At 32.5% G+C, this 57671-nt stretch carries 55 protein-coding genes (2 of these 55 cut by a window edge); 7 read left to right on the top strand and 48 right to left on the bottom strand.

Going from position 1 to position 57671, the window contains the following annotated elements; genetic code table 11:
- The 46 genes from pglF to HUE88_RS02925 all read right to left on the bottom strand — a co-directional run.
- Nucleotides 1–508, bottom strand: partial view of a UDP-N-acetylglucosamine 4,6-dehydratase (configuration-retaining) gene (pglF, locus tag HUE88_RS03150; RefSeq protein ID WP_194372493.1) — the 5' end (the start) only. The gene continues 1241 nt to the left of window position 1, outside the view; only the first 508 of its 1749 coding nucleotides appear in the window; its start codon is at nucleotides 506–508; its stop codon lies beyond the left edge, outside the window.
- A 19-nt stretch (nucleotides 509–527) separates the two neighbouring features.
- The gene (locus HUE88_RS03145) at nucleotides 528–959 is read right to left on the bottom strand and encodes a hypothetical protein (protein ID WP_194370980.1); all 432 of its coding nucleotides are present in this window, start codon (nucleotides 957–959) and stop codon (nucleotides 528–530) included.
- Nucleotides 956–1240 (bottom strand): nucleotidyltransferase domain-containing protein, encoded by a 285-nt coding sequence (locus tag HUE88_RS03140; protein ID WP_194370978.1) that lies wholly within the window; start codon nucleotides 1238–1240, stop codon nucleotides 956–958. Before HUE88_RS03140 ends, HUE88_RS03145 begins: the two co-directional genes overlap by 4 nt.
- A 78-nt stretch (nucleotides 1241–1318) precedes the next feature.
- Complete coding sequence (locus HUE88_RS03135) at nucleotides 1319–1744, bottom strand: type II toxin-antitoxin system VapC family toxin (protein ID WP_194370976.1); 426 nt, start codon at nucleotides 1742–1744, stop codon at nucleotides 1319–1321.
- Complete coding sequence (locus HUE88_RS03130) at nucleotides 1737–1970, bottom strand: hypothetical protein (protein ID WP_194370974.1); 234 nt, start codon at nucleotides 1968–1970, stop codon at nucleotides 1737–1739. Before HUE88_RS03130 ends, HUE88_RS03135 begins: the two co-directional genes overlap by 8 nt.
- 55 nt (nucleotides 1971–2025) lie before the next feature.
- Entirely contained in the window at nucleotides 2026–2988 is a 963-nt protein-coding gene (locus HUE88_RS03125) for an MraY family glycosyltransferase (protein ID WP_194370972.1), read from the bottom strand.
- On the bottom strand, nucleotides 2985–3287 hold the full coding sequence (locus HUE88_RS03120; RefSeq protein ID WP_430733191.1) for a type II toxin-antitoxin system RelE family toxin: 303 nt from the start codon (nucleotides 3285–3287) through the stop codon (nucleotides 2985–2987). The genes HUE88_RS03125 and HUE88_RS03120 overlap by 4 nt, the downstream gene beginning before the upstream one ends.
- On the bottom strand, nucleotides 3262–3516 hold the full coding sequence (locus HUE88_RS03115) for a type II toxin-antitoxin system Phd/YefM family antitoxin (protein WP_194370971.1): 255 nt from the start codon (nucleotides 3514–3516) through the stop codon (nucleotides 3262–3264). Before HUE88_RS03115 ends, HUE88_RS03120 begins: the two co-directional genes overlap by 26 nt.
- A 62-nt stretch (nucleotides 3517–3578) precedes the next feature.
- Nucleotides 3579–4487, bottom strand: coding sequence for an NAD-dependent epimerase/dehydratase family protein (locus tag HUE88_RS03110; protein ID WP_194370969.1), 909 nt, complete (start codon nucleotides 4485–4487; stop codon nucleotides 3579–3581).
- Entirely contained in the window at nucleotides 4484–5695 is a 1212-nt protein-coding gene (locus tag HUE88_RS03105) for a glycosyltransferase family 4 protein (protein WP_194370967.1), read from the bottom strand. Before HUE88_RS03105 ends, HUE88_RS03110 begins: the two co-directional genes overlap by 4 nt.
- Before the next feature lie 6 nt (nucleotides 5696–5701).
- Nucleotides 5702–6562, bottom strand: a complete 861-nt coding sequence (locus HUE88_RS03100; protein WP_194370965.1) for a dTDP-4-dehydrorhamnose reductase family protein — start codon at nucleotides 6560–6562, stop codon at nucleotides 5702–5704.
- 1 nt (nucleotide 6563) lies between these two features.
- A complete protein-coding gene (gene wecB / locus HUE88_RS03095; RefSeq protein ID WP_194370963.1) occupies nucleotides 6564–7685 on the bottom strand; it encodes a non-hydrolyzing UDP-N-acetylglucosamine 2-epimerase in 1122 nt (373 codons plus the stop codon).
- Complete coding sequence (locus HUE88_RS03090; protein WP_194370961.1) at nucleotides 7682–8704, bottom strand: polysaccharide biosynthesis protein; 1023 nt, start codon at nucleotides 8702–8704, stop codon at nucleotides 7682–7684. Before HUE88_RS03090 ends, wecB (HUE88_RS03095) begins: the two co-directional genes overlap by 4 nt.
- On the bottom strand, nucleotides 8697–9839 hold the full coding sequence (locus tag HUE88_RS03085; protein WP_194370959.1) for a glycosyltransferase: 1143 nt from the start codon (nucleotides 9837–9839) through the stop codon (nucleotides 8697–8699). Before HUE88_RS03085 ends, HUE88_RS03090 begins: the two co-directional genes overlap by 8 nt.
- Nucleotides 9823–11067, bottom strand: a complete 1245-nt coding sequence (locus tag HUE88_RS03080) for a hypothetical protein (protein ID WP_194370958.1) — start codon at nucleotides 11065–11067, stop codon at nucleotides 9823–9825. Before HUE88_RS03080 ends, HUE88_RS03085 begins: the two co-directional genes overlap by 17 nt.
- 2 nt (nucleotides 11068–11069) lie before the next feature.
- Nucleotides 11070–12245, bottom strand: a complete 1176-nt coding sequence (locus tag HUE88_RS03075) for a glycosyltransferase family protein (RefSeq protein WP_194370957.1) — start codon at nucleotides 12243–12245, stop codon at nucleotides 11070–11072.
- A complete protein-coding gene (locus HUE88_RS03070; protein WP_194370956.1) occupies nucleotides 12242–14299 on the bottom strand; it encodes a heparinase II/III family protein in 2058 nt (685 codons plus the stop codon). Before HUE88_RS03070 ends, HUE88_RS03075 begins: the two co-directional genes overlap by 4 nt.
- A gap of 84 nt (nucleotides 14300–14383) precedes the next feature.
- Nucleotides 14384–15448, bottom strand: a complete 1065-nt coding sequence (locus HUE88_RS03065; RefSeq protein WP_194370954.1) for a glycosyltransferase family protein — start codon at nucleotides 15446–15448, stop codon at nucleotides 14384–14386.
- On the bottom strand, nucleotides 15448–16209 hold the full coding sequence (locus tag HUE88_RS03060) for an AglZ/HisF2 family acetamidino modification protein (RefSeq protein ID WP_194370952.1): 762 nt from the start codon (nucleotides 16207–16209) through the stop codon (nucleotides 15448–15450). The genes HUE88_RS03065 and HUE88_RS03060 overlap by 1 nt, the downstream gene beginning before the upstream one ends.
- A 2-nt stretch (nucleotides 16210–16211) precedes the next feature.
- The gene (hisH, locus tag HUE88_RS03055; RefSeq protein WP_194370950.1) at nucleotides 16212–16829 is read right to left on the bottom strand and encodes an imidazole glycerol phosphate synthase subunit HisH; all 618 of its coding nucleotides are present in this window, start codon (nucleotides 16827–16829) and stop codon (nucleotides 16212–16214) included.
- The gene (locus HUE88_RS03050) at nucleotides 16826–17998 is read right to left on the bottom strand and encodes an N-acetyl sugar amidotransferase (protein ID WP_194370948.1); all 1173 of its coding nucleotides are present in this window, start codon (nucleotides 17996–17998) and stop codon (nucleotides 16826–16828) included. Before HUE88_RS03050 ends, hisH begins: the two co-directional genes overlap by 4 nt.
- A 5-nt stretch (nucleotides 17999–18003) precedes the next feature.
- Entirely contained in the window at nucleotides 18004–18585 is a 582-nt protein-coding gene (locus HUE88_RS03045) for an acyltransferase (RefSeq protein WP_194370938.1), read from the bottom strand.
- Complete coding sequence (locus HUE88_RS03040; RefSeq protein WP_194370936.1) at nucleotides 18582–19661, bottom strand: DegT/DnrJ/EryC1/StrS family aminotransferase; 1080 nt, start codon at nucleotides 19659–19661, stop codon at nucleotides 18582–18584. Before HUE88_RS03040 ends, HUE88_RS03045 begins: the two co-directional genes overlap by 4 nt.
- Complete coding sequence (locus tag HUE88_RS03035) at nucleotides 19661–20617, bottom strand: NAD-dependent epimerase/dehydratase family protein (RefSeq protein WP_194370934.1); 957 nt, start codon at nucleotides 20615–20617, stop codon at nucleotides 19661–19663. Before HUE88_RS03035 ends, HUE88_RS03040 begins: the two co-directional genes overlap by 1 nt.
- Nucleotides 20617–21570 (bottom strand): Gfo/Idh/MocA family protein, encoded by a 954-nt coding sequence (locus HUE88_RS03030; protein ID WP_194370932.1) that lies wholly within the window; start codon nucleotides 21568–21570, stop codon nucleotides 20617–20619. The genes HUE88_RS03035 and HUE88_RS03030 overlap by 1 nt, the downstream gene beginning before the upstream one ends.
- Nucleotides 21563–22069: an acyltransferase gene (locus HUE88_RS03025; RefSeq protein WP_194370930.1), complete on the bottom strand. Its 507-nt coding sequence runs from the start codon at nucleotides 22067–22069 to the stop codon at nucleotides 21563–21565. Before HUE88_RS03025 ends, HUE88_RS03030 begins: the two co-directional genes overlap by 8 nt.
- On the bottom strand, nucleotides 22062–23147 hold the full coding sequence (locus HUE88_RS03020) for a DegT/DnrJ/EryC1/StrS family aminotransferase (RefSeq protein WP_194370928.1): 1086 nt from the start codon (nucleotides 23145–23147) through the stop codon (nucleotides 22062–22064). Before HUE88_RS03020 ends, HUE88_RS03025 begins: the two co-directional genes overlap by 8 nt.
- Nucleotides 23144–24421 carry an oligosaccharide flippase family protein gene (locus tag HUE88_RS03015; RefSeq protein WP_194370926.1) on the bottom strand — a complete coding sequence of 426 codons (1278 nt, stop codon included), beginning with the start codon at nucleotides 24419–24421 and terminating at the stop codon, nucleotides 23144–23146. The genes HUE88_RS03020 and HUE88_RS03015 overlap by 4 nt, the downstream gene beginning before the upstream one ends.
- The gene (locus HUE88_RS03010) at nucleotides 24418–25494 is read right to left on the bottom strand and encodes a glycosyltransferase family protein (RefSeq protein WP_194370924.1); all 1077 of its coding nucleotides are present in this window, start codon (nucleotides 25492–25494) and stop codon (nucleotides 24418–24420) included. Before HUE88_RS03010 ends, HUE88_RS03015 begins: the two co-directional genes overlap by 4 nt.
- The gene (locus tag HUE88_RS03005; protein ID WP_194370922.1) at nucleotides 25491–25742 is read right to left on the bottom strand and encodes a hypothetical protein; all 252 of its coding nucleotides are present in this window, start codon (nucleotides 25740–25742) and stop codon (nucleotides 25491–25493) included. Before HUE88_RS03005 ends, HUE88_RS03010 begins: the two co-directional genes overlap by 4 nt.
- Entirely contained in the window at nucleotides 25739–27871 is a 2133-nt protein-coding gene (locus tag HUE88_RS03000; protein ID WP_194370921.1) for a bi-domain-containing oxidoreductase, read from the bottom strand. Before HUE88_RS03000 ends, HUE88_RS03005 begins: the two co-directional genes overlap by 4 nt.
- Nucleotides 27868–29064 carry a UDP-N-acetyl-D-mannosamine dehydrogenase gene (gene wecC, locus HUE88_RS02995; protein WP_194370919.1) on the bottom strand — a complete coding sequence of 399 codons (1197 nt, stop codon included), beginning with the start codon at nucleotides 29062–29064 and terminating at the stop codon, nucleotides 27868–27870. The genes HUE88_RS03000 and wecC overlap by 4 nt, the downstream gene beginning before the upstream one ends.
- Entirely contained in the window at nucleotides 29065–30201 is a 1137-nt protein-coding gene (wecB, locus tag HUE88_RS02990; RefSeq protein WP_194370917.1) for a non-hydrolyzing UDP-N-acetylglucosamine 2-epimerase, read from the bottom strand.
- Nucleotides 30202–30204: 3 nt separating this feature from the next.
- On the bottom strand, nucleotides 30205–31269 hold the full coding sequence (locus HUE88_RS02985) for an NAD-dependent epimerase (protein WP_194370915.1): 1065 nt from the start codon (nucleotides 31267–31269) through the stop codon (nucleotides 30205–30207).
- Nucleotides 31266–32645, bottom strand: a complete 1380-nt coding sequence (locus HUE88_RS02980; RefSeq protein ID WP_194370914.1) for an RNA-binding domain-containing protein — start codon at nucleotides 32643–32645, stop codon at nucleotides 31266–31268. Before HUE88_RS02980 ends, HUE88_RS02985 begins: the two co-directional genes overlap by 4 nt.
- 15 nt (nucleotides 32646–32660) lie before the next feature.
- Complete coding sequence (locus tag HUE88_RS02975; protein WP_194370913.1) at nucleotides 32661–33830, bottom strand: nucleotide sugar dehydrogenase; 1170 nt, start codon at nucleotides 33828–33830, stop codon at nucleotides 32661–32663.
- A gap of 146 nt (nucleotides 33831–33976) precedes the next feature.
- On the bottom strand, nucleotides 33977–35182 hold the full coding sequence (locus tag HUE88_RS02970) for a glucose-6-phosphate isomerase (protein WP_194370909.1): 1206 nt from the start codon (nucleotides 35180–35182) through the stop codon (nucleotides 33977–33979).
- Between the two features lie 9 nt (nucleotides 35183–35191).
- Complete coding sequence (locus tag HUE88_RS02965) at nucleotides 35192–35986, bottom strand: DNA ligase (protein WP_194370907.1); 795 nt, start codon at nucleotides 35984–35986, stop codon at nucleotides 35192–35194.
- A gap of 4 nt (nucleotides 35987–35990) precedes the next feature.
- The gene (galU, locus tag HUE88_RS02960) at nucleotides 35991–36830 is read right to left on the bottom strand and encodes a UTP--glucose-1-phosphate uridylyltransferase GalU (protein WP_194370905.1); all 840 of its coding nucleotides are present in this window, start codon (nucleotides 36828–36830) and stop codon (nucleotides 35991–35993) included.
- Nucleotides 36831–37041: 211 nt separating this feature from the next.
- On the bottom strand, nucleotides 37042–39171 hold the full coding sequence (locus HUE88_RS02955) for an STT3 domain-containing protein (protein WP_194370903.1): 2130 nt from the start codon (nucleotides 39169–39171) through the stop codon (nucleotides 37042–37044).
- Nucleotides 39164–39982, bottom strand: a complete 819-nt coding sequence (locus HUE88_RS02950) for a glycosyltransferase family 2 protein (protein ID WP_194370901.1) — start codon at nucleotides 39980–39982, stop codon at nucleotides 39164–39166. The genes HUE88_RS02955 and HUE88_RS02950 overlap by 8 nt, the downstream gene beginning before the upstream one ends.
- 9 nt (nucleotides 39983–39991) lie before the next feature.
- Nucleotides 39992–41071 (bottom strand): aminofutalosine synthase MqnE, encoded by a 1080-nt coding sequence (gene mqnE / locus HUE88_RS02945; RefSeq protein WP_430733190.1) that lies wholly within the window; start codon nucleotides 41069–41071, stop codon nucleotides 39992–39994.
- Complete coding sequence (locus HUE88_RS02940) at nucleotides 41068–41676, bottom strand: trimeric intracellular cation channel family protein (protein WP_194370897.1); 609 nt, start codon at nucleotides 41674–41676, stop codon at nucleotides 41068–41070. Before HUE88_RS02940 ends, mqnE begins: the two co-directional genes overlap by 4 nt.
- A 26-nt stretch (nucleotides 41677–41702) precedes the next feature.
- Complete coding sequence (gene metK, locus HUE88_RS02935) at nucleotides 41703–42902, bottom strand: methionine adenosyltransferase (RefSeq protein ID WP_194370895.1); 1200 nt, start codon at nucleotides 42900–42902, stop codon at nucleotides 41703–41705.
- Nucleotides 42903–42976: 74 nt separating this feature from the next.
- A complete protein-coding gene (gene lsrK / locus HUE88_RS02930) occupies nucleotides 42977–44539 on the bottom strand; it encodes an autoinducer-2 kinase (protein WP_194370893.1) in 1563 nt (520 codons plus the stop codon).
- A 4-nt stretch (nucleotides 44540–44543) separates the two neighbouring features.
- Entirely contained in the window at nucleotides 44544–44831 is a 288-nt protein-coding gene (locus HUE88_RS02925; RefSeq protein WP_194370891.1) for a putative quinol monooxygenase, read from the bottom strand.
- A gap of 105 nt (nucleotides 44832–44936) precedes the next feature.
- Between HUE88_RS02925 and HUE88_RS02920 the strand changes: the two genes are divergently transcribed.
- The 3 genes from HUE88_RS02920 (at nucleotide 44937) to HUE88_RS02910 (ending at nucleotide 51204) form a co-directional block, all read left to right on the top strand.
- Nucleotides 44937–47438: a [protein-PII] uridylyltransferase family protein gene (locus HUE88_RS02920; protein ID WP_229860185.1), complete on the top strand. Its 2502-nt coding sequence runs from the start codon at nucleotides 44937–44939 to the stop codon at nucleotides 47436–47438.
- The gene (gene glmS / locus HUE88_RS02915) at nucleotides 47439–49253 is read left to right on the top strand and encodes a glutamine--fructose-6-phosphate transaminase (isomerizing) (RefSeq protein WP_194370887.1); all 1815 of its coding nucleotides are present in this window, start codon (nucleotides 47439–47441) and stop codon (nucleotides 49251–49253) included.
- Between the two features lie 76 nt (nucleotides 49254–49329).
- Complete coding sequence (locus tag HUE88_RS02910; RefSeq protein WP_194370885.1) at nucleotides 49330–51204, top strand: GGDEF domain-containing protein; 1875 nt, start codon at nucleotides 49330–49332, stop codon at nucleotides 51202–51204.
- Nucleotides 51205–51289: 85 nt separating this feature from the next.
- Here HUE88_RS02910 and HUE88_RS02905 read toward each other — a convergent pair whose 3' ends face one another.
- Together HUE88_RS02905 and thiC are read right to left on the bottom strand one after the other, a co-directional pair.
- The gene (locus HUE88_RS02905) at nucleotides 51290–52396 is read right to left on the bottom strand and encodes an Mrp/NBP35 family ATP-binding protein (protein ID WP_194370883.1); all 1107 of its coding nucleotides are present in this window, start codon (nucleotides 52394–52396) and stop codon (nucleotides 51290–51292) included.
- A gap of 91 nt (nucleotides 52397–52487) precedes the next feature.
- Complete coding sequence (gene thiC, locus HUE88_RS02900) at nucleotides 52488–53888, bottom strand: phosphomethylpyrimidine synthase ThiC (RefSeq protein ID WP_194370881.1); 1401 nt, start codon at nucleotides 53886–53888, stop codon at nucleotides 52488–52490.
- A 191-nt stretch (nucleotides 53889–54079) separates the two neighbouring features.
- On the opposite strand from thiC, the gene HUE88_RS02895 reads away from it, so the two are divergent.
- The 4 genes in view from HUE88_RS02895 to HUE88_RS02880 are tightly spaced (at most 7 nt apart) and all read left to right on the top strand, a layout consistent with a single transcriptional unit that may run on beyond the window.
- Nucleotides 54080–55201 (top strand): bifunctional 2-C-methyl-D-erythritol 4-phosphate cytidylyltransferase/2-C-methyl-D-erythritol 2,4-cyclodiphosphate synthase, encoded by a 1122-nt coding sequence (locus HUE88_RS02895; protein WP_194370879.1) that lies wholly within the window; start codon nucleotides 54080–54082, stop codon nucleotides 55199–55201.
- 3 nt (nucleotides 55202–55204) lie between these two features.
- Nucleotides 55205–56092, top strand: coding sequence for a response regulator (locus HUE88_RS02890; RefSeq protein ID WP_194370877.1), 888 nt, complete (start codon nucleotides 55205–55207; stop codon nucleotides 56090–56092).
- Nucleotides 56070–57260, top strand: a complete 1191-nt coding sequence (locus HUE88_RS02885) for a sulfate adenylyltransferase (RefSeq protein ID WP_194370875.1) — start codon at nucleotides 56070–56072, stop codon at nucleotides 57258–57260. The genes HUE88_RS02890 and HUE88_RS02885 overlap by 23 nt, the downstream gene beginning before the upstream one ends.
- Before the next feature lie 7 nt (nucleotides 57261–57267).
- Nucleotides 57268–57671, top strand: partial view of a phosphatidylglycerophosphatase A family protein gene (locus tag HUE88_RS02880; RefSeq protein ID WP_194370873.1) — the 5' portion only. 103 nt of this gene lie beyond the right edge of the window; 404 of the gene's 507 nt are visible here — the first part of the coding sequence; it begins with the start codon at nucleotides 57268–57270; its stop codon lies beyond the right edge, outside the window.

The following is a 57671-nucleotide window of genomic DNA, read 5'->3' as shown; positions in this document are numbered from 1 at the left end:
CTCTAATCGCATCAATTGAGCGGTTTTGAATTATTTTATCATCATCAACAAAATATTTAACTTTATATGCAGTATTTATAAATTCTGATTCTAGCTTTATGCCAGCTCTTCCAGCACCATAGATAACAACTGATTTTGTTTTTGCAATCTGGCTCCTGTTAATTAGGTAGTAGTAAAAATACATAGTAAAGTTTATTGCAAAGAGATATAAAAAAAGCTCAGAAGCTAAAAATGAAAATCTAACCTCACCATAAAAAATAGGGAAATAGACAAAAAATGCAGAGATATACACAAAACTTTTTATAATAAATGTTTTTTGAGAAGCCTTTGACCACGAGAGTGAGTAGTCATTAAAAATAAATGCTGATGCAACCATACGAACAACCACAACACTAAGCACAAGGTTAAAGTTAAATGGTATGTGAAATATAAAAAAAGTCCACCAAAATGTGCCAAAGGTAAAAATTATAATTACCAAAAAATTTAATATTCGTTTATCTATATTTATCAATTGTATTTACCTATCTTCATATTTTGTCCATATAATTCAGTGTAGTATTTATTATTTCAATAAGTTTGGCTGTGTAGTCTAAAACTTCTTCAAATACTTCTACTAAATTATCTTCAATATATTCATGAACTATAGTATTTCTAATATCTTTCATAATTCTAAGTTCTTCTATATCCTCAAATAAACCTCTTTTATGAGCATTATTTACAACATCTACCAATGTACCTTGATTTTCAAACTCATACTCATCCAAAGTTCTAAATATTTTTCTTATTAAAAAATCAACTCCTCTGCTGTATCTGCTACATAAAGTTTCAAATTTACCAAACTCCTCAACAGAGTAGTTTTTTTTATTTCCTATTAAATGGCACTCTTTATATGATATCTCAATCCATGCAAGTTGTTTTTTTAGTAATGATTTATCCAGTATTAACTTATCTTTCATCATAACAATACCGCCTTTTGAAATATAAGCTTAGTAAATTGGTTTTTAAATGTCCCATCATCAATAATTATATCCATCTTCTGCTCACCAAACTTTTCAAAAAATGAAAGTCTCAATTTTCGTAAATCTTTTTTTCTTAACTTATCAGATAAAATTAGCAAATCTATATCTCCACCCCGCTTTGTATCGTCTACTCTACTCCCAAATAGATACAACCTTGCATCGCTAGATATTTCATAAAGTTTATTTTTCAATAACGTTATCTCTTCTTTTGATAATCTCATAACTATTTACCTGCTTTTCACATTGGTTTTAATTTGTTGAAGTATATTATAAAAATTAAAATTTAACAAATTTAATTTTTAAAAGTATTTTGCGCAAAACTCCTCAGTATTTAGTAGCTCTACTTCAGATGAGTAAAAATTTTTATCATTTGATATAATAAGCTCACATTTTGATTTTTTAGCCAGTATATACTGAAGAGTATCCTCTAAATCTTTATAGTTTTTATCCTTATTCATCAATTGACATGTCAGTGATATCTCTTTATTTGAAAACTCTATGACTTTACAAATTTTATTTATTCTTTCAATCCCACTCAAGGCATTTGCTTTATCTTCCTTTGCCAAGATATAGTAAATAGTTGTTATTAAATCACAGCTAGTATATATCCCAATCCCATTTTGTGTCAAATACTTCAATATATCCAAGCTTTCCTGATATCTTTTTCTGTTCCTGTCATTAATATCAATAAAGATATTAGCATCTATAAAAACTTTTTTATACATCCATATTCGCTTTAATCTCTTGGATTGTCAAATCTCCATAAAGGCCTGTACCACTTCCAGCAAAAGCATTAAGTGCTTCCAATTTTTCCTCAATAGAAATCTCTTGATATCTCCCCTCTATCAAATCTTTAACAACTTGTGTCTGAGTAATATTTTCTCTGCTCGCTATTTCTTTTAAATGTTCTACTATCTCATCATCAAGTAAAAAATTTTTTCTTATTGTCATAATATCCACCCCACAATCTAATTATATGTATTATAGCATACATATAACTACATACTTATTCAAAAGCTTTTTTGCTATCAACAAACCGCATAACAATGTAAAGAATAATCAATGAGAAGACAAATGAAACAAATATGTTTGAGATAAAATAAACAGTACAAAACAATACAATATTTACTAAAACTGAAAAAATAGTAACTCTGTCATGAACCCATCCGCTTTGTGTTAATCTTTGGTATGCATGTTTTCTATGCGCTTGGCTTAACTGCTCACCGTTTTTATATCTTCTAAACAGCGTCAAAGTCGCATCAAACCAAAACACTCCAAAAAGCACTATCCAAACCCACAAATTAGAACTTTCCTGATTTGCATAATAGATGGTAAAGACAGCAATATTGTAACCCAAAAGCGTACTTCCAACATCACCCATAAAAATCTTTGCCTTATGCCAGTTCCAAACTAAAAATCCTAAAACCGCTACAATCAAAACCAAAAAGTGGCTACCACCAAAAAGTAAAAATCCGGCAATTCCAAGAAAAACAGCTTCACCGCCGGCATACCCATCTATGCCATCTAAAAAGTTATAAAGATTTATAAACCAGATTATCATAAAAAATGCAAAAACATTTGTAAATAACTGATTATCTATTGAAAATAAACCTAGCTCAAAACTTCCAAGTCCGCCTAAAAAGTATAGCCCTAAAAGAGCAACTAAAGTTTGTGCAACTAATCTAACCTTTGCACTAAGTTCATATAAATCATCAAGGTAACTAACAACTGATATAACCACACCAACCATTAAAGCAAAATACAAAGAGCTATTTATATCGTTTATATAATACATATACGATATACCAATAAACCAAGTAACTGCAATAGCTATACCACCGCCATGAGGAGTTGGTACAGTGTGAGAACTTCTATCGTTCACCTCTGCAACAAATGATTTTTTTATGGCATAGTTTTTTATAAAATAAGTAAGTAAAAATGAGCTTAACAAAAGTATAAAATAAATCATTCTACTCTATCTTTCAAATTATAATAAATAGCATTGTTTTCTCTTTTTCCTACACTTAAAACTAAAACTACTATTTCATCATCTTTAACTTCATAAGCCAGCCTATACCCAACACTCCTAAGCTTTATTTTATAGATGTTTTCATAGCCATTTAGTTTATCTTTTGGAACTTTTGGATTTTCCAATCGCTCTTTTAACTTTTTTTGAAATTGTTCTTTGATAGTAGATGTTAATTTGTTCCATTCTTTATTTGATTCTTTGATAAATTTTAATTTATAGGTCATTAATATTAACTTCAATCAAATCTTCTTCTTTGTAACTCAATCTATCTTCAACCTCTTTTGCCAAATAATAATCATCTATTATATCCATCATTTTTTCATAAAGCTCACTTGGCACCAAATACGCACTTGCCACATTGTGATTGAGTATTGCTACAGCTTCATTTCCCGCGTCTTTTAGTAACTGTGTTGGAGACTTTTTAAGTTCTGTTATGCTCGCTGTATAGTTTGCTAATATTGGTTGCATTCTCAAATCCTTTTTTAGTATTTAATATTGTACCATATTTAGCATCTTTTATAAATTAAAATTTAACATTCACCATGTATCATATGCTTTATCCCATCTTCGACTGTATATAGATTTTTAAAATCTAACATATCTTTCGTAAGTCTGTTATCTATTCCTAAGCTCCCATAAAGTCTTTTATGAAAAGATGGCTTAACAACTTTCAGAAATGTTTCAAATAATGGAATTTTTAGTAAATACACTTTTTTATTTAACTCTTTTGCAATAAGCTCTATCAGCTTTGTAGTAGAGATAGCCTTATCATCAGATGCTAAAAATACACCAGAACAAGTCATTCCACTCACATCCGTCATTCCATCCACATCCGTCATTCCAAACTTGATTTGGAATCTAACTACTGAATCTATCAAATGACAAAGATTTCCTATATAAACCATACTTCGCTTATTGTCTATCCCACCAAACGGCAAAACAGGAACTTTCTGTACTAAACTAACAAGATTTTTAATATTTGCTTTAACGCCATACCCATAAACGATAGGAGTTCTTATAATCGAAACTTTAAAATTATCATCTTCTAGCTTTTGTAACTCTTGCTCTGCTTTTAACTTACTCTTTCCATACTCATCTTCTGGATTACACACACTATTTTCGTTATAAGCTACATCTGTCTCTTCCCCATACACCTTAACTGTACTCATAAATACAAAATGTTTAACTCCACTCTCTTTGGCTTTTTTAGCTAACTCCAAAGTCTGAGTCACATTTACTTTTTCATACTCTTCTTTGCTGGCTCCACCCATCTGATGAACAAGAGCAGATAGATGAATCACAACATCTACATCTTCTACATGTAAAGCTTTAAAATCATCATTTAAAAATGAGAATTTTGTTATTTCATATTTTGCAGCGTATTTACTTATAAAGTAGTTTCCTATAAAACCATTTGAACCTGTTAGCAATAATTTCATTTCTCTTTCCCAATTAATAAATTTAATAATGAAGAAATTATCTTTTCCTTGTCAAAAATTGTATTTGTCAATTTTTCGCCATTTCTGGTAAATTCTTCTATTTCTTGCGGACTCGCATATATCGCTTTTTCAAAAGTATTTTGAATCTCTTGTATATTTTCAGGTTCTGCACAAAATCCCAAGTTGTTATCTTTTATAATATCTGATGCTTCACCTTTTATCACTCCAAACAATGGTTTATTTGCAGCTATATATGTTTGAGTTTTAGCGGGAACCGTTAGTGAAAATATTGGTTTATCTATCAAGGACACTATTAAAAAATCACTTGCTTTAAAGTATTTATACATCTCTTCTCTTGGTTTTCTTCCCCAGAAAACAATATTTTTTAAACCTTTATCTTTAACTAGTTTCTTTAAGCTTTCTAAATGAGAGCCATCTCCTATTATATTTATCTGAGATTTCTCTATCAAATCATCTACTAAATTGCCATAAGCTAGTAATATGTTGTCAAGGTTTTGCACTTTTCCTACATTTCCAGCAAAAGTAAAGTGAACTTTTTTTTCATCACTAAATATAAAAGGCTCCAACTCCTCATTAAATTCATCAGCCCAATTTGGCAAATATCGAATCTCTTTACTATCATCCAGATATAGCTTAATCTTATTCTCAAAACCTTTAGCAGAAATTGCAAAATTTGAACTATTTCTATAAACAAATTTCACAAATCCATTTAATATAAACTCTAAAAGTTTTGTTTTTTTAAACCCATAGGCATATACACTATCAGGCCAAACATCTTGCACCCATAATGTCACATTTTTTTTATAAGTTTTTTTAAGAATCACAGCTGGAACCATACAAGTTAAAGCAGCAATATCAAAGCCAAAAACGTAGTCATATTTTTTACCGATTTTAAGACTAACTATACTTCCTAAAATCATAAAAGTGAAATATTTTAAAAGCTTTTTAAACAAGCTACTCTTATATCCAGTAACTGCTTTTACCCTGTAAATATTTATACCATTATAGCTATCCTTGCTATACCACTTATTTTCATACTCTTTGTAAATTTCACCAAAAGGATATGTTGGATTCTGCGTAAGTACATCTACGTCATAACCTTTTTCTTTCCAAGCGACAGCAATTTCATTAATTTTAAACTCTTCTGGATAAAAGTACTCAGTAACTATCAATATTTTTTTTTTCAATTTATATTAACCTGCTACATATTGAGAATACAATTTATTGTTGTTTATTAAATTGACCATATCTTTTACCATCTCGTCATAGCTTGGGATAGCATAGTCAATCTCTTTTCTTGTGTCTATAAAACTTTTATCAACTTTCTTGCCGTCAACTGCAATAATATCAATATCTTTTTTTGTATATTTTTTAAATAAATTAAGCAACTCGTTTTTATTTATTGACTTATTATTTGTCACATGATAAAGACCTGTTATATCATTTTCAACAGCCCATTTAACTACACGCGCTAGCTCTAGTGTTGTAACCCCAGACCAAATAGCCTTGTTAAAGCCATTTATTGAGCCGGACTGATTCATAAACCAATGAAATAAACCTTCTCCATTCGTTTTTAATTCAGGTCCAATAATAGATGTTCTCAGAGTAGCATTAGTATTGTCTATAACTTCACCTAATGCCTTGGTTTTTGCATAAGTATCTTGTCCATCTCTTTCATCTTTTTCAATATACCCACCTTTTTTACCTGAAAACACACAATCTGTAGATATATGTATTAATTTAGCTTCTATTGTTTTAGCAATATCCTTTAATTTATGAGGCAGAAATGAATTTATATAGATAGCATTTGAAATACTTTCATTTGAACCTCCAATTAGAACACCTATGCAGTTAATAATAAAGTCTGAATTAATATCAACAATAATCTTGCTAAGCATATTTTGGTTGGTTACATCTAAAACAATTGTTTCTTCTCTAAATTTATTTCTAAATGCAATATCAACAACATCATACTCTTCAAATTGTAAAAAATAATTTACAACCTGATGTCCTAGCATTCCAGTTGAGCCTAAGATTAAAACTTTTTTTTTCATTCTAATACTTTTTCCAAACTGTTCTATTTATGTAATCTATATAACTAATAATAATTCTTACTACTTTTTTTGAGACGTTACTAGTATCGTAGTCTTTAACAATATGCATAGGCACCTCTTTTAACTGCTCAGTAACTATGTTAATTGCATTAATAATATCATCACTTTTCAACCCGGACATTATTAATGTACCCTCATCCATACCTTCTGGTCTTTCATGGGCTTGTCTTATTGTAATAGCTGGAAATCCCAATATAGAAGATTCTTCTGTAATTGTTCCGCTGTCAGATATTGCACAAAATGAATTCATCTGCAATGCAATATAGTCGAAAAAACCAAGCGGTTTCATAAATTCTATCAATGGATTAAAATCTTTTGTTTCAATAGATTCTAGTTTTTTTCTAGTTCTAGGGTGTGTAGAAACTATAATTCTCTTGTTGTAGGTAGTTGCCATAATATTTAAAGAGTCTAACAAATCACTGAAGTTTTGTTCACTATCTACATTTTCTTCTCTATGAGCACTAACTATAAAAAAATCTTTCTTTTGCAAGTTTAAATTTTCTAATACTTTTGAACTTTCTATATCTTTTTTATAATACTCCAAAACCTCAAGCATCGATGAACCAGTTTTAATAATAGTTTCTGGTCTTATTCCCTCTGAAATCAGATATCCTCTTGCATGTTCTGTTAAAGTCATGTTTATATCGCTAAGCTGGTCAACTATTTTTCTATTTATCTCTTCTGGAACTCTCTGATCAAAGCATCTGTTTCCAGCTTCCATGTGAAAAATAGGTATTTTTCTTCTTTTAGCTGAAATCACAGAAAGACAACTATTTGTATCACCATAAAGCAAAACAGCATCTGGCTTAACTTCTTCAAGTAATTTGTCTGATTTACTAATGACATTAGCAATAGTCTCAGCAGCATTATCTGCGGCGGCATTTAAAAAATAGTCTGGTTTTTTTATACCCATCTCATTAAAAAACACTTCATTCAGCTCATAATCGTAATTTTGTCCTGTATGCACTAATATATGATCTGTATATTTTTCAAGTTCTGAAATAACTCTGCTTAACTTAATAATCTCCGGGCGAGTACCAACTATAGTCATTACTTTTTTCATGAAATAACTCCAAGCTCTTTTAAATCACTCTTGATCTCTCTTAGCGAAAGAAGCATTTTTCTAAGTTCAACTTCATCTAACCTGTGAGTATTGTGCGAATGATAGTCTGAAGCTTCCGTTATAACTTCACCTTCTTCAAAATACTTGTTATAGTTTAAATCCCTATTATCTGCAGGTATTCTGTAATATTTATCCATGTCAACAGCATGGACCATCTCTTCTCTCGTCAAAAGAGTTTCATATAATTTTTCGCCATGTCTTGTGCCGATAACCTTTACCACATGCTCACTTTTGTTTAATATATTTTTTAACGTATTGGCTAAAAGCTCTATTGTTGCAGCAGGTGATTTTTGTACAAAGATATCTCCATTTTTTCCATTTTTAAAAGCGAACATAACTAAGTCAACAGCATCATCCAAACTCATCATAAATCTTGTCATATTTGGATCTGTTATAGTTATCTCTTCATTTTTTTTAATCTGTTCTATAAAAAGAGGTATAACAGAACCGCGACTAGCCATAACATTTCCATATCTAGTACAGCAAATTGTTGTCTCTGTGCCAAGATTTCTAGACTTAGCAACTGCTACTTTTTCCATCATGGCTTTACTGATGCCCATAGCATTAATTGGATAAACTGCTTTATCGGTACTGAGTACAATTACTTTGCTGACACCAGATTTAATAGAAACATTTAAAACATTTTCTGTGCCGATAACATTTGTCTGAACTGCTTGCATAGGGTAAAATTCACAAGAAGGCACCTGCTTTAAAGCAGCTGCATGAAAAATAAAGTCAACACCTTTAAAAGCATCTTCCAAAGAGTTAACATCTCTAACATCACCAATATAAAACTTAAGTTTATCATTGTTGTATCTCTTACGCATATCATCTTGTTTTAATTCATCACGGGAAAAAATTCTTATCTCTTTTATATCAGTATCTAAAAAATTACGAAGGACGGCATTACCAAATGAACCAGTCCCTCCTGTAATTAGTAACACTTTATCTTTAAACATTTATATCCTTTATCACTTCATCAAATATTTCTATTATTGATTTACATTTTTTATTTTCATTTTCAATTAAATATCGTTGATTATTCAATATTATATCTTTAATACTATTATTACATTGTAAAGTAATACCTTTTATTGCTCTTAACAATGACTCTTTATTAAATAATTCATAAGTAAGAAAGTCGTCTCCATAAACCATTTTACTATATATTTCATTTGGAGCTATTACTAAGATTCCATTTTGAACAGCTTCTACTACATGCAGTCCAAGAGTCTCAATTATAGAAGTAGAAATTAAAATAGTGTTATCTACAAACAAATTATTTACTTCTTCTTTATTTATATATCCTAAAAAGTTTGTTTTTAGGCTCAAAGAGCTATCCCATAAAAAAGAATTATCTAACTGTTCTTTTGTTAAAGTAATATTTATTTCAAAATCTATATTTAATTTATAAAATTCAATCATTGTATCTGTAAAATCTATAAAATTTTTATGAATATATTCAAAATGAGGTCCCACAATATAAAGAAATTTTATCTTTTTTCTAAAATCATATTCTTTTGGTTTAGAAAACAAATCATTCGACACATCAATATCACTCTTTATGTAAAACATTTTATTGCCAATATCTAAAAAATCAGATATACACTCTTTTACATGAGAAGATTGAACTTCTATATATTTTGTTCGTTTTAACATATTATGAAAAACAAACCTTTTTAGCAATATTTGCTTAAACCATTTTAAATATTCTTTTTTTTCAAAATATACTTTACCTATTTTTTTAGAGTAAAAAAGTAAGTTATGCACCTTTGTAATCTGATGTGTTTTCAAGAAAAACTGTGCAGTTCCAGAAAAATTATAAACTAAGTCTATATTGTTATTTTGAATAATCATATTAAATACTATATTTTCATAATACAACCTATATAAAAAACTTCTATTTTTTATAATTTTAAATTCAAAGTTTTTTACACCAGAATATTTTATATAAAATCTATTTATATTTATATTATCATTGCATATAATATAAAAGCTATTTGCTTCATCATTACTGCATTCAATTAAAACATTTTCAAGTACTGTTATACCACCTGAATCTGTAATACCAATAGCATTAATTAATACATGCATTTTTAGTACTTCTTTGATTTTGAAAATAAAAAATTCCACTTAAAAGCAGAAATATTGTCCCAGTAAAATATCCAATTCCTCTAACAAATAGTTCAATCATCATCATAATATAGATAGAGTAAAAAAAAAGTTCAAATGAAGAAAATAAATTATTCTTATTTCTCAACCTTATAACATACTTGATTACATTTCTTAAAAAAATTAAAATTAAAATAACCGCAAACAGCCCAAATTCAGATATGAATTTTGATGCCGTAGTACCACCATCATTAAAATTTAAATATATTGATAGAAGTGAATATATTCTTAACATATAGTCACCAGGCTGTCCAACATAGCCTAACTGATTTAGCCCAACACCTAGGCCCATGGTGTCCTGTAAATTTAAATACGCTCTTTCCCAACCAGATAAAAAAACTAAAACAGAGAAATTATCATTAGCAGATGAAAAGTCCAATCTGTTTGTAAAATAACTCAATTCACTATAAAAAAGTATTACTGCTAGCAATAACATTACTATTGTAAACAATATTGTTTTTTTATTATAAATTATTATCATAGCAAATATTAACCCAACAAATAGTGTCAAATTTTTTAAAATAATTACTATTAATAATGATAAAGAAACAAGTAAAAATAATCTTGGTTTGTTTTCCCTATGTTTTAATAATTGATATAATAGCATAGGCAAAAAAGTCAAAGCATAGTGTGATGGTTCATTGAAAAGTAACAATGAACGACTACCTTCATTAACATAATATTTAAATGTGGTAAAAAGCCCATCGATTAATAGTATATAAAAAATAAAATCTATAGTTTTATTAAATATTTTTTCATTTATCTTTGTAATTAATCTAGAGAACATAAATGCACCTATTATAAAAAATATTAAATATAAAAAAGTAAAGTAAAAACGAAAAAAAATAAAATTGCTATTTTCTATATATGAAATCAAGCTTATAGTAAATACAATAAATATAAATAAGACAATATAAAAAGCATTGTTTTTTTTTAAATATAATTTATTATTATATTTAGTAGCAATTATAATGCACAAAAGCACCGTCATCATATTGCCAAACTGCATCGACGATGCTTCTGCATACTTATAAAGAAAAGAAGGCAAAAAAATTATTATAATAAAGGTTATTGGTATTATTATAGTAGTATTTAAAATCTCTGAATATTTTTTATTTTTAGGAGCTAAAGATCTGGATTGAGTGTTCATAATTAATCCAGATCTTTATATAGTAGTTTAAGAAAAAGATTTGCCACATGTACTGAATCAAATTTTTTCAACTTCTTATGATATTCATCGTTAATTTTAAAAGTATTGCATTTATTATTGCAAAACATTTGCAATAATTTATTTTGGTCAAAATGATTTTGGTCAAAATTAAAAATAGGACGCATGGTTACCATATAATCAATGACTTTACTTGGTTTTTGTTCTGAATTAATATTGTCTTGATTGATAATAAAATCCATTCCACTAAGTTCATAAATACATTCTTCTCTTGGAAGAAGAGGGTGAACTTCAAGTTTATCTCCGAGTATACTCTTATATTTTAGAATAAGCTCCATATTATCTTTACTTTCTGTATTTGTAAAAATAATAAATTTAAATTCTACATTTTTTAAAGTAAGCAAAAAATCAAATAATGTTTTCGGATTTCTAATATTTTTATAAAATATACCAGCATAGCCAAAAGTAGGGATTTTATTTTTTTTATAAGATTTTATTTTAACGCTTTTGTAATCAAAACTTTGAGGAATAATTTTAATTTTATCTTCACTTTTAAAAAACTTATATAAACCAAGTGCTTCTGATGTCGGAATAGCAATATAATCAAAAGGTTTTAAAATATATTTTTCTAATATTTTAAAATAAAAACATTTCGGCTTAATTTCAGGATTAAAAGAAAAAGGATCTCCTGAATCTGCTACAGATAATGGTTTATTATGCAATCCACTTAAATACCATCTTGTTCCAAGATGTACACTTATCGGAAAGCTAATAGAAATAATCATATCATAAGAATTTGGCAAATTTTTCAAGAATCTAAAAAGAGTAAATGCGTATTCAAAGCTTCTTCCTCCTAGATAGATACAATTTAAAATAAGCTTTATAATTTTTTTTAAATTTAAATGCTTACTTTCCTTCTCGGCATACAATTTAGTTTTAATATTTTTTTGAGAAGGATTTAAAAAAAAACCTGCATCAATTAAATGAATCTTAAAATTAAATTTTTTTTCTATTTCTGCATAATCAAAATCTATTTTAGGAATTACGATATCAACGCTATGCCCAATTTTTGAAAGTGATTTTGCCAATTCAAATGTTCTAAATGATCTAGGATTTATCTCAGGATAGAAGTTATATGACACTATCAATATTTTTTTCATACATTCTCCACTTTCCCGTAGCCATTTGAATACATTCCAAATTTATTCTTATAAAACACTCTATTACACTTATCTATCACTTGTACCTTTTTTTCATTAATTTCAAATCGTCTAACTATTTTTATATCTTTATATTCTAAAACAAGTTCTATAAAATTACTTCCGAAATTTTTCACAAAACATTTTGATTCGTTAAATAAGCAAAAAAGTCCTATATTTCCCTGGTTCCAACTATTCTGCTCGATATTTTCTACAATTGGCACATTATGAGCTATTATACTTCTAAACTCATTTCTTCTATGTGATAGAGGTGTATAGAGATAAGTCCCTGGGTCTTTTACTATGTCTTTTCCATCTAGCCAAAGTTCATATCCTAATTTATCATTATGTGTATGACCACCGCTATTTTTTTGTCCTAGTGGGGTAACACAAACTGCCAAATAAAAATCATCTGCCTTAAAAATAAATATCCCACTATCTGGGTAAGTTATTAATTTTGAATTTATAATATTTAATTTTGAATTATGAATTATAGTATTTTCATGATTCAAACCATCTAAACTATAACTATTTTTTTTAATATTTTTATAAGGTATATCTTTTTGTTCAAATTTTTGTTCAGCTATAGCATTAATAAAACTTTTTTCAAATGCCATATCATTGTTAAAGATGGCATCTTCATAAGCTCCACCAAAACAACTTACAAAAGTACTATGGTTTAAAATATTTTCATCCCAAAAAAGTTCATCATTTTCTACATAGCCTTTTAGATTAAGATATTTATCTACTGCCTCTTTGTTTGTCAAAAACTTTCCATTTGGACTAAATCTAAAAAATCTACCGCTATCATTATCTCCAAACTGTGGTATATCTCCATTTTGCTTTGTAATATCTACAGTAAATCTACCTATTTTATAAAGTCTATCGATGTACCACTGTTGTAATTCAATTTTGGATATAGAATTATTAATTTTGAATTCTTGTTTATCTAATGGCAACAGCTTCGGTTTGACTTTCCACCCTTTGATGCTATAGTTTTGCAATGCTTTTACTTTTTCTTCTTTGAGTCCCAATATCAAAGCAGTACAATAAACCATAAGTTCGCCACTAAGTCTATGATAGCTAGTAGAACTCTCAAAGTTTCCACCATCTTCATAAAACTCATAGTCCATTTCATTAATTACTTCTTGAATACTAAAAGCTAACCATTGATTTATCTCATCATTAGATTCCATGTATGCTGAAACAAATAATAAGCCAGATATGTCACTCAAATAATGATTGCTTCTTCCAAATTCACTATACTCTAAATTGTCAACAATATGTAAGCCATGCCCATAAATACTATTTGCGAAAGTTTGTTTAAACTCATCATCTAAAACCCCAAAACAATCAAGTTGCATAAACATATCGTATGCAACAAGCATATTGGCAACTCTTATTCCCACATCCATAGTACATGCCCAATTTACTCCCATGCGAGGAGGATTGTTTACTATGAAATCTAATATTTGATATTTAAACTCTTTGATATTTTGTTCTTTTAAACTCTCATCAACTATAGAAAAAATGGCAAGTTGTGGCAAGTGCTGAAACCTTGCTAATTCCCACGGCACTTTTATATCACTTCCTAGTTTATGTCCGATTTTCTGATCTTTATACCAAGTAGTTTCATTCCATCTATAGCCACTTTTATAGTCTTTTTGCCAGTCTATTGGCTCATACTCAGCACTAATGCTTTTTGGAGCAGGCATGTTCATATCATACGTATAGCCTTCAACACCAAGAGCCACTGAAGCATAGCTATTTTCAACCCAACCACTTCCAAGCAAATCAAATTTATGTTCACAATACATCTGTGACAAATATATAGCTACTTTTATATCTATATTTGAAGTGTCTAACTCTTTTACATCTATATAGCTAGTTTGTATAAGGTGTACATCAGAACCTATGTGAGTGTTCCCATTTAAATCTTTTGATTTTTGGATACTATCTTTTACTTTTGTATTTATCTTATTTACAACTTTTTTTACCAATTCTTGTGCTGACATAGATAATATTTTTTTGATGTAGTGGTTTAATTTAGTCACTATCAACCCTATAAATATTGATGCATGAGTTTATAGACTTAACTTTCAAATCTTAGCTCCTAGTTCTCTATAAAGCTTTATCATATCATCAACTACAACATCAACATCATGATAATTTTCTACATATTCACGACTTTTTTTACCTATCTCATATCTTTTGTCAGGATTTATTATTAAATCTTTTAAATTATTGTATATGGTATCTGGATTAGTATTTACAAAAGGTAGTTCAGATGGAAATTTATCCACTAAATCTTCTCTAATAAAAGTCATTGTTGGTTTTCCAGAAGCTAAAGCTTCCATCGCAGTTACACCATAACTTCCAACTCTAAGTTCGTCTACATATACATCACATTTTGAGATCTCATCTCTTACTTGTTCTTGTGTTAAGTTTGGTTCTAAAAATTTAAATTCAAACTCTAAACCTTCCTTTTCAAGCTTTGTAAATGCATTTTTTATATGAACAGTTCCTTTTACAAACTGATGCGTAGGTATATGTAAAAATACAGGTTTTTTATTATTTACATCTGGATATATACATTTAATAGTATCAAAACTCATCGGAGCTCTAAATGTATAAATTTCTTCAAAATATGGTCTTGAATAAGTTGCCATCTCTGGATCAGTAGCTATTTTTACTCCATTTTCAGACAATCGCTTTAGCATAGCTCTTATTCTTTTATCTTTTAGTGGCTCTTCGTATCTGTAAAAATATGGGTTTAAATTAGCAGCTTCACTTATAATCCTAGCATCACCACCACCCCAACTTTTTACCATTGGAATTTTAAATAATTTGAATACATAAGTATCTAAATCTCTTGGTAAAATAGAACCTCCATGATAGTGGATTACACTTCCTTTTTTCATAACTTCAAAAACAAATAAAAAACTTTTCAATAGCTTTTTAATCTTTGAATCATTTATGTTATAAATTACCTTATCATAAGGAAGTTGCCTATTTGATTTTTTATCTTTTCTACTTTTCGTTACACCACCAGCATCATTATTTGATGGTAATACATTTATAGAGTCATATCCTTTATCTCTAAAGCCTTTTGCTAAAGTATAAGGCCATCCTGCAAGACTCCCAAAATGATATATTGTTTTCATTATTTAAGTGCCTCTTCCAACTTTTTCCTATCAGGAAAGTTTACAAGCACACCCATCCCTTTTTTCTGATATACAACCATACTACCAACTGCACATGCTGAAGCATTTGCTTGTTTTACAACTTCACCTATATGTTCTATTTGACCACATCCGCCATTTGCTATAACTGGCACTTGAACATTTTCTGTTACACTTTTGATGAGCTCGATATCATATCCATCCCAGCTTCCTTCTTTATCTATAGAAGTAATAAGCAGTTCACCGACTCCAGCATTCTCAAGCTGTTTTGCCCAATCAACTATCTCAACATTTTGTTTTTTCTTTCCATGATGAGAGTAAATTTTCTGACTACCAAAAAAACTTTTTTTAATATCTATAGAGCCAACAACACTTTGATTTCCAAAGTATTTAGCTATCTCTTCAATCAATTTTAAGTTATCAAAAGCATTTGAATTAATCACAACCTTTTCAAATCCAATTTCAAAAATTCTCTTAGCATCTTCTAAACTTGTTATATTTCCACCATAACTAAGTGGCATAAAACACTCATTTGCTATATCTTGAAGTATTTTAAAATTAATACTTCTATTCTCTTTTGACGCAAAAATATCCAGAAACATTAGCTCATCTACTTCAAGTTCATTAAATATTCTAACCGTATTTACTGGATCACCTACATAGTTATATTCTTTAAATTTCACTGTTTTTACAAGACTTTCATTTTTAAGCAGCAAGCATGGGATTATTCTAGTTCTTAGCATCATTATATCCTTGCAAAGTTTTCAAAAAGTTTCATACCAAACTTATGACTTTTTTCAGGGTGAAACTGCGCACCCATGATATTGTCTTTTTGTATAGCACTATCAAATTTTATACCATAGTCTGTTGTTAAAATGGAGTTCTTTACATCTGCAACTTTTACATAATACGAATGTACAAAATAAAATCTTGTCTCATCAAATTCTTCAAATCCAGCAGTTAATAAACTTTCATTTGATTTATTTACTATATTCCACCCCATATGTGGAACTCTATATTTTTTATCTATTCTACCTTTAAAACTCACCGTTTTTGCAGGTATCCATCCTAGTCCACTCAATGTACCTTCTTCGCTTAAGTTTGTCAAAAGTTGCATCCCGAGACAAATACCTAACACTGGAACTTGTTCTTTTATGGCTTTTTCATTTAACACTTCTTTTAAATCACTCTCATTTATCTTTTTCATAGCAGTATCAAATGAGCCAACACCTGGTAATAGTATCTTTGAAGCATTTTTTATTTTATCTACATCACTTTCAATTGTTGCTTCTACTCCTATGTATTTAAACATATTTTTTATAGAGCCTAAATTTCCCATACCATAATCTATTATTGTTATCATTTTTGAGTATCCTTATTCATTGGGAAACAATATTTAAGATAAAAACTCATAGGTACTAGGTTTGCTTGTGCCAAAACTTTAAAAAGTGGTCTAAGTAATTCAAATCTCTTTTTGTAAGTTGGGTACTCCGTCCAAGACTTTGGTTTTCTTTTCATTATAGTTTCATACTCTTCATCACTAAGTTCAAGTCTTTTTTTAAAATACTCCACCAAATCTTTTTCTATATGAGGGGGTTCGTTATACTCTTTCCAAGCTTCTTCTCTATTCATCTTCCCATTTCGTACAAGAGCAGCCAGAGTATTGTTTCTTAAGTCCATATTGAATTTTTGTGGTAAGTATATACTATGTGCATAAGATGTAATTCTATTTTCTAAATGATGCCCGCCGTAATATATCCAATCATACTCTTTTTCTAAAAAAGCTCTTGCTTCTTCTTTACTATAGTCTATATACCAAAATGGTCTTATTTTTTGAATTCTTGCAAAAATAGTCCAAAATAAAAATCGAGTTAATGTCATAAGGGGGTATGTTTTCATAGGTAATCTACCAAACATTTTATGAATTGATTGTATAAATTTACCGTCAAAATAATTACTACCCATTGGTGTAATTCCTTCTGCAATAAATGAATGTCCTTCAAGTACATATTTCACTTTATATTCCCAAGCAGCTCTATACATTACCTCGGCAAGTGCTAAATCTGTGGCTGCATCTAATCCTGCTACATCAGCATAAAAAAAAGATCTAAATATATCATCTGATTCTTTATTGTCGATTACATGTGTATAAAGGTCAATATCAAGCGCGGTTAAAACCTTTCGTATATTTTCTGTGGCAATGGCACTATTCCAAGTATTGTCATAATGAACTGCAAGTGGTCTAAGTCCCCATTTTTTTGTGAGATATAGCATATAAGATGAATCTGTACCACCGCTTACACCTATGATACAATCGTATTTTTTGCCCTTACCATCTTTTTTTATCTGCTCAATTATTTTTGCAAACTTTTCATTGCCTTTTTCTGAACCAGTTCCATAATCTTCTTTTAATTTTTCAAGCTGATGACAGTAATTACAAACACCATTGCTATCAAATTTAATAGAAGGAACTCTTTCATCGTAAATACACCGTGAACATATTTTAAGTTTTGTTTTAATATTTTTAGACATTTTTCTCAGATTCCTAAATTTCGTTTTATCAATTCTAAATCATTTTGCATTTCTTTAATAATTAAATCTTTCTTTTGGACTTCATTTCTTAAATCAAAAAATGTTTTATAAGGCTGGTAGATAGTTTTATCTGGTAAATCTTCATATACCACACTCATTGGAGATATTACACACTTATCGTGTATACTTACACCTGGCATAATGACAGAAGGACCACCAATAAAGCAGTTTTTGCCAATAGTTGTCTTTTTTCTAATAATGCCTTTTTTATTTTCCTTCGTGTTTATTCCCATTATTGCAGATTTATAACTATCATGACTCCAAATATAAACACCCAACCCTATTTGAGTATTGTCCCCAATTTCTAATCCACCAGATGCATCTAAGATAGCATTCTCACCTATCCAAACATTTTTTCCAATTTTTAAATTTTCAGGTGAAATAATTTTTGCGCCCTCTCTCATTCTACAATTTTCTGGTAATCCAAACAATCTTGCTCTTTCGACATCTGTCATTGTAGAACTTGCAAAATATTTTAAAATTTGCTCTCGTAAAGCAGGGGGAGTTTCTAAATCAAATAAATTCATTTATAATCTTTAACTTTATCTAAAATATACTCAATGTCAACACCATCATAACAAGGAAATGTAATGGTATTTTCTTCTAAAAACTTCGCATCTGGTTGTACGCTATTATATTTGTTTTTATAGTATGTTGTACCACTTAGGCAGTATGTTCCTATAGTAGTCTCGACACCATTTTCTTTTAAGTATTTCACTAAATCATCACGAGATGTATTTACTGGAACTTTAAAGACTAATGACTGAACATTATAAACAATATCATCAGATACTTTTTGTACTTGAAATCCTAATGGCTCAAGTGATTTTATATATTCATCTCTTATGATATTTCTTGAACTAACTATATCATCTAGCTTTTTGAGTTGTTTTATGCCCATCACACATTGAAGTTCTGGAACTCTGTAGTTATATCCATAATCCACAAAATCAAATTTGCCATTTTCTACTTTTGCACCATGATTTAACTTAATATCAAAAAAATCAACAAATTTATCATCATTAAATGTTATAGCTCCACCTTCACCAGTTGTAAGAAGTTTTCTTGGATGGAAACTAAAACATGTTATGTCTGCTATATTTCCACATCTAACGCCAAACTCACTACTACCAATAGCACATGCGCCATCTTCGATGAGCGGAATATTATGCTTTTGACAAATCTTTTTAATCTCGTGTATTCCAATAGGGCTTCCTAAAGCATCTACAAAAATTACGGCTTTTGTTTTTGATGTGATTTTACTTTCTAGTTGTTCTGGTAACATATTAAAAGTATCAAGCGATACATCTGCGAAGATAGGAATAGCACCTAAATCTTCAACAACATTTGCAGTCGCTGGAAATGAAAAATCAGACACAATCACTTCATCACCAGCTTTAATATCCAGTGCTTTTAATGACATAGTAAGTGCTGTGGTAGCTGATGTTGTTAAATAAGCATGTTTAGCACCTGTGTAAGATTTAATTTCTTCACGAAATGCTTCTACAAATTTGCCTTTAGTAAACCAACCACTTTCAAAAATCTCTTTAAATTCATCTTGAACTTCTTCAAATGTGATATACGGTTTTATTAGTTTTATCATTATATATTTTCCTGATACCATTTAATTGTTTTTGTAAGTCCATCTTCAAATGAAGTAAGCTGATAGTCTATCATCGATTTTACTTTTTCATTACTTGCATTGTGCGTCTCTACATCTGCGCCACGAGCTGGTTTATTTAAAACTTCACCTTTATAGTCCATAATCTTTACTATCTTTGAGATTATGTCTTTCATAGAAAACTGACCATCCGTTGAGATATTTACACTATCGCCTTTTTCCATCTTTGAATAAAGCTTGATGATAGCATCAACTGTGTCTAGTACATATATAAAATCTCTACTTTGTAGTCCTGTTCCATGTATCTCGGGATTGATATCGTTTAGTATTCTAAAAGCTGTAATAGGTATGATCCCCGCCATGTAACCTTTATGGTTTTGTCTTGGTCCGTAGTTATTAAATGGTCTTACTACAAATGCATCCAAATCAAACATATTTACCCAACTATTTATGGCTATATCTGCTGCTGCTTTACCTGCTGCATAAGTTGTAGTTGGGTTGATAGGATGTTTTTCATCCATAGGTTCATATACAGCCGTACCATAAACTTCAGATGTAGAAAAATGAACCAATGTTTTAAAATCACCTTTTCTTTGGTGTTCAAGTATATTTAATACACCGTTTACATTTGTATCAAATGCATTTTTAGGATTTACAAAAGAGTAATTTAGTGCTTTAGTTGCACAATTAAAAACGATGTCAATATTATGCTTTTCAAAAATATAATCTAATGAACTTGTGATTTCAATATCATCTTTGTAAAGTATTGCACCTTTTGAGATAGCATCTTTTAGATTATCTTCACTACCTAAAAACATATTATCTATAACTATAACTTCTTTTGCACCTTCTATTATAAGTCTATCTACAAGATGACTACCTATAAATCCTGCTCCACCTGTAACTAAAATGATACTATTTTTTATATTTTGTCGCATTATTTAGCTTCCATTATTTGTCTTTGTATTTCACTTGCTACTTCAATAGCTAAAAGTCCATCATCTTCATTTGGAACTTTTACAGTTTCGCCTTGACAAATTTTTACAAAATCCATAAGCTCCAAAAGTAATCCTTCTTGAGGTCTTACATCTACTGTTTCAGATTTTGAAGAGATAGATACATTATCAAGATATTGTTCTATTGATTGTTTATTTACAAATACCTCTTTACTAAGTAAGTTACAATCAATATACATATCGTCACATGTAGCACTGATGTGTCTTATTCTTTTTTCTGTAATTCTACTTGCTACTACATTTGAAAAACTTCCATTTTCGTGAGTTATAATAGCTCGTGCATATTCAGCCATTCCATCTTTGACATACCCATGTGCTTGAACTTTTTTAGGTTTTCCATTTATACTAAGAGCTAAATCTATATCATGTATCATAAGGTCAATAATAACATCTACATCAGTAATACGACTACTTACTTTATTTGTTCTTGAAAAATCTATATTTATAATATGATTGCTATTTTTTATTACTCTTTCAAGTGCTACTACTGCTGAATTATATCTTTCTATAAAACCTACTTGAATATTCAAATTTAAATCTTTCGCAAGTTTTACAATTTCTTTACTAGATTCAAGTGTGTCAGTAAGTGGTTTTTCTACAAAGATATTTTTTACATATTTTGAAACTTGTTTTATATAATCTGTATGTGTAAATGTAGGTGTTACTATAATAACACCATCAATTTTTTGTAAATCTTCATCTAAGTTTTGACTTGATTTTACACCAAATTGAGCCGATAATTTTTCACATGTATCTTTATCAAAATCGTATATAAATCCAATTTCTACTTCTTTCATCATTAGTAAATTTCGAAGATGATTTTGTCCCATTTTACCAACTCCGAGAAGTCCTATTTTAATTATTTTATTATTCATTTGGCTTTCCTACTATCTTATTCCCCATTTTGTCTACATACCGATAATGCTTTGCAGGATTTCCCATCACTAAACTATATGGCGCAACATCTTTAGTAACTACACTTCCCGCTGCTACCATACAATATTCTCCCAATGTAATTCCACATACTATAGTAGAATTTGCTCCTATACTTACGCCTTTTTTAACAAAAGTTGGCGTTATTTCCCATTCTGAATCAAAAGCCCTAGGAACTTTATCGTTAGTAAAACATGCATTTGGTCCTACAAATACATCATCTTCTATAGTAACTCCATGATAAACTGATACACTATTTTGAATTTTACAGTTGTTTCCAATTTTTACATGTGTATCTATGTATGTATCTTTTGATATAATGCAATTAGTTCCTATCTCACTTTTTTCTCTTATTTGAGAGTTTATCCAAATTTTTGTACCTTCACCTATTTTAGCATCAGATGAAACATTAGATGTTGGATGTATATATATGTTATTCATTTATTGCCTCTATAATAAAATCTTGTTCTTCTTTTGTTAAAAAGGCAGACATGGGAAGTGCCATAATATCTAATGAAACTTTTTCAGTTATGGGGAAATCACCATTTTTATAACCCAAATATTGAAAGACTTCTTGTAAATGTAAAGGAATAGGATAATAAACACCTGTTGGTACGCCTTTGTCAGCACATTTTTTTAACATGCCGTCTCTATCTTTTACTCTGATACAATATTGAGCCCATACTGATAAATTTTCTTCCTCAATAAAAGGAATTAATATGTCCTTTAAATTTTCATTATATTTCTTTGCTACTTTTTGTCTTGCTGATATTTCTTTATCAAAATATTTTAATTTAACATTTAAAACACCTGCTTGTATCGCATCAAGTCTTCCATTTATACCTACATAACTATGTACATATCTTTGTGTTTGTCCATGATTTAGTATTATTCTCATTTTAGACGCAAGTTCATCATCATTTGTAAAAATTGCACCACCATCTCCATAACATCCTAGTGGTTTTGCAGGGAAAAATGAAGTTGTTCCAATATCAGATAAATTACAAGATTTTTTTCCTTTATAAGTAGCACCAAAACTTTGAGCTGCATCTTCTATTACTTTTAGATTATGTTTTTTTGCAATAGCATTTATCGTATCCATATCTGCAATTTGTCCAAAAAGAGATACAGGCATAATTGCTTTTGTTTTAGGAGTAATTACTGCTTCAATTTTAGATGTGTCTATATTGTAAGTTTTTTCATCAATATCAACAAACACTGGTGTAGCACCAACAAAAGCAATCATTTCTGCAGTTGCTATAAATGTAAATGGTGTTGTAATAACTTCATCGCCTGCTTTTATATCTAATGCCATCAATGCCAAAAGTAAAGCATCTGTCCCACTGCTACAAGCTATTGCATGTTTACAACCTACAAAATTTGCTAAGTTTTCTTCAAGTTTTACAACTTTTGGACCCATAATATATCCTGAAGTATCAAGCACTTCGTGCATCTCTTTGTCTATCTCTACTTTATACTTTTGATATTGACCTTGCAGGTCTATAAAATTTATCTTCATACTGTTTTTTCCTTTTTGTTAAAATTTAAATTTGTCCATATAAATGGGATGTAATAATACTTTTGTCCTATAAAATAGTATACTAAAAAATATACCAAACTGCTAAAAGCTGTAGCATACGCAGCACCTAAAATACCGTAATTTGGAATAAGAATGGTATTCACCCCCAAGTTTAATGTAAATGCAAAAATATTGATATATAAGATATAGTTTGTCTTTTTTGCGATAAATATGCCTGGTACAAAATTTATCACTCCAGAAAAAATAATAGAAATAGCTAGCCAAGGAATAGCACTATGTGCATCTATATAATTTTCATTTGCAAAAAGTAAAATAATCTCTTTTGAAAATATAAATAAAAATCCAACAAAAAATACACCAAATAGTATAAAATAATGAAAAAGTTTAGCTATTGAAATTGGAGTATCACCATTTTTGTAGTTATTATAAATGAGAGGGGTGAGTGCTGTTTGTATCCCTACTGTTAAAAGTGTGGTAACTGATGCAAATCTAAATGCTATACCATAAAGGCCAACATCTTCCATGGAAAGATAGCTATTTATCATAACTCTATCAACATAAAGCATCGCATACACAATCAGTGTGGAAAATATGAGTGGCATTGAAAACTTTACAAGTTCTTTGAGCTTATCAAAATTTAAAATAAAACCATAATACTCTTTCGAGTACAAATAAGACAAAAATATACCGACCATTGCTGCTACAATCTGAGCTATAAAAACGGAAGAGATGCCGCCATCAAAAAACTTGAGCATCACATAAGTGAGTATCGCTGTAATCAAACTATAAACAAAACTAACAATGACATTTTGTTTAGACTTTAATTGCCATTTTAACTGACTACTAAAAAAATAATAAATAAAATTAAATCCAAATGATAAAAATGCTACAAATAAAATATCTTTGTATTCTAATGTATTAAAAGCAAATGATGATATTTGAGCCATAAAAGGAAGTGATAAAAATAAAAATAAAAAATAAAAAATAGTGATACTCCAAAGAGCAGTAGATACCACTATTTTTTTATCCTGTTCAGAGTCAGCTTCTGGGAAAAATCTAGCAACTGCTTGATGTATTTCTAATCCTATAATAATAGATAAAATTGAACCAGTAACAATAAGTAAATCTATAACACCATACTCTCCAGTAGAGAAGTATGCCGTATAGATAGGTATCATTATAAATCCAATACCTTTGGTAAGTAGATTTGCTAAAGTATATAAGAAGCTGTCTGATAAGATTTTTTTAATCAAAAATTTACTCCCATTTCTGTATAAAATTTTAGTAACTCATTGTAAATTGCATCATTCGAGTGATATTTCACTGCATATTCTCTACTCGCAATAGAAATTTCTTCTATTTTTTCTTTATTGTCTAGCAACCATTTAATATTATCATATACATTATCTGGATTTGAATTTACAAAAGGTAATTCTTTAGGAAATCTGCTTATGAGATCTTCTCTAATAAAAGTTAATGTCGGCTTGCCTAATCCAATTGCTTCAACAGCGGTCATTCCATATGAACCACATCTTAATTCATCTAAATAAATGTCGCACTCAAATATTTTTTGCTTCATCTCAATTTGAGATAATTCTGGTTTCAAAAGTTCAAAATCAAATAAATAGCCTTCATTTTTCAATTTTTCTAACGCTTCAACAAAGTACTGAGTCCCTTTCAAATTTTCTCTGGTAGGAATATGCAAGAATTTAATGTCTTTTTTATTTTTACTAAATAAAAAAACATTTTCTTTATTTAAATAATATGAGCATGGTTGCTTATTAATAAATATGTTCTTAAAATAAGGCTCACAATACAAAGCAAGTTCTGGGTCAGTTGCCACATAGTCTACATAATTTGATATTCTTTTTATTAGTTTTATTTTTTTTAAATCATAATCTAAATTATTTTCTAAATAAAAATACGGATTATTTTTTCTAGCTATTGAAATGACTCTAATATCAGTTCCACCCCAAGTTATAATCATTGGAATGCGAAATATCTTAAATATAAATAAATCAATATTCATTGGCAAAAGACTATTGCCATAAAAATGTATTAATTTTGCTTTTGGAATTATTTTAAGTATGCAAAAAAACACTTTTAAAATTTTAATAATTTTATTATCTTCTGTATTGTATATAGATTTATTTGTGGGTAGATTTCTTTTTGAGACTTTTCCTTCTTCTCCAAGATTGTCAAATATATATGGTGCGATGCTAATGCTTTTAACTCCGTGTTCGTTTAATATAGTTGAATTAAAATAAGGGATTCCTGCCAAATATCCAAAGTGATAAATAGTATCTTTTTTAAATATGTATTTCATTTATAAAGCTCTCCATGTATATATTTTTTATAAAAACCCGTATGATAATAAGCGATATCAACCATCTCTTTTAACTTTTTGAATTGATACGCTTTTACTTCCTCAAGAGATTTTTTTTCACTTTCTTTAAGTAATGTAGTAAACTCATAAAAATATTTATCAAGTTTTCTCTTATCGTATGGAATAAAAGAATATATCTTTCTGGCGATATTTTCTAAATACTTGTTATTTTTGATGAGTTTTTTCATATAATCAATGTAGTCTCAGTAGTTTGTATCATATCCCACAGCTCTATTGGCCATTCTTTTTTGTTACCTTTGATAGTCTCATAAAGTACTTCTAACTCTTCTAATTGACCTTTTTGGCTTATCTCATCTTTGATTTCAGCAACTTTTACACTACATCCTGTAAGTGTTTCATAGTCATCCATAAGGATACTTTTTCCATCAAAATGTACTTCCATAAACTCTTTTGCTAACTCCTTGCTTCCATTTGCAAAGTACTCTATACTTGCTACTGAGCCATCAGCATACTTTAGAGTGATAGATTTATTGTCACTACTGCTGTAGTTGTCTGTTTTTGGAGTGAGTGACTCTACAGAGATACTCTCTATCTTACTATTTGTAAGACTTGTCATAAGGTCTATGATATGACAAGCTTCACCTACCATTCGTCCACCATCTTCATGCACCCAGTGGTCAAGTGGGATAAACCCTGCATTCATGCGGTATCTTATCATCATAGGATTGATTCGTTTGTCTGTATGCTTTTTGATTTCAGTAGTATATTTGCTAAATCTTCTGTTAAATCCTGTAAAAAGTACAGGTTTGTTTGGTGTGTCGCTTTCATAAAAAGCTTTGATACTATCTAAGTCTTCTTGATTTGTAGCGAGTGGTTTTTCTACAAATACATTTTTCCCAGCTTGTAAAGCTCTAAGTGATAACTCTGCATGACTGTCATGTCTTGTAGATATAAGCACCAAATCCACATCTTTGTCATTTAGTATATCTTCATAATTTGTCGTTGCATAGTTTGCTTTATATTGCTCTGCTACTGCTTTTGCTTTGTGACCAGTTCTGTTCATCACTGCATGAAGTTTGTATTTATTTGATAATTTTGCGATGTTTGGTAAGTGCATACCTGTAGCAAATCCACCTGCACCTATAAGTGCTACATTGATGATATTTTTTTGAAGTGGATTGTTGTTTAACACTACTTTTCTATCATGATTGAGATAATTTTCAAGTTGTGCCAAATCTGCCATACCATAATCAAGTAATACCATAAGAGGTTTAGCTCCAGGAGCTTGAAGTGATTCAAAAGCTTCTGTTACTTTTTCTATTGTATAGTTTGCATCGATAAGTTTATCAAGCTTTATAGCTCCTGTATGCACAAGTCGTAGATATTCTGTCATATTTCTATTTTCAGTCCATCTTACATAGCTATATGGATAATCAAGACCTTTCTCTTCATAGTTTTTATCATATCTTCCTGGACCATAAGAGGTAGAGATAAGGAAGTCAAGCTCTTTAGCATACATATCTTCTCTTTTTATCTCCATACCTACAACGCCAACTAAGATAACTTTTCCTTTTTTCTTACACATATGAAAACTTTGAGAAAGTGGCTCACTACTTCCAGTTGCTGCTGTAAAAAGAACTGCATCAGCACCGTGTCCATCACTCCAGTTTGTGATAGTCTGGACCACATCATCTCTTGATGGATTTATGATAAGTTCCGCTCCATACTCTTTTGCAATCTCAAGTCGTCTATCATCAAAGTCAGTTACAGCTACTCTCACACCTGAAAGTCTTAGCATCTGCACCGCAAGAAGACCTAGTATCCCAGCACCTACAACTACACACATCTCTCCAAGTTTCATATCACTTCGACGAACACCTTGCATAGCTATACCACCAAGTGTTACAGTTGAAGAATCTTCAAAACTCATACCTTTTGGAATTTTCATTACAAGATTCTGTGGTACATCTACATACTCCGCATGGTTTGCAAGACCAGCTCCAGCAGCTGCAACACTATCTCCAACTTTCAAGTTAGTTACACCTTCTCCTACTGCAATTACAACTCCACTTATTGAGTATCCTGTAGGACTGCCGCTGTCAAGCTTATCTTTAACTATTGCATAAGTTTTTGATATACCATCAGATTTAACCATATCTATAACTTTTTTCACATTCGCTGGTTGTTCTAATGCTCTTTTTATAAGTGATTTACCACTACCTTGTACACCACTCATCTCAGTACCAGCCGAAATACAGCTATTTACTACTTTTATAAGTAGTGAGCCTTTTGATACATTTGGAGCGGAAATTTCTTCACCTAAAACTTTACCTTTTTTTACTATTGCTTGAATCATTTATTTAATACTCCACAAAAATCTAAATTCGTATCTACTGTTACCCTTTTAAACTCTTTATGAGCAACTAAAAAAGTTACTATGTCAGCTATTTCTAACGCTTTTTTATACTGCACTATCTCAAACTCTTCATGGTTTTGTATATTTGGTTCTACTGCTAGCACATCCACACCATCTTCTTTTAATTTTCTGACTATATAAAGTGCTGGAGATTCTCTGAGGTCATCTATATCAGGTTTAAAAGCTAGTCCCATACAAGCTACTTTCGCTTTTCTTCCTTTTTCAGCTTCAAACTTTAGGGCTACATTTTTAATCTTTTCTATTGCCCATTCTGTTTTGTAGTTATTTACTTCTCTAGCTGTTCGTATCATCTTTGCTGCTTCTCCGCCAGCATGCACGATAAACCATGGATCAACTGCTATACAATGCCCACCTACTCCAGCACCTGGGCTAAGGATGTTTACTCTTGGATGTCTGTTTGCTAAAGCAATAAGCTCCCAAACATTTATAGCAAATTTATCACAAAGCATACTAAGCTCATTTGCAAAGGCTATGTTTGTATCTCTAAAAGAGTTTTCAGTTAGTTTTGCCATTTCAGCTGTTTTTGCATCTGTTTCTAGGACTTCACCCTCTACAAACTCTCTGTAAAATTCTGCAGTTAGTTTTGTAGCTTCTGGTGTAGTTCCGCCAACTATGCGGTCATTTTCTACAAGCTCTCGCATTATATGACCTGGCAATACTCTTTCTGGACAATGAGCTACATAAAGTTTAGAAGTATCTATGCCATTTTCTTTTAATACTTCTTCAATTTTGTCTGTAGTTCCAACAGGAGAGGTAGACTCTAAGATTACCATATTTCCATCTTGCAGATAAGGTGCTATTGATTTTGTAGCAGATAGTACATAGTCGATATTTGGTACATATCCATCATGAAAAGGTGTTGGCACAGCTATCACAAAGATATCTGCATGTGTAGGTTTCGTATCAGCTTTTAATTTTCCGCTATTTACTGCTGCATGCACAAAAGTATCTAGTTCAGGTTCAACTATATGAATCTTTCCTTGATTAATAGTATCTACAGTACTTTGAACCACATCTACGCCATGCACCTCATACCCTCTATTTGCAAGTAATGCAGAAGTTGGCAAGCCAATATAACCTAAGCCTACTACACATATTTTCTTTTTATTCATTTAGTTGAGTTTCCTTATAAAATTGATAATTTTTTCACAAGCCTTGCCATCGCCATAAGGGTTATGTGCTTTACTCATTTTTTCATACTCTTGCTTGTCATCCAGCAACTTTTGAGCCTCTTTTATAATTATTTCTGTATTTGTACCCACAAGCTTCACCGTTCCAGCTTCTAGCGCTTCTGGCCTCTCTGTTGTATCTCTCATTACAAGGACAGGCTTACCTAAACTAGGAGCTTCTTCTTGTACTCCACCGCTGTCCGTAATTATACAGTAAGACTTACTCATAAGATATAAAAAGGTTTCATATTGGAGTGGTTCAATAAGGTGTACATTTGACACTCGTGAGAGTAACTCTTTTACCGGTTTTTGAACATTTGGATTTAAATGTACTGGGTAAACTATATCAATATCTGGATTATTAAGTGCAAGAGTTTTTAGAGCTTGACAAATATTGATAAAACCTTGTCCAAAATTTTCTCTTCTATGTCCAGTTACTAAAATAAGTTTTTTAGTATCATCTATTTTATACTGAGTATTTATGGATTCTATTATATTATTTTTTAACTCAAAATTATTTTCTATCTTATCAAGCGCTAAAAAAAGTGCGTCAATAACAGTATTTCCCGTTACTAAAATATCTGCTTCATTTTTATTTTCTCTCAACAAATTATCTCTAGAAGTAGTTGTTGGAGCAAAATGATATCTAGCTAATACCCCTGTTATTTGTCTATTTGCTTCTTCTGGCCAAGGACTGTAGATATCATGAGTTCTCAGACCTGCTTCCACATGCCCAACTTTTATCTTCTGATAAAATGCAGCTAATGAAGTTGCGCTTGTTGTTGTGGTATCACCATGTACTAAAACAACATCAGGTTGAAAATCACTCAGTACATCTTTCATACCCAAAAGAACATTCGATGTGATATCGTATAAATCTTGTCCTTGCTTCATAAGATTTAAATCATAATCAGGAACTATCTCAAACATATCAAGAACTTGATCAAGCATCTCTCTATGTTGTGCCGTTACACACACTTTTGTTTCAAAGTCACTGACATGTTTTTGAAACTCTTTTACAAGCGGAGCCATTTTTATAGCTTCTGGTCTAGTACCAAAGACTAATAGTATTTTTTTCATTAATTATATATTTCCATTCATATAAAACTCTTTATACCACTTAACAAACTTACCAATCCCATCAGCTAAATCTGTATTAGGTTTGTAACCAAAATCATCTATAAGTCCACTTACATCTGCATAAGTTGATACTACATCACCATCTTGCATAGGCATAAAGTTTTTTTCTGCTTTTTTGCCAAGTGAGTTCTCTAGTGTTTCTATAAACTCCATAAGGCTTAGTGGTGCATTGTTGCCTATGTTGTAAATATTATAGTTTTTTGCTGGGTTATCAATCACTTTTATGATTCCATCTACTATGTCATCTACGTAAGTAAAGTCACGGCTCATTTCTCCGTTGTTAAATACTTTAATAGGTTTATTGTTTAAAATAGCATCCGTAAAAAGCATAGGTGCCATGTCTGGTCTGCCCCATGGTCCATAAACAGTAAAAAATCTTAGTCCTGTAGTTTGGATGTCATAAAGATGAGAATAAGTGTGTGCCATTAGCTCATTTGATTTTTTAGTAGCTGCATATAACGATATTGGTGTATCTGTCATATCTGTTGTTTTAAATGGCTGTGACTTGTTGAGTCCATATACAGATGAGCTACTTGCATATGCTAAATTTTTTACATTGTAGTTTCTGCACGCTTCAAGTATATTTAAAAAGCCTACTACATTACTTTGTATATAGGCATGTGGGTTTTCTATGGAGTATCTTACACCTGCTTGTGCGGCTAGATTACAAACTGCGTCGAATTTTTCTGTTTCAAATAATTTGTTTATTGTTTCGCTCTCTTCTAGATTTGCTTTTATGAATTTATGGTTTTTGTATTTTGAGCTTTGGATTAAGTTGTTATTAGATTCCGTGTCAAGCACGGAATGACGACTTTCTTCTACGGAATTACAACTTTCTTCTACTAAATGACGAGATATTCCGAGTTCAGCCAATCTTGCATATTTTAGATTTACATCATAGTAATCATTTATATTGTCAAGTCCAACTACTTCATCACCTCTCTCAAGAAGTTTTTTCGCAAGATGAAAGCCGATAAAACCTGCTGTTCCTGTTACAAGTATCTTCATTTTTGTTCTCCATCATTGATTTGCCAAGATCCATCTTTTCTGCCGCCAACTCTAGATAGCAGACCTTCTTTTTGTAATTTTGACAGATGTTGTTTTATCGCATTTGAAGAGACTCCTATTTGTATGGCCATATCTTCTCTTGTCATTTTATTGTCAGTTTGTAACAAATCTATTATTTGCTCTCTTGTAGTCTTTTGGGTAGTCTTTTGGGTAGTCTTTTGGGTAGTCTTTTGGGTAGTCTTTTGCTCTGCATAGCTTAATGTCACCAAATAGCCATTCCCCATCTCTTCATACTCTAGCTTCATAGTAGGATAAGATGATATTTCATCTCTGATTCGTATATAGCCACTTCCATATTTTTCTATATCATTTGTAAGATAAAAAGCTTCTGCCATGAGCTTATTTCTTGTTTGTGATTGATAATTATTAGTCGCTAACTTCTCTATAGTCATATCTCCATAGAGTTTACCAGGATTAAAAAAAGTGATAGAGTTATCAAATATTTTGATTTGTATATCTATAGGACTTGTATAATCTCGATGCACTATGGCATTGAGTACTAGTTCTCTAAGGGCATTTTTAGGGTACTCAAATATTTCGGTTCGTTCTATCTCCCCTGTAAACTCAAAAGCAACTTTGATATGAGAAAGAAGATAATACATAGTCTCTTCCACTGCTTCAAAAAGTGTAAGTCGTAGCATCTTATCATCAAGTATCATAGAAGGTGTTTTAAATCTTCCTATATGTATGTTATACAAATTTTGCTCTTTAGCAAAAAGTAATTTTGCTGCATTAGTTGGTTTATTCCCTTTTAGAAGATTAAGTTTTTGAAGGCTCTCAAACATATCGCCACTGAGTCTAAATCTACCACTTGCATTTACTTTTGTTAAGAATTTTTCAATTTTAGCCATGTCTAAATCTTCAAAATATGTATCGTTTGCTTCATACGAATCCCATGAGAGTTGAAGTGATTGGATGTGCATATTTGATATTTCTGTTAAATTCATTTGATGATTGCTATTTTGAACCCTTTTAAAATATTTACCTTTAAAACTTAATGGCTTGATAGGAAATTCATCAACTTGTATCATTAAAATAGTTTTATTATCAATAGTGATTTGTTCTATATCTACTATCAAAGATGGCTCAGTGGAGTTTTTTACCTGATTTATGTAGTTTTGTATCGTTTCATTTCCAATATCCACTCCACAAATAACTCCACTATCTTTTACCCCAATAAGTAACTTTCCACCTTTGGTATTTGAAAATGCTGTGATTGTCTCTATGGCTTCTTTGTCAAATGATTGCTTAAACTCTATATTGAGTCCTTCTCCATCAGCTATAGTTGATTTTAAATCATCAAGTGAATGTATCATCTAGTATATTCCACTCTAGCTATCACTGCCAAACAGATCTCTTGTATAGACCTTTGCTTCTACATCTTTTATATCATCAGAGAGCCTGTTTGCCACTATAACATCTGAGATTTTTTTAAACTCATCTAAATTTTTTATAACTTTTGAGTGAAAAAACTCATCCTCTTCTAACACAGGCTCATAGACGACTATCTCTATCCCTTTTGCTTTGATTCTCTTCATTATGCCCTGGATAGATGAGGCTCTGAAGTTGTCACTTCCACTTTTCATAATAAGTCTGTAAACACCTACCACTTTAGGCTTTTTAGCAATGATGCTATCTGCTATAAAATCTTTTCTTGTAGAGTTGGAGTCTACTATTGCCCCTATTATATTACTAGGTACATCTTTATAATTTGCTCTTAACTGTTTTGTGTCTTTTGGTAAGCAGTATCCGCCATAACCAAACGATGGATTGTTGTAGTGGTTGCCTATACGCGGGTCTAGGCCAACACCATTTATAATGTCTTTTGTGTTTAAATCATGTGTCTGCGCGTAAGAGTCAAGCTCATTAAAATATGCTACTCTCATAGCGAGATAAGTGTTTGAAAAAAGTTTTACAGCCTCTGCCTCAGTAGAGTCAGTCAAAAGAATATCTATGTTCTCTTTTATAGCACCTTGCGCTAAAAGATTTGCAAAAATTTCTCCTCTTTGGCTTTTTTCACCTACAATAATTCTTGATGGGTAAAGATTATCATGAAGTGCTTTTCCCTCTCTTAAAAACTCTGGCGAGAAGATAATATTTTTTGAGTTTAATCTCTCACTTATTGATTTTGTATATCCAACTGGTACTGTTGATTTTATAATCATCGTAGCATTTGGATTTATCTCCATCACATCTTTTATCACTATCTCCACTAGTTTTGTGTTAAAGTAGTTTGTTTGAGGATCATAGTCTGTAGGAGTGGCAATAATGACGAAATCTGCACCTTCATAAGCTTCATTTTTATCCAGAGTTGCCCTAAAGTTTAAATCTCTATTTTTCAGATATTCGCTAATATCTTCATCTTCTATTGGCGAAGTTCTGCTATTTAGCATAGCTATTTTTTCTGAGATAATGTCTAGTGCGACTACTTCATTATGCTGCGATAAAAGCACACCATTTGATAGTCCAACATATCCTGTTCCTGCTATTGCTATTTTCATTATTCGTTATCCATTTTTGCATTTATATAAGATTCCAAATCAAGTTCGGAATGACGATTTCCCCGTATTACCATGACTAAGTTTCCGTCTTATCGAATGAGCTCTCCGTCACCCTGAACTTGATTCAGGATCTAGTTGAGTAATTGTTATCTCTTTTTCAACTTATCTTTTAAAATAATCTTCCCTGATTCAACACCTGGTTGGTCATAAGCGTTTATATACATAAGCTTTGCACATACTGATGTCAGTAGTTCATACTCGTACATCAGGCTAGCTATGCTTCTCTCATTTACAGTGTCTATTGTTATTACATCACACGGAATATCATTTAAATTGTTAATTGATGCAATTGTAGCATCTGCTTGCTTATTTATAAGTGAAGAGAACTCTATATTGTCTAAATAGTCTAATTCTCCAAGACCTTCCAACTTTACATGTGGTATTTTCAAATCGCTATGAAAATCATCTACTTTTATCACTGTAACAGTTTTATCACGTCTTCCCTCTATTATAAGCTGTAAAAAAGAGTGCTGGTCTATTGGCCCGATAATCCCCACTGGAGTTAACCCCTGTCTAGTGCTGTTTATATCTACTTTACCCAAACTCTCACCCCAAAGCTGAATATACCACTTGTTAAAACCCTCGAGTCTAGAGGAGTATGAGAAGACCACATTTATGTTAAAACTATTTTTATACTCTACAAATAATCTTGCTTTTTTCATCACTCCGTCATAATCTACACTCTTTGAGAAAAATGAATCATATACCTCTTTTGCACCGCCCAAAAGTTCATCTATATCTATACCTACAATTGCCAATGGCAATAACCCTACTGCGCTAAAAACAGAGAATCTTCCACCAACATTTTTTGGAATTTCAAAAGTTTTCATATCATTAGCTTTTGCATACTGATTTAACTTTGAATCAAACTCGGTTATAACCAAAGTGTTGTTTTTGTCAATTTTTACAAGTGAATGTATATACTTGAATATCGAAACCGTCTCAACAGTTGTTCCTGATTTTGAAATAACAACAAAAAGAGTGTCATTTAGGTTTATCGCCTCTAGTTTAGACTTGATATCTATAGGGTCTGTCGTCTCTAAAAAGTAGAGATTTTTACTAAGTTTTTTTGAATATTTTAAAAACTTATATATTGCATATGTCCCAAGAGTACTTCCCCCTATCCCTATCACAACTACATTTGATTGCTTAACACTAGAAGCATAATCTTTAAAAGCAGTAGTGTCTTGATGAACCAAATTATAGTAACCAATATGCTCTTTCTCTTTTACAATCTCGGAAAAAACATCTTCGTCCGATATAGTTGGGTTAAAATTGTTTTGATATTTCATAATCTTCCTTTACTCTCTAGTATATAAAAAAACAGGAAACCTGGGCCTGCCATTTGATGTTAAGCCGTAATACTTAAATGTTATTATAGCACCTATTTTTGGAGGGTTTGCTCTTTGGTAATCGTTAAAACCGCTCCCAATATTTATAACCTGCGTATTTTTCATCTTACAGGAGATTGAGCCAGTCTGATTCTCGTATTTTCCTTGCCCTTTTTTATAGCCGATAACTTCGCACTCTTCATCTATATAACTTTTAACCTTTAAAGCGTTGTTGTCTCTTCCTGTATAGTATGAAAGCTCTCCATTGCGAACTACCACACCCTCTCCACCTTTTTCTTCAACAGATTTTAAAAACTCCTTTAAATGTTTCTTGTCTTTTACTCTAATTTGTTTTATAGTCTTTAAATATTTTGTTTTACTTTTAACTGTCGCTAACCTCTGTAAAAAATCTCCTTGCATATCTGGGACTTCAAAAACATTGTAAGTTAAATTTTTCCAACCGCTATGAGGCTTTTGCTGATTTACGATGGACGAGATATTTGAAAAATCGCCTCTTTTGCTCCAAAGCTCTCCGTCTAGTTTGTGTTTTGGAAACTCTTTTGTAAAAAATGCCGGAGCCGAAAAAATTTTGCCTGATCTGGATATTAATCTATTTCCGTCCCAGTAGGCTCTTACACCGTCAAGTTTCTCGCTCATATACCACGATGTCACATTTATATCTTCACTATATTTATTTAAAAGAAATATCTCTGGCTTTGATGCGAACAGAGATGAAAATAAAAAAATAAGTAAAATAAGTTTCATATTTTTATGATTTGCTTTTGTCGTAAAAATAGTTTGTTGCTTCAACAAAACCGTCTACAGAACCACAATCAAATCTTGTCCCTTTAAACTTGTACGCTATTACTCTTCCCTCTTTTGCCTGTGTTAAAAGTGCATCGGTTATCTGTATCTCTCCACCTTTTCCAGGTTTTGTATCTCTAATGATGTCAAAAATATCAGGTGTTAAAATATATCTGCCAATAATAGCCAAGTTGGATGGGGCATCTTTTGGGTCTGGCTTCTCAACCATATTTGTAACTCTCAAAATAGACTCTTCTAGTGGGTCTCCGGCTATAACGCCGTATTTATTTGTCTCGTTCATAGGAATCTCTTCTACTGCAACTATAGAGCACTTATACTTTTCATATAGTTTTGTCATTTGTAAAAGAACTGACTCGCCCTCATTGTCACATAAATCATCTGCGAGTATTACTGCAAACGGCTCATCTCCGATAAGAGTCTCTCCGCTAAGGATTGCATGACCTAGACCCTTCATCTCAATCTGTCTAGTGTATGAAAAAGTACAATTTGTTATCACTTTTCTTATCTCTGTTAGATAGTGCTCTTTAGATGTACCCTTTATCTGATGTTCAAGCTCGTAAGATATATCAAAATGATCCTCTATAGCACGTTTTCCGCGTCCTGTTACAATTGCCATAGTCTCTATACCTGCAGTAATCGCCTCTTCTACTCCATACTGCAAAAGTGGTTTTGTAAGTACGGGGAGCATCTCTTTAGGTATCGCTTTTGTTGCTGGGAGGAATCTTGTCCCGTAGCCGGCTGCAGGAAAAAGGCACTTTCTAATCTTGGTATTATTTTTTGACATTTATTAACCTTAATATATTAAAACTATGAATAATTACTCAATTAGACCCTGAATCAAGTTCAGGGTGACGAAGGGGACGTCACTTCAAACAAAAAGCTCGTCATTCCAAACAAAAACTCGTCACTTCAAACAAAAAGCTCGTCATTCCAAACTTGATTTGGAATCTAGCCTATTCTCTAAACAGATGGTTTAATTATAATTTTTTTTATTATTATATCTTAAGTTTATATACCTTTGCTTGAGGAGTTGCTAAAATTTGCTCAAATAGTGTTTTATCATATTCCTCAAGCACCATCAGTTGAATATAGAGTGAGTTGTACGTCTGCTCATCAAGGACTAAAAAAGTGTTGTAGTTTGACATAAAAACAACACTTATATTTGCCATAAAGTTTGAGATACTCACCTCTTTTTGCAGTTTCATATCTTTATCGTAAGCTGTTTTTACAAATCTTTTTATTGGCATTTTATTATTTCCAATATTTAAACTTTGCCCTTGTAAGTCAAGCAAAACACCTCTGCCCAAGTCAATTATATTTTGATTTTGTTTAAAATTTTTACTTACAAAAAACAGTGGCGGCTGTTTCATCTCTCCGCTCATCAAGTTCATATTTGAGAACATATTTACTGTTGGGTAAATCTCTAACATTCTAAACGGTAAATAAAGATATATATCTCTTGTTTTATCTGGAAGCTTCATATCTGTTTGCATTGAGAGTAAAAAGTCATTTGTATCTTTAAAACCATAATCTGTTGTCATCTGCTCTATATTTGAGAAAACTTTAACTTCTTTATTTTTTATACGCTCTTTATTCTCTTCTCTAAACTTAAAGGTTTTTTCTGTATACTCAACATCGAGTCTAGCCATTTTTGCTGAAACATCCTGAGGATTAGTAAGTATAAAACTTACCGGGAAATTTACACTTCCACTGTGCTTTCCACCATCTACAAGTGTTTTTACATCACTGTAGTATCTTAGCGGATATCCATAATCCCACCAAGAGACTACATAATCTTCTCTGTCGGCAACTGTTTTTAATTTGTCTAAAACACTAACTTCCTCTGCATTAAAAACAGTAGGTACTCTGTAAGCTTCTATATGTTTGTAGTTTGGATACAAAATCATTAAAGTAAAAGCTACTGTGCTTAAGACTTTTAGCTTCTTGGTTGGCATTAAGCGTGCAATTTCTGTGATTAAAAAAGCTATACCAAAGGCTAAAACAGGAACTGCATAGATGGTAAATCTTAGACCACCGACACTAGCCAGAAAACCTAGTCCTATCATAGGAAGAGCTAGCAGCATAATCTTATATCTATATGCCAAATATATATAACCAATAACCGAGAGTACAAATGTGACACTGTGCCCGCTTATGCGGTTTGCAAATGTCTCAAAAGGGATCTGTCCCGCTTCTCTAACAGTCTGCATAACTGAGTAAAAATGAAGTTTAAGACCATCTTTTCCTACGATTACGGCATCTTTAAAAACATACCCTTTTAACTGGTTCCAGATTGGGTCAAACCCTCCAGTTGCAAAAAATGCAACCACCGAGAGAGCGAAAACATGGTAGATATATTTTTGGTATCTCTCTTGTTTAAACATGTAATATACAACTAAAACTAAAGGAAATCTTATAAAGCCATCTAAACCAATCATAGCAAACATCATTATTGCCAAGAGTTTATAGTTGTAAAGATTTTTTCTATCCCAAACAAGGGTATAAAAAAGTATTAATCCAAAAAATGAAAACTCTAAAGCATAACTTTGAGGATACCACCATCTGTACACCATGATATCCAGAGCCGTTATAATAAGATAAATATCTTTGTTTGTTTTAACAGCCCATATAATAGACCAGAGCAAAAACATAGGGAGTACAATGTTTAACATATCTGTATCGTAGTACCCAATCAAAGTTCGGTTATAGTAACTCCAGGCAATAGATGCTAAAAGTGCAGCTACCAAGCCCATCTCTAAATTGTTTAAACCTCTGGCAATCAGCACTATTGGAACGACTACAAGCGAGCTTAAAAAAACCGGCATAAAAAGGATTACAGTCTCAAAAGAAAAAGGTAAAATATAAGCAAAAAATGCGGTAAGCTGTGAGCCGGCAGAAGCAACAGGAGAGAGGTCGTTGTCCTGAGTTATTCCGCTGAGGATATCTCTCGCACCCTCTGCATAAAAATAGCCATCATTTGTGTTTATCATAAACTGCCCATTAAACATAAAAGGCTCATAACCGTTAAACTGATACATCCAAATCATCCGCATTGCTACTGAAAAAGCGAATGCTACTAGTATATAAACTAGTGTTAATTTTGTCTCTTGCGTTAATTTATTCAAATCTGTATCTCTCTATTTTAATTTTATACTCTTCAATGTCCAACATTTTATCATATTTTATAGCCCCTTTTAGGAGTACGCTATATTTTTTTACTAAAGTTTCTCTTAGCAGGTTTTTTTGCTCTAAATGTAACTCCAAGCTCAAAAGTTTCTCCAGAGCTTGCACCCTAAATCTGTCCATTCCCCAAAACTTCACACTTAGCTGGTCATCGCTTCTGCCATATTTGGTAATGAGTTTTTCATCTATCAAGCCAACTTTATCTCTACATGTAACTCTAAGCCACATCTCATAATCTTCACAAACCTCTAAACTCTCATCAAATAGTCCAACTCTGTTTATCAAGTCAATATGCATCATGGCAGCTGATGGGGCTATTATGCAGTGAGACAAACACTTTTCAAATATATCTCCGCCAAACTTATGAAACTTTTTAGGTATTTTTACTTCAATTCCGTCTCTAATCCACTTCTCGTCCGTGTAACTCATTAAAATATCTCTATTATTTTTATGGAACTCCACATGTAGAGCTAATTTATCTTTATGCCACTCATCGTCGGAATCTAAAAATGTAATCCAGTTACATGTAGAGTTTTTTATCCCCAAATTTCTTGCACTTGAAACACCTGTGTTTTTTTGGTAAATATATTTGACTTGTGGAAACAATTTTTTGATTTGTGAGGTTTCATCATTAGAGCCATCATCTATAACAATGACCTCTTTTGGCTTATGAGTTTGGGAGTAAACGGAAGCTAAAGCCCTTTGAAGAACTTCATATCGGTTATAAGTTGGAATTACAACCGATATATCCATAATCTACCGCTACCAAGCTTTTATTTCATTGTAAACGCTGTCTCTCTCAACTGGTATAAAACCGCTGTTTTTAATAAGTGCGGTAAAATCCTCAAGCTTAACGCCATTTGCACTTGCAGCTCCGGCAGCGGAGTTTATAGACTCTTTTTCTATTGTACCGTCGAGATCATTTGCTCCGAACTCTTGGGCAACCAAGGCTAAATTTACAGTTGATGTAACCCAGTATGCTTTAAGATGTGGTACATTATCCAAAACTATACGGCTAATAGCCATGGTCTTTAAAATTTCATTTGCTGTTATAAATTTATCAACTTTTAAGTAGTTGTTTTCAGTCTGATACACAAGTGGAATAAAGCAGTTAAAACCGCCTGTCTTATCCTGAAGCTCTCGTATTCTCATCATATGGTCTATGCGATTTGCTCTGCTCTCTACATGTCCAAAAAGCATAGTAACATTACTCTTTTTACCACGTCCATGCCACTTTTCATGTATGTCCAGCCACTGCTGCGAAGTAACCTTACCTTTACAGATATACTCACGAACCTTCTCATCAAAAATCTCAGCACCGCCTCCTGGCATAGAGTCCACACCATTCTCAACCATAAGGTCTATAATCTCATCATAACTTTTACCATACTCACGGGATAAAAAATCAACCTCAGCAGCAGTCAATGCCTTTACATGTAGATGCGGATAAGCGGTTTTAATCTTTTTAAAAATTTCCAAGTACCAATCTAAACCTGTGTTGGGGTTGTGGGCTGAGACTATATGAACCTCTTTGGCGCCGCGTGAGTCAATATCTTTAACAACATCCATTATCTCATCATGACTCATAGTGTACTGATTTGGATTTTTTCTTGTCGCACTGTAAGCGCAAAACTTGCAAACATCGGCACATACATTTGTAGGGTTTATATGGCGGTTTATATTAAAGTATGTCTTTTTACCGTGTTTCTCTTGTCTAATTTTATCTGCGAGTTCACCGATTTCAAAAAGATCCATCTCATAAAGCGCTAAAGCTTCATCAAAATCTATTCGCTTTCTTGCTAAAACTTTTTCTTTAATATTCAATTTATTGCCTTTTTTCATATTAGTTTAGGGAGTTTCCACTTAAATTTTATTGCCATCAATCTCATAATGACTCCAAAAATCAAAAGTATTATCGTAGAGAGTGAATTTAGCAGGTTTAAGGTTGAGAGTAACCAGACTAAAAAACCCAAGATAAAAGCGACTGTTCCATAAAAATCGTTTTTTAAAACAAAAGGGACCTTGTTCATAATCATGTCTCTGATAATACCGCCGCCGACAGCAGTTAAAAAAGACAAAAACATTATACCTGCTAAATTAAAACCAGACTCCAAAGCAACTATGGCACCGGTAAAAGCAAATATACTAAGTCCTATGCTGTCACTAATTATAAAAACAAAATTGTGTGTCAGCGTAGTGTTTTTATGCAGTTTAAATATATATGCAGCAATAATCGTAATAACTACAATCGTAATCGGATATGTCTTGTGAAATATATATGGCATTCTGTCAACTAGCAAATCTCTAACAACTCCACCGCCAAAAGCGGTGATAAATGCAATTACTAGAATCCCTAAAATGTCATACTTCGCTTTTGCTGCTAATATATAACCAGAGAGAGCAAAAGCTATTGTGCCAATAATATCCAAAAATACTGTGTACTGCAAAATTGACACCTTGAGCTATGTTTAATTTATTTTAGAGCCTCGAATTTTTCAAGTTCGTCAAGTTTTTCCCATGGGTAATCACTTTGACCAACTTGTCCGCGAGCTGCAACATCTGCATAAAGAAAAGTCTCTTCGCTTGGCTTGTCAAGAGCAAACTTCTTTGTAATCCAATTTGGAGTCAAAGAGAAGTTGTCCTGAACAAAAGCAGATAATTTATCATCGTCAAGTCCGTCTATAACCGTTCCACATGTATCGACTGCAACAGAAGTCGGTTTTGCAACACCAATCGCATAAGATAACTGCACTATAGCTTTTTTAGCTAAACCCGCTGCAACAATATGTTTAGCGATATAACGCCCTGCATAAAGTCCGCTTCTGTCAACCTTTGTGTAATCTTTTGAGCTTTGTGCCCCTCCGCCGATTGGTGCATATCCGCCAAAACTATCAACTATCAGCTTTCTACCAGTTAAACCGCTATCGTGAAGCGGAGAGTGAGAAACATACTTTCCTGTTGGGTTGATGTGAATAATACAATCATGAGGATTAAAAAGATTTTTAGGCAAGCCAGTGTCAATAATTAGGTCTAAGATAAGCTCACGTACAGTCTCAATATTCATAGTAGAGACACATGGAGCTGAAACTACGATTGTATGAATCTTTTTTGGTTCACACTCTTCAAAGTTTGCTTTTATCCCGTAATCCATCGTCACCTGAGTTTTAATATCAACGCCTAGTTTGTGTGGATGAGCTAAAGCGTAGTGATAAACTTTTTCCATCAGCATTCTTGCGTAAGTAATCGCACTTGGCATAAAGTTATTTGTCTCAATATCGGCGTAACCAAACATAATACCCTGATCGCCGGCACCAGTCTCGCCATCTTCTTGGTCTACACCTTGATTGATATCCGGGCTTTGACGATTTAAAAGCACCTGCACATCTACATCTTCAGGATACAGACACTCTTTATGAGTAAAGTTTTTATTTCCGTCATAACCAATTTTTATAAGAGCATCTATTGCGATTTTTTTATAATCCTCAATAGAAACTTTAGTCTTTGATGTAACTTCACCACCGATAATTACATGCTTACCTGCAACAAATACTTCCGATGCTACTCTTGACTTTGGATCACCAATAATTAGCTTATCAACTATACTATCTGCAATTATATCTGCTACTTTATCCGGATGCCCAGGGCTAACTACTTCACTTGTAAATAAATACATTTTATTCCTTGAATTATTATCAGTCCATCTGAATATCCAGATAGACTAGTTCAGAAAACACCTTTTAATTTTGGCTACAAACCAGGTGCTCTCCACATTGAAGACGTGATATTATCATCAACCAACTTTAATTGTGCTTCATATGCAGTTTGCCATTTAAATTTTATATCATCATACACTTTTTTATTTGCCATATTCGGCTCGTAAACTTTGTCCCACACAACCAATTTTTTTGCCGCACTGGCTATACTTTCATATACTCCTGCACCGACTCCCGCAGCCATCGCTGCACCTAAAGCTGTTGCTTCTGTGACACGTGGAATCTTAACTCTGCATCCAGTTACATCTGCAACTATTTGAGACCAGAGTTCCCCTTTGCTTGCACCGCCGGCAAAAACTATTTCGTCGATTGTTATGTTTGTAAACTCTCTAATCTTGTCAAGATTTATGCTTGAGACTATAGCAGCGTTTTCTTGCAAACTTCTGAACATTGATGCGCGGTTGCAAACTTCAGGGTCAAGAGTAAGGTTTAAAAAACTAGGAGCTGCGTGATACCACTTCCCATACTTCATACTATCTGAGAAAATAGGTAAAATTCCGTACGAGCCTACTGGAACATCTTTGGCCTTTTGCTCTAAAATAGTGTATACATCCAAACCTTGCTCTTTCGCCTCAAGTTTTTCCATATCACAAAAAGCATCTCTAAACCATCTCATTACCAAACCGCTGAAAAATGTAATCCCTTCGGCTTGGGACTGGTTAGGGATAACATGTGGATTTACTCTTATGCTCATATCATCGGGTACTTTAGTATCACTCTTTATATTTACAACCTGCTGCCAGAACGAACCGCCTAAAATTGCCACCTGCCAAAGTTCGACAACACCTAATCCGGCAGAGCCAAGCTGTACATCGCCACCACCCATAACTACTTTTGTGTCGGTTGATAATCCTGTTACATGTGAAGCCTCTTTTGTAACACTTCCCATAAGAGTTCCGACTTCCAAAGTTTTAGGAAATATATCATCTTTAATTCCAACCATTTTAGCCATCTCAGGTACCCAGTCTCGATTTTTTAAAGAGAATATCCCTGTAGTTCCGCCGTTACTTGGATCAGTCGCAATCACTCCGCTTAAACGAGCCAAAATCCAATCACCAATCATTGAGATATTTGCAACTTTTTCGTAAACTTCAGGTCGATTGTTCTTAAGCCACATAATTCGTGGAAGCGCACCCAAAGCAAAGGTTTGTCCCGACTTTTGGTAAAACTCCTCTTCAATTCCTGCGAAATTCTCTTTTAGATACCGAACCTCTTTGTCAGCCCTTGCGTCAACATTTGCGACAGCCCACAACTCTCTGCCCTCTTTATCATAAAGGACAATCCCCTCACGCATGCTCGTTGCACTAAGAGCCAGAATATCATCGCCGTTTAAATTTGCACCGGCTAGCGACTCTTTTATGCAGCTACATGTAAGGAGCCAGTTTTTATCAAAATCAAAACTCATACTGTTTGGCACATTTGGTTCTTCTAAATGGCTCCACTCTTTTTGAGCGGAACTTATCTGGTTCCCTTTGGTATCAAATATTACCGCCCTTATGCTTCCGGTCCCGGCATCTATGGCCATTAAGTAGCTCAAATTATTAGCCTAAAATTTCTAATTCGTCACTGTATTTTTTTTCACAATATGGCTCATAACTGCTTTTGTAAACAGCATAATGTTCTGTTGCTTTATGTCCGTCCAGAGCTTTTTCATCTCTCCAGCTCTCTACAGCCATAAATTTTCTTGGGTTATTTTCATATACAAAAATGTCATAAAAGATACATCCATCCTCTACCTTCGATGGTGCTACCATAGCTGTTAAAAGCTCTTTCATTTTAGCTTCACTCCCCTCTTTTGCAATAAAAGTTACTCTTTTTGTTATACTCATAATAGTGTTCCTTAATTTTGTCTAATATTTAATCGCAGAGATTATATCAAATTAATTGAATTTGATTATAATAGTAAAAAAATTAGGATACCACATTTGGACATAGTGCTACAGATTGAAGATATTATAGAAAAAAACGGCAGTGATTTTGAGCTTTCAAAACTTTTTAAATCCTACATAAATGAATATAAAACATCTTTGAGTGGGCTATTTGAAAAGAGTCAAGGGAAAGATTTTTTAGTTCGCCATTCAAAAAAACTGGATTCTATTCTCTCTTTAATGTATAAAACAGTTTTAAGAAGGGTATTTGGAAACTATATACCTATGCGAAGCTCAATCCCTATAGCCATCGTTGCCCTGGGAAGCTACGGAAGAGAGCAGTTATGCGTCCATAGCGATATTGATTTGCTTATCGTTTATGAGAAAGTTGATGGATTTAACAGCGAACTCATTATAGAAAAACTTTTTTATCTAGCGCTCGATTCGGGACTAAAACTAGGGCATAGAGTTCACGAAATCGGCGATCTCTTTAGAGCCAGCAATGAAGATGTTACAATCAGAACCTCGCTTATGGAAGCCAGATTTGTAACAGGTTCAAACTTTGCCTGGCATGCAACGACAAAAGAACTTAACAGAATCAGGCTTCATAACCAAAAAGGTTTTATACTGGCAAAGATTGAAGAGGCGCAAATAAGACGCAAAAAATATCCAAACTCTATGCAGCCGAACATAAAAGAGAGTGTAGGCGGACTCCGCGACGCAAACCTTATTTTTTGGGTTGCGCAGACTATATATGGGGTAACAAGCTTAAAAGATTTAACCGGAGTTGTCTATTCCGAAGATGAGTACAGAGATTACAGAATTGCACTGGAGCTACTTTTTAGAGTAAGGAGTGCCCTGCATCTTATTGCCAAAAAACAGGAGGACAGGCTTTTGTTGGAACACATTCCTCAAGTGAGTCGTATGCTTGGATTTAACAACCAGCAGAAAATGGCAACAAAAGTTCTTGAGGCGCAATGGAGAATCAGTAACTTTACTCAAATCTTTGTTAAAAAAATGGTTCGTGTTTTTATCACCGACATCTCATTAGTGGCAAAATTTAGAAAAAACCGCATTAGCATGGGTATATACGCACTTGACGACAGAATCTATGCTTCATATCACTTAAAAATACAACCTATCAACTCTCTTTTGGAAATTTTAGTATCACTTCCGGATAAGTTCTACCACTTTGATGCCGGATTTTTAAACCAACTCACTTATACAAAAATATCTCATCCGCTGAATTCAAAGACCTATTCACTATTAAAAGAACTTTTTAAAAAACAGCACATGTACTGTTTTTTAAAATTGTTTTATGATGCGGGAATACTTCACCACCTATTTTTAAACTTTAAAAAAGTTCTTCACTTGCCGCAGTTTGACGGATACCATCAGTATCCAGTAGACATACATTCCCTTAAATGTGTTCAGGCATTAGAAAGCATTAGAGAGCCTTTTATTCAGAGTCTATATGATGAGCTTAGCGATGACGAAAAACTGCTTGTGAAAATAGTAACCCTTTTTCACGATACAGGAAAAGGAAGAAAACAAGACCATAGTGAAGTTGGAGCAAAACTTATAGTCCCTTTTATGAAAAAAGTAAAAATAAAAGATGAACTTATTGAGAGAGCAATAACATTGGTGAAGCAACATGTAACCATGAGCAGTGTTGCTTTTAAACAAAATATTCACAATGAAAAAGTTCTATATAAATTTATGTCAAATATTCAGGATGTTAAAAATTTAAAACTTCTCTATGTATTAACATATGCGGATATTAACGGAGTAGGTGTAGATGTTTACAACAACTTCAGCTCAAAACTTCTTCGTGATTTATACAATAGTGCCCTAGAAGTAGCGCAAAATGTCGGCAGAATAACAGATGCAACTAAAAGAATGAATATAGAAAAACGTGTCCAAAAAGTTCAAGAGTTTTTAGAGTTGCCAAAGCCTCTGCAAAATAAGCTGCTTCGTGTTGAATCTAATCTTTTCTTTTTTAAACACACTCCACTGGACATAATTAAAATTGCCATAAAAGCAAACAATACCAAAGAATATGCCTACTCAATACATACAAATACATCCCTAAGCATAGAGATATATAGAAAAATACCGCTTAACATTGGTTACCTCTTAGCAACTTTAAGCCATCTTGACGTTGCCTCTATGGAGATTTTCACACTCTTTGACGGAGTTAAATATTTCAAAATAGAGTTTATCCATAACGTTAGCGGAAATGAAGCGATTGAACTAGAAGAGATTGTTAAAAATGCTTTTGATATGAATCTACATGTAGAGTTGAAAAATGTAAATATATCTAAAGATGAGATTAATATCGATTGTGAGCACTCACTCACACATGCAGAACTCGCTGTAAACACACAAAACCAAAGAGGGCTGTTAGCATATATAATGAACTGCTTTGAACAGCTGCATATAAATATTGTAACAGCAAAAATTCACAGCACTAAGCACAGGGTTAGAGATAGCTTCTTAATGGAAAAACAAAACGAAATATGCAATAATGTCGAAAAAATTTATCAATTATTAACAAAAGGCAATTAAATGTGTGGAATCGTAGGATACTTAGGGGAAAAGAACACAAAAGAAATTTTACTAGATGGTCTTAAAGAGCTGGAGTATCGCGGTTATGATTCAGCTGGAATAGCAGTTCTTGAAAACGGAAACTTTTCCAACTTTAAAGCTGTTGGAAAACTAGTAAACCTGGAAGAAAAAACTAAAAATTACTCTACAAAAGGTCTTGCCGCGGGAATTGGCCATACTAGATGGGCAACTCACGGAAAACCAACAGAGATAAATGCGCATCCACACCTTGGGGATAGCTCTTATGTAGTCCACAATGGAATCATAGAGAACTATGCTGAGCTAAAAAAAGAGCTTATAAGCAGTGGTGTAAAGTTTTTAAGCCAAACAGATACAGAAGTGATAGTTCATCAATTTGAAAAAAATCTAAAATCATCAAAGAGTGCTTTTGAAGCTTTTTCCAAAACTATAAACGAGTTAAGTGGTGCTTACGCTATTTTACTTGTGACAAAATCTGAGCCAAATACAATATTTTATGCAAAACATGGCTCACCTATGCTGGTTGGAAAAAATAGTGAGAATGAAAAATATTTCGCCTCTTCTGACACCCCTCTTATTGGTCACTGTACAGAGGTAAACTACTTTGAAGATGGTGATTACGGGTATGTATCATGTGATGAGATTGCTATTTTTGACAAAGACGGAGCAAAGAGAGAACCAATATTTTCTATACTTTCACAAAATAAATTATCAGCTCAAAAAGATGGTTTTCGATTTTTTATGGAAAAAGAGATTTACGAACAAACAAGTGTAGTTTCAGACACATTAATGGGAAGGTTAAGCGATGAGGAGGTTATATTTGATGAGATTGATAAAAACCTTTTTGACGGTATAAATGAGATAAAACTTTGTGCATGCGGAACTTCATACCATGCCGCAATGACTGCATCGTACCTTTTTGAACGTTATGCAAAAATAAAAACTTCACTAGAGATAGCGAGCGAGTTTAGATATAGAGAGCCAATAATGACTAAAGATACTCTCTTTGTTGTAATTTCTCAAAGTGGAGAGACAGCTGACACTTTAGAGACTCTTAAAATGGCAAAAAAAGCTGGTCTAAAAACTTTAGTTATCTGCAATGTTGACAACTCATCAATGGTAAGGCTGGCAGATGCAACTATATTAACAAGAGCAGGAATAGAAAAAGGTGTTGCCTCTACAAAAGCTTTTGCCACTCAGGTAACTGTCTTTTGGATGTTAACTCTGCACATAGCAAAATTAAAAAACTCTCTTAGTACACAAGAGATATCAAGGCAGATAAAACTTTTAAGAGAGGTCCCTTCACATCTTAAAGTTACAGATGATATGCATGAGCGAATAAAAAGATTATCTAAAAGATATCTTCATGGTCATGGCTTTTTCTTTATTGGCAGAGACGTATTTTTTCCTCTTGCCCTTGAGGGTGCGCTCAAACTTAAAGAGATTTCATATCTTCACGCAGAGGGTTATCCTTCTGGAGAGATGAAACATGGTCCAATAGCACTAGCAGATCCAGAACTATTTACAATTGCCCTGCTTCCAGAGCATCTTCACTATGAAAAATCTAAAAGTAACGTAGAGGAGCTTAGTGCAAGAGACTCTACTATTTGTGCTATAAGCTCGAAAGAGTTTGATAAAGCTGATGATTTCATTAAAATCTCTACATGTAAAGACTATATGTTGGAGTTTTTTGAGATGATGATAGTTGTACAACTTCTCTCACTTGAGATATCTATACGACTTGGAAATGATGTTGATATGCCAAGAAATTTAGCAAAAAGTGTTACAGTTGAATAAATAATTAAAATTTCATATTAAATTTATATACACTTAGGTAGTATATAAAAAATAAACTCTACTAAAAGTGATTTATATGACCGCAAAGACTAAACTTCTTATAATAGTAGCTCTTATGCTACTTGCTCTAATGACAGCGACAATTATCAATGTAGCACTAAACTTTAGAAGCTATAGCCTTAAGGGTGCAATTGAGAAGTCGAACTTGACTGCAAATATTGTTAGAGATGGGCTTACGGCTCACATGGTAAATGGGATAATGCCTCAAAGACAGTATTTCTTAGACCAAATATCAAATAATGATAAGATCAAATCATTATGGCTACTTAGAAGCGAGAATGTAAAGAAGCAGTATGGCAGTGGATTTGTCAATGAAACTATTAGAGATGATATAGATAAAGAAGTTTTAAGAACCGGTAAAATGGTACGAAAAATCATAGAACATACCGATCAGATTACTCTAAGAGTAACTATCCCTTATAATGCAACTAGCACTGGTGTTCAGGACAACTGTCTTAACTGTCATGAAGTTAAGTTTGGCGACACCCTTGGTGCAATTAGTATGGAGTTCGATGTTAGTGATTTAAGAACAAGCGGTCTTCTAACTATGTTAAAAATATTTGCAATTAATTTGATATTTTTAACAATAGCACTATTTTTAATTAGACACTATGTAACACCTTATACAAAACTTTTTACAAATCTCCAAGCAGGAATTAAAAAAGCATACAGCGGAGATTTTACACATAATTTTACCACGAGCATAGGTGGTGATGCAAAAAATATTGTAGATAGGATGAATTCACTCTTTGGTAAGATGCAAGAAACTTTTGGAAATATTAAATACAACCTTGCAACCTTTATACCTCAAGGGAGTGTTTCAAGCGGCAGCATATCAAGCGGTGATCCACTTCATGAAGCTAAGACTATCATAAACGAGCTATCAGATATTTATAAATTTAAAAAGACTATTGAGCTTGATGCATCAAAAGAAGATGTATATACAAGGCTTGTTGATATTATAAAACTAAAATATCATGTAGGGCATTTTGCATTTTTCGAAATAAATAATGTAACATCAGAGAGATGTTTAGTATTTACAACAGAGGGTGATGAGAGCATTTGCTTTAACAGAAAAAATAATGACTCATCAGTATGTAGAGCATTCAGAACAAATAGTGTAACAATATCTACAGAGTTTCCAAACCTTTGTCAGGCATGTGTAAATAGCAATATTCACTATGTTTGTATACCTTTTACTATTAACCATGATATCTCACTTGTAGTTTCAATGACATCAGACAATATAGATGAAGTAGAAAAGATGAAAACTCACGTATCAAGTATTAAACACTATCTTGAAGCTGCTAAGCCTGTTATAGAGAGTCAAATCTTAATGGAAAAACTAAGAGACACATCTCTTCGTGATGGAATGACTGGACTATATAACAGAAGATTTTTAGAAGAGTTTATAGATAAGCTTATGAGTCAGGCTGAAAGAAACCAACATACATACAGTGTTATGATGATTGATATTGACTTCTTCAAAATGGTTAATGATGAGTATGGACACGATGTAGGAGATATGGTAATTGTCGCTCTTTCAAAAGTATTAAAAGAGTCTATTCGCGAGGCAGATTTAGCTATACGTTATGGTGGTGAAGAGTTTGTGGTAATGCTTCAAAATTCCACTGCGGAAGGCACATTGGCTGTTGCTGAGAAAATACACTCAAATTTTTCTGCCCTATCATTTGACGTAAATAACGAAAAGCTAAAGAAAACTATAAGTATTGGTATTGCTAAGCTGCCTACTGACGGTGACACTATATGGAAATGTATTAAGTTTGCTGATATAGCTTTATATAAAGCAAAAAATACAGGCCGAAACAAAATAGTTGAATACCAAGATGAAATGAATGAGATGAATGAGAATGACGAGAAGTTTTATTAAAATTAAGTCAAGGGTAGAACAAGACGAACGTTAAAAAAGGAAGTGAACTTATTCACTTCCTTTAGTCTCTGTGCTTATTTATTTTTTACATACTACAAGCAGATACACCAGGAGGTGTAGTCGGCTGAACGCTCTCGTTGCTAGCACCACCATTTGCATTAACAGCTTCAATAGTAGCCCAAATAGACTCAGCGGCAGCCATATAACGTTTTGCACTCTCTGAAGTTGGATTGACAAAAGTAATTGGTTTACCTTCATCTCCACCAGTTCTAATACTAGGCTCAATTGGAATCTCTGCAATAATCTTAGTATTAAACTCTTCAGCCATTGGCCCAGAAGTTCCTTTGCCAAAGATATCATACTCAACACCAGTATCTGGAGCTATAAAGCCACTCATATTTTCAATAATTCCTGCTATAGGGATATTTAATTTTCTAAACATGTCTAATGAACGACGAGAGTCATCAAGAGAAACAGACTGAGGCGTTGTTACGGTAAGACCGGCTGTTACTGGCACACTTTGAGCTAAAGTAAGTTGTGCATCACCAGTTCCAGGAGGCATATCAATAACTAGCACATCAAGCTCACTCCAAAGAATATCTCTTAAGAATTGCTCTATTGCTTTCATAATCATAGCACCACGCCACATTAATGACTGGCCATCTTCCATAAGTGATCCCATAGACATCATCTCAATCCCGTAGGCCTTAATAGGAAGAACTTTGTTTCCTGTAACTTCTGGTTTAATATTTGAAACCCCTAACATACGAGGAATATTTGGCCCGTATATATCAGCATCTAAGATACCCACTTTTTTACCTTGTGCTGCAAGAGCAATAGCAATATTTACAGATGTAGTAGATTTTCCAACGCCGCCCTTTCCAGAACTAACCATTAAGAAGTTTTTAATATGTGGAGCTAAATTTTTACTTTTTGGCTTTGGCGCTTCAGGCATTTTTGGAGATTTAATATTTATAGTAATATTTCCTGCACCTACTGCTTTAAGCTCCTCTGTTGCATCGTCTTTTATCTGGTTTGCAACTTCTGGAGCGCTTGATGTTATATCTACTGTAAAACTTACGTCATTTCCGTTTATCTCAATACTATTAACAAAACCAAAAGTTACAATATCCTTGGTAAACCCTGGATACAAAACTTTTGATAGTGCTGAATTCACAATTTCACTAGTCATTATATTTTTTCCTTTAATTTATTTCATAATTTTAGAACTATAGCACATCTAAATAAGACAAAAATAGTCCCATTTAAATTAATTAATTTTTTTAAGCTGTTTGCGCTTCTAAAGCCTCTTTAGCATCTCTCTCTTTTACTTCCTGTGCAATCTTCTCAATTGCTTCAGGATTATCCATAATACTTTGAGTTATTTTATAAGAACAAAATTTAGGTCCACACATTGAACAAAACTCTGCCTCTTTAAAAACATCCTGAGGAAGAGTTTCATCATGGTACTCTCTAGCTCTCTCACCATCAAGTGCAAGTTCAAACTGTTTTTCCCAGTTGAAATTATATCTAGCATCACTCATTGCATCATCAATATCTCTCGCACCTTTGCGCCCGCGAGCAATATCTGCAGCATGAGCAGCAATTTTATAGGCGATTATCCCTTCACGCACATCATTGGCATTTGGAAGGCCCAAGTGCTCTTTTGGTGTCACATAACATAACATACTAGCGCCATGCCATCCTCCAACCGCTGCACCAATAGCTGATGAGATATGGTCATATCCAGCAGCGATATCTGTTACTAATGGTCCGAGGATATAAAAAGGTGCCTCATGACAAAGTTCACGTTGGAGTTTCATATTACGCTCTATTTGATTGAGAGGTACATGCCCTGGCCCTTCAATCATAACTTGGACATTTTTTTCCCAAGCTCGAAGTGTGAGCTCACCCAACACTTTAAGCTCACCTAGCTGTGCATCATCAGAAGCATCTGCTAAACAACCAGGACGTAGTGAATCACCAAGACTTAGTGCAACATCATACTTTGCACAAATATCTAAAATTTCATCATAAGCTGTATAAAATGGATTTTCTCTATGATAGTGCATCATCCAAGCAGCCATTAAAGATCCGCCGCGACTTACAATTCCCATTTTTCTTTTTGCTATTTTTGGCATAGTTTCCAACAAGAAGCCTGCGTGAATAGTAAAATAGCTTACCCCTTGCTTTGCTTGGCGCTCTAAAACTTCAAGCATAACCTCTATACTTAAATCCTCTATTTTATTGCCTACATCATGAAGTATTTGGTAAATTGGCACTGTTCCAATAGGTATTTTTGATGCATTTATTACAGCTTTACGGATTTCATCCAAATCACCGCCAGTTGAAAGATCCATTGCTGTGTCTGCTTTATAATGTTGAGAAACTTGCATTTTTTCTACTTCACCTTGAACATCAGATGCTATTGCAGATGAGCCAATATTTGCATTTATTTTACATTTTGCAGCTATACCTATCGCCATAGGCTCTAGCGTTGTATGATTAATGTTTGCCGGGATTATCAATCTTCCTCTTGCAATTTCGCTACGAACCAATTCAGGAGCTAAATCTTCTATTTTTGCAACGTATTCCATCTCCTCAGTTATTATGCCTTTTTTTGCATAATACATCTGAGTCCTTACGGAATCATTTTCTCGCTTATTTACCCATGAAGCTCTCATGTCATCTCCTAAAATTGTTATAATATATATGTTTAAGTAGCGTAATATAATCAAATAAAGTTAATATAATATTAAGTTGATTATTTGCTTTTATATTTTATATAATAATTGAATATTGAAAAACTAATTTAAGATTAAAAAAGCTATTTACATGTATAATTTCGTAACACTTTTAAAATATAGGAGTTTTATTGCCCAACTTAACGCTTATATTACTTGCAGCTGGTAGTTCTACACGCTTTGAACTTGATGTTAAAAAGCAATGGCTTAGAGTTGACCATAAACCTTTGTGGCAATTTGTAGCTGATAAGTGTGAAGATACTAAACAGTTTGACAAAATAATCATAACTTCTTCAAAAGAAGATATTGAGTTTATGAAGAACTACTCAGACTTTACATTTGTAGAGGGTGGATCAACCAGAGGAGAGTCTCTACAAAATTCTCTTTGCGAAGTTACAACAGAATATGTTCTTGTCAGCGATATAGCAAGGTCATGCATCAGTAAAGAGTTTTTGGAACAAATTATATCTCACATTGGCGATAGTGACTGCATAGTCCCTTATCTTCCAGTTAATGACACTATAGTTTATGAAGATAAAACTATAGACAGAGATAAAGTTAAAAGAGTACAGACTCCGCAGCTTTCACTTACTTCAGCTCTTAAAAATGCACTTAAACAGCCACAGGAGTTTACAGATGAGAGTAGCGCTATAGTTGCGAATGGCGGCTCTAGAGAGTTTATCCTCGGTGATGTTAATGCCCATAAGCTAACTCATCTTCAAGACCTAAAAGAGCTAAGTTGTCTTGCAGCGCCATCAGAGGACACTCTAAGTGGGACTGGCTTTGATGTTCATGCTTTCGACAATAAAGGGAACATGTATCTAGGCGGCGTAAAGATAGACTCCGAGTATGGGTTCAAAGCTCATAGTGATGGAGATGTGGCAATTCATGCGCTTATAGATGCTCTCTTGGGCGCCGCTGGGATGGGAGATATTGGTATGATGTTTCCAGACAGCGATGAGATGTATAAAGGTATTGATTCTAAAGAGTTATTAAAAAGAGTTGTTGCTAAGATATATAATTTTGGTTTTGTTATTGTAAACGTAGATTTAACAATAGCTGCTGAAAAACCTAAGATTGGCAATTACAAACTGGCTATGAGAAAAATACTTAGCTCTATATTGAATATAGAACCAAGTAGAGTAAATATAAAGGCGACAACAACTGAAAAGCTTGGCTTTATAGGCAGAGGCGAAGGTGTTGGAGCTATAGCAAATGCAAATTTAAAATATTTTGATTGGACAAAAATTTAAAGAATGAAAATACTAATAATAGAGAACGAAGTTTATTTAGCACAAAGTATCGCAACAAAATTAAGTGAGCTTGGGCATGTGTGTGAAATGTGCACATCAACAAGAGATGCAATTAAAAGTAATAACTATGATGTTGTTTTACTCTCTACAAACATCAATGGTCAAGACTTCAACCCAGTTATTGAAACATTTAAGAACTCCATTATTATTTTAATGGTTTCCTATATCAGCAACGACACGGTTTCTAAACCCCTGTCAGCTGGAGCAAAAGATTATATTTTAAAACCATTTATGATTGAAGAGTTAATTAGAAAGATAAATCACTATCAAGACTATGAAAAGTTAAAAAAAGAAAATAAGTCATATGAAAAGTATTTAACTCACTCTTTCTTGACATTAAATGAAGAGTATAAATTTGACAACCTAGAGCTTCCTCTTTTCGTATCTTCATCCTACCAAAAAATTGCAGACTCTTTTGCATTTAAGTATTCAAAATATAAAAGTCTACCAATGCACTTTATAACTCTAACTGATCCAAAAGCCATGGATGAAATTGAATCAATTACAGAGAATACCTTAACATACGTAATAGATTTTCAAGCTATAAAGAAGAGTGATAGAAAAGCTTTTTACAAACTTATTGAAGGTAAAAAGATAATAATATCCTCCACAGACAAAATAGAGGATGAAGATTTAAAAGTTCTAGAGATAAAGAGTGAAAACAATATTTTCGATCAAGGTGAAATACTGCCTATTGAAGAGTATGTTAAGTTTATTGTTTTAAACAATCAGCATAAATTTCCAGATACTGAATTGTCAAAAAAACTAGGTATAAGTCGTAAAAGTTTATGGGAAAAAAGAAAAAAATATGACATCATTAAGAAAAAATAAAACTCTTCTAATAGATAGTGAAGCAGCCTCCGCGCTAGAACTTTTAAAAGATGGGCTACTCTCTCCAGCTACATCTTTAATGAACGCTTCTGAGTGCAAAGAAGTTCTAAGAACGTGTCTTATAGATGGAAAGTCCTTTCCTTTTCCTTTTATACTTGCCCCTTCTGGAAAAATAAATGAAGAGGTCTTAAAATCACTACATGCAGGTGAAGAGATAGACATTCTTTTTGATGACAAACTTTTTGCTACTTTGATAGTTGATGAAGTGTTTTATGTTGATCCAAGTGATAGAATAAAACATATATATGGAACTGATGACATTAAACATCCCGGAGTAATGGCTACAATAAAAAGACTAGGCTCTTTGGCAGTAAGCGGTGAGTATCAACTAGCTAACAAATCAAGGAACAAAAACAAACAAATTATTGAAAAAGCTAAAAAGCAGATAGAGGCTAAACATACAACAGCCCTTGTAATGGCGGCAAATCCTCTTCACCGTGCCCATGAAAGACTTATTAGACAAGCATTGGACAATACTGACTTGCTTGTTATATTTTTACTAAAACCATATAATGAGTCAAATTTAAGTTATGATATCAGAAAAGAGTCTTTAGAGTTTTTTATCAATAATTTTTTAACTAAAAACCATGTTGTTATAGTTGCTCTAGAAAATAGTTATATATTTGCCGGCTATAATGAGATAATAATTGATGCTATTGTAGCAAAAAACTACGGCTGTGATAGACTTACAATAGGCAGAAACCATGCTGGACTTGGTATGTTTTCAGACTGTAATTCCAACAAGTCAATAATTGATAAAGTTATTGGTATTGATATTGAAATCACAGTTGCAAGTGAGTATGTTTATTGTGATAAATGTACGACTCTTGTTAGCAAAAACACATGTCCTCACGGACAGCATCATCAGATATCTTATCATGCTGACTCAATTTTAGAACTTTTAGAACTTGGTATTTTACCGCCTACAATACTTATTAGAAAAGAGATTTCAGCATTTATCCTCTCAAGATTGTTCCCAAACAGATTTAAAAACTTAGAGAAACTATACTATGCCCTACTTCCGGTTGCTGGTCTTTTGGAAGAGCACACCGAAAAAGATTTTTATTTAGAGCTGATGAAACTCTATCAAACAACCTCGCTTACATAGGATAAATATGAATTGGTTTTTTATAACTTTAGGATATAGCGGGCTTGCTCCAAAAGCCCCAGGAACTGTTGGAACTTTAGTGGCATTACCTATAGGAATGCTTATACTTATCTACTTTAGTGCACAAACTCTGTTTCTGGCTACTGTTCTTATCAGTATAATCGCAATAAAAGAGATAAACAAATACGAAGCTAAAAGTGCAATACACGACGATAAACGTATTGTAATAGATGAATTAGCTGGGATGTGGTTTGCACTAAGTGTTGCGCCTGCAATCAGTATTGGATTAAACGAAGTAAGTGATTTACAAAATGGTTTTTTAGTACAGAGTCTACTATCATTTTTGCTTTTCAGATATTTTGATATAGTAAAACCATCTATTATAGGCAGAATAGACCGTGAAGCTAAAGG

This window comes from Candidatus Sulfurimonas baltica, assembly GCF_015265455.1.
GTDB lineage: Bacteria > Campylobacterota > Campylobacteria > Campylobacterales > Sulfurimonadaceae > Sulfurimonas > Sulfurimonas baltica.
The sequence above is the reverse complement of the archived record's forward strand: the minus strand, read 5'-3'. Positions and strand labels throughout refer to the sequence as shown.

Excerpts from the sequence above, each read along its gene's own strand:
- HUE88_RS03145 (WP_194370980.1), bottom strand. The coding sequence starts at position 959 with ATGATGAAAGATAAGTTAATACTGGATAAATCATTACTAAAAAAACAA.
- HUE88_RS03140 (WP_194370978.1), bottom strand. The coding sequence starts at position 1,240 with ATGAGATTATCAAAAGAAGAGATAACGTTATTGAAAAATAAACTTTAT.
- HUE88_RS03135 (WP_194370976.1), bottom strand. The coding sequence starts at position 1,744 with ATGTATAAAAAAGTTTTTATAGATGCTAATATCTTTATTGATATTAAT.
- HUE88_RS03130 (WP_194370974.1), bottom strand. The coding sequence starts at position 1,970 with ATGACAATAAGAAAAAATTTTTTACTTGATGATGAGATAGTAGAACAT.
- HUE88_RS03125 (WP_194370972.1), bottom strand. The coding sequence starts at position 2,988 with ATGATTTATTTTATACTTTTGTTAAGCTCATTTTTACTTACTTATTTT.
- HUE88_RS03115 (WP_194370971.1), bottom strand. The coding sequence starts at position 3,516 with ATGCAACCAATATTAGCAAACTATACAGCGAGCATAACAGAACTTAAA.
- HUE88_RS03110 (WP_194370969.1), bottom strand. The coding sequence starts at position 4,487 with ATGAAATTATTGCTAACAGGTTCAAATGGTTTTATAGGAAACTACTTT.
- HUE88_RS03100 (WP_194370965.1), bottom strand. The coding sequence starts at position 6,562 with ATGAAAAAAAAAGTTTTAATCTTAGGCTCAACTGGAATGCTAGGACAT.
- wecB (WP_194370963.1), bottom strand. The coding sequence starts at position 7,685 with ATGAAAAAAGTAATGACTATAGTTGGTACTCGCCCGGAGATTATTAAG.
- HUE88_RS03090 (WP_194370961.1), bottom strand. The coding sequence starts at position 8,704 with ATGTTTAAAGATAAAGTGTTACTAATTACAGGAGGGACTGGTTCATTT.
- HUE88_RS03085 (WP_194370959.1), bottom strand. The coding sequence starts at position 9,839 with ATGCATGTATTAATTAATGCTATTGGTATTACAGATTCAGGTGGTATA.
- HUE88_RS03080 (WP_194370958.1), bottom strand. The coding sequence starts at position 11,067 with ATGAACACTCAATCCAGATCTTTAGCTCCTAAAAATAAAAAATATTCA.
- HUE88_RS03075 (WP_194370957.1), bottom strand. The coding sequence starts at position 12,245 with ATGAAAAAAATATTGATAGTGTCATATAACTTCTATCCTGAGATAAAT.
- HUE88_RS03070 (WP_194370956.1), bottom strand. The coding sequence starts at position 14,299 with ATGTCAGCACAAGAATTGGTAAAAAAAGTTGTAAATAAGATAAATACA.
- HUE88_RS03065 (WP_194370954.1), bottom strand. The coding sequence starts at position 15,448 with ATGAAAACAATATATCATTTTGGGAGTCTTGCAGGATGGCCTTATACT.
- HUE88_RS03060 (WP_194370952.1), bottom strand. The coding sequence starts at position 16,209 with ATGCTAAGAACTAGAATAATCCCATGCTTGCTGCTTAAAAATGAAAGT.
- hisH (WP_194370950.1), bottom strand. The coding sequence starts at position 16,829 with ATGATAACAATAATAGATTATGGTATGGGAAATTTAGGCTCTATAAAA.
- HUE88_RS03050 (WP_194370948.1), bottom strand. The coding sequence starts at position 17,998 with ATGTCTAAAAATATTAAAACAAAACTTAAAATATGTTCACGGTGTATT.
- HUE88_RS03045 (WP_194370938.1), bottom strand. The coding sequence starts at position 18,585 with ATGAATTTATTTGATTTAGAAACTCCCCCTGCTTTACGAGAGCAAATT.
- HUE88_RS03040 (WP_194370936.1), bottom strand. The coding sequence starts at position 19,661 with ATGATAAAACTAATAAAACCGTATATCACATTTGAAGAAGTTCAAGAT.
- HUE88_RS03035 (WP_194370934.1), bottom strand. The coding sequence starts at position 20,617 with ATGCGACAAAATATAAAAAATAGTATCATTTTAGTTACAGGTGGAGCA.
- HUE88_RS03030 (WP_194370932.1), bottom strand. The coding sequence starts at position 21,570 with ATGAATAATAAAATAATTAAAATAGGACTTCTCGGAGTTGGTAAAATG.
- HUE88_RS03025 (WP_194370930.1), bottom strand. The coding sequence starts at position 22,069 with ATGAATAACATATATATACATCCAACATCTAATGTTTCATCTGATGCT.
- HUE88_RS03020 (WP_194370928.1), bottom strand. The coding sequence starts at position 23,147 with ATGAAGATAAATTTTATAGACCTGCAAGGTCAATATCAAAAGTATAAA.
- HUE88_RS03010 (WP_194370924.1), bottom strand. The coding sequence starts at position 25,494 with ATGAAATACATATTTAAAAAAGATACTATTTATCACTTTGGATATTTG.
- HUE88_RS03005 (WP_194370922.1), bottom strand. The coding sequence starts at position 25,742 with ATGAAAAAACTCATCAAAAATAACAAGTATTTAGAAAATATCGCCAGA.
- HUE88_RS03000 (WP_194370921.1), bottom strand. The coding sequence starts at position 27,871 with ATGATTCAAGCAATAGTAAAAAAAGGTAAAGTTTTAGGTGAAGAAATT.
- wecC (WP_194370919.1), bottom strand. The coding sequence starts at position 29,064 with ATGAATAAAAAGAAAATATGTGTAGTAGGCTTAGGTTATATTGGCTTG.
- wecB (WP_194370917.1), bottom strand. The coding sequence starts at position 30,201 with ATGAAAAAAATACTATTAGTCTTTGGTACTAGACCAGAAGCTATAAAA.
- HUE88_RS02985 (WP_194370915.1), bottom strand. The coding sequence starts at position 31,269 with ATGAAGATACTTGTAACAGGAACAGCAGGTTTTATCGGCTTTCATCTT.
- HUE88_RS02980 (WP_194370914.1), bottom strand. The coding sequence starts at position 32,645 with ATGATACATTCACTTGATGATTTAAAATCAACTATAGCTGATGGAGAA.
- HUE88_RS02975 (WP_194370913.1), bottom strand. The coding sequence starts at position 33,830 with ATGAAAATAGCAATAGCAGGAACAGGATATGTTGGACTATCAAATGGT.
- HUE88_RS02970 (WP_194370909.1), bottom strand. The coding sequence starts at position 35,182 with ATGAAATATCAAAACAATTTTAACCCAACTATATCGGACGAAGATGTT.
- HUE88_RS02965 (WP_194370907.1), bottom strand. The coding sequence starts at position 35,986 with ATGAAACTTATTTTACTTATTTTTTTATTTTCATCTCTGTTCGCATCA.
- galU (WP_194370905.1), bottom strand. The coding sequence starts at position 36,830 with ATGTCAAAAAATAATACCAAGATTAGAAAGTGCCTTTTTCCTGCAGCC.
- HUE88_RS02950 (WP_194370901.1), bottom strand. The coding sequence starts at position 39,982 with ATGGATATATCGGTTGTAATTCCAACTTATAACCGATATGAAGTTCTT.
- mqnE (WP_430733190.1), bottom strand. The coding sequence starts at position 41,071 with ATGAAAAAAGGCAATAAATTGAATATTAAAGAAAAAGTTTTAGCAAGA.
- metK (WP_194370895.1), bottom strand. The coding sequence starts at position 42,902 with ATGTATTTATTTACAAGTGAAGTAGTTAGCCCTGGGCATCCGGATAAA.
- HUE88_RS02925 (WP_194370891.1), bottom strand. The coding sequence starts at position 44,831 with ATGAGTATAACAAAAAGAGTAACTTTTATTGCAAAAGAGGGGAGTGAA.
- glmS (WP_194370887.1), top strand. The coding sequence starts at position 47,439 with ATGTGTGGAATCGTAGGATACTTAGGGGAAAAGAACACAAAAGAAATT.
- HUE88_RS02910 (WP_194370885.1), top strand. The coding sequence starts at position 49,330 with ATGACCGCAAAGACTAAACTTCTTATAATAGTAGCTCTTATGCTACTT.
- HUE88_RS02905 (WP_194370883.1), bottom strand. The coding sequence starts at position 52,396 with ATGACTAGTGAAATTGTGAATTCAGCACTATCAAAAGTTTTGTATCCA.
- thiC (WP_194370881.1), bottom strand. The coding sequence starts at position 53,888 with ATGAGAGCTTCATGGGTAAATAAGCGAGAAAATGATTCCGTAAGGACT.
- HUE88_RS02890 (WP_194370877.1), top strand. The coding sequence starts at position 55,205 with ATGAAAATACTAATAATAGAGAACGAAGTTTATTTAGCACAAAGTATC.
- HUE88_RS02885 (WP_194370875.1), top strand. The coding sequence starts at position 56,070 with ATGACATCATTAAGAAAAAATAAAACTCTTCTAATAGATAGTGAAGCA.